At 46.1% G+C, this 42050-nt stretch carries 39 protein-coding genes and 1 tRNA gene; 15 read left to right on the top strand and 25 right to left on the bottom strand.

The window, feature by feature from the left end:
• Positions 1-156 precede the first annotated feature (156 nt).
• From IQ270_RS08965 to IQ270_RS08955, 3 genes are all read left to right on the top strand, one after another.
• A complete protein-coding gene (locus IQ270_RS08965) occupies positions 157-591 on the top strand; it encodes a DUF4363 domain-containing protein (protein ID WP_193972872.1) in 435 nt (144 codons plus the stop codon).
• A 115-nt stretch (positions 592-706) separates the two neighbouring features.
• On the top strand, positions 707-991 hold the full coding sequence (locus IQ270_RS08960; RefSeq protein WP_193972871.1) for a peptidase: 285 nt from the start codon (positions 707-709) through the stop codon (positions 989-991).
• 242 nt (positions 992-1233) lie between these two features.
• Entirely contained in the window at positions 1234-3114 is a 1881-nt protein-coding gene (locus tag IQ270_RS08955; protein WP_193972870.1) for a hypothetical protein, read from the top strand.
• 153 nt (positions 3115-3267) lie between these two features.
• Here IQ270_RS08955 and IQ270_RS30835 read toward each other — a convergent pair whose 3' ends face one another.
• Positions 3268-3459, bottom strand: a complete 192-nt coding sequence (locus IQ270_RS30835) for a hypothetical protein (RefSeq protein WP_228056191.1) — start codon at positions 3457-3459, stop codon at positions 3268-3270.
• 65 nt (positions 3460-3524) lie between these two features.
• Here IQ270_RS30835 and IQ270_RS08950 point away from each other — a divergent pair, with 65 nt between their 5' ends.
• The 3 genes from IQ270_RS08950 to IQ270_RS30830 all read left to right on the top strand — a co-directional run bounded on the left by IQ270_RS08950 (position 3525) and on the right by IQ270_RS30830 (position 5899).
• Complete coding sequence (locus IQ270_RS08950) at positions 3525-5213, top strand: DNA repair helicase XPB (RefSeq protein WP_193972869.1); 1689 nt, start codon at positions 3525-3527, stop codon at positions 5211-5213.
• Between the two features lie 148 nt (positions 5214-5361).
• Complete coding sequence (locus IQ270_RS08945) at positions 5362-5703, top strand: DUF2281 domain-containing protein (protein WP_193972868.1); 342 nt, start codon at positions 5362-5364, stop codon at positions 5701-5703.
• Positions 5693-5899, top strand: coding sequence for a type II toxin-antitoxin system PemK/MazF family toxin (locus IQ270_RS30830; RefSeq protein WP_228056190.1), 207 nt, complete (start codon positions 5693-5695; stop codon positions 5897-5899). Before IQ270_RS08945 ends, IQ270_RS30830 begins: the two co-directional genes overlap by 11 nt.
• A gap of 312 nt (positions 5900-6211) precedes the next feature.
• Here IQ270_RS30830 and IQ270_RS08935 read toward each other — a convergent pair whose 3' ends face one another.
• The 4 genes from IQ270_RS08935 to IQ270_RS08920 form a co-directional block, all read right to left on the bottom strand.
• Positions 6212-6853 (bottom strand): peptidase M15, encoded by a 642-nt coding sequence (locus IQ270_RS08935; protein WP_193972867.1) that lies wholly within the window; start codon positions 6851-6853, stop codon positions 6212-6214.
• 318 nt (positions 6854-7171) lie between these two features.
• A complete protein-coding gene (locus tag IQ270_RS08930) occupies positions 7172-7957 on the bottom strand; it encodes a photosystem II S4 domain protein (RefSeq protein ID WP_193972866.1) in 786 nt (261 codons plus the stop codon).
• A 13-nt stretch (positions 7958-7970) separates the two neighbouring features.
• Positions 7971-8558, bottom strand: coding sequence for a Uma2 family endonuclease (locus IQ270_RS08925; protein WP_193972865.1), 588 nt, complete (start codon positions 8556-8558; stop codon positions 7971-7973).
• Between the two features lie 70 nt (positions 8559-8628).
• Entirely contained in the window at positions 8629-9135 is a 507-nt protein-coding gene (locus IQ270_RS08920; RefSeq protein WP_193972864.1) for a hypothetical protein, read from the bottom strand.
• Positions 9136-9423: 288 nt separating this feature from the next.
• Between IQ270_RS08920 and serA the strand changes: the two genes are divergently transcribed.
• Both serA and prmA read left to right on the top strand, forming a co-directional pair.
• On the top strand, positions 9424-11007 hold the full coding sequence (serA, locus tag IQ270_RS08915) for a phosphoglycerate dehydrogenase (RefSeq protein ID WP_193972863.1): 1584 nt from the start codon (positions 9424-9426) through the stop codon (positions 11005-11007).
• Positions 11008-11269: 262 nt separating this feature from the next.
• The gene (gene prmA / locus IQ270_RS08910; protein ID WP_193972862.1) at positions 11270-12160 is read left to right on the top strand and encodes a 50S ribosomal protein L11 methyltransferase; all 891 of its coding nucleotides are present in this window, start codon (positions 11270-11272) and stop codon (positions 12158-12160) included.
• Between the two features lie 403 nt (positions 12161-12563).
• Here prmA and IQ270_RS08905 read toward each other — a convergent pair whose 3' ends face one another.
• From IQ270_RS08905 to IQ270_RS08895, 3 genes are all read right to left on the bottom strand, one after another.
• Positions 12564-14546 carry a CHAT domain-containing protein gene (locus IQ270_RS08905; RefSeq protein WP_193972861.1) on the bottom strand — a complete coding sequence of 661 codons (1983 nt, stop codon included), beginning with the start codon at positions 14544-14546 and terminating at the stop codon, positions 12564-12566.
• 83 nt (positions 14547-14629) lie between these two features.
• On the bottom strand, positions 14630-15196 hold the full coding sequence (locus IQ270_RS08900; RefSeq protein ID WP_193972860.1) for a hypothetical protein: 567 nt from the start codon (positions 15194-15196) through the stop codon (positions 14630-14632).
• A 167-nt stretch (positions 15197-15363) separates the two neighbouring features.
• Positions 15364-15909 (bottom strand): hypothetical protein, encoded by a 546-nt coding sequence (locus tag IQ270_RS08895; RefSeq protein WP_193972859.1) that lies wholly within the window; start codon positions 15907-15909, stop codon positions 15364-15366.
• 142 nt (positions 15910-16051) lie between these two features.
• Between IQ270_RS08895 and IQ270_RS08890 the strand changes: the two genes are divergently transcribed.
• Positions 16052-16942 carry a hypothetical protein gene (locus IQ270_RS08890; RefSeq protein ID WP_193972858.1) on the top strand — a complete coding sequence of 297 codons (891 nt, stop codon included), beginning with the start codon at positions 16052-16054 and terminating at the stop codon, positions 16940-16942.
• A gap of 261 nt (positions 16943-17203) precedes the next feature.
• Here IQ270_RS08890 and trxA read toward each other — a convergent pair whose 3' ends face one another.
• A complete protein-coding gene (gene trxA, locus IQ270_RS08885) occupies positions 17204-17521 on the bottom strand; it encodes a thioredoxin (protein ID WP_193972857.1) in 318 nt (105 codons plus the stop codon).
• Positions 17522-17594: 73 nt separating this feature from the next.
• Between trxA and fabG the strand changes: the two genes are divergently transcribed.
• Positions 17595-18359, top strand: coding sequence for a 3-oxoacyl-[acyl-carrier-protein] reductase (gene fabG / locus IQ270_RS08880; RefSeq protein WP_193972856.1), 765 nt, complete (start codon positions 17595-17597; stop codon positions 18357-18359).
• Positions 18360-18485: 126 nt separating this feature from the next.
• On the opposite strand, the gene IQ270_RS08875 is transcribed toward fabG, so the two are convergent.
• From IQ270_RS08875 to IQ270_RS08865, 3 genes are all read right to left on the bottom strand, one after another.
• Positions 18486-18854 carry a hypothetical protein gene (locus IQ270_RS08875; RefSeq protein ID WP_193972855.1) on the bottom strand — a complete coding sequence of 123 codons (369 nt, stop codon included), beginning with the start codon at positions 18852-18854 and terminating at the stop codon, positions 18486-18488.
• A 44-nt stretch (positions 18855-18898) separates the two neighbouring features.
• The gene (locus tag IQ270_RS08870; RefSeq protein ID WP_193972854.1) at positions 18899-19279 is read right to left on the bottom strand and encodes a papain fold toxin domain-containing protein; all 381 of its coding nucleotides are present in this window, start codon (positions 19277-19279) and stop codon (positions 18899-18901) included.
• Between the two features lie 102 nt (positions 19280-19381).
• Entirely contained in the window at positions 19382-20419 is a 1038-nt protein-coding gene (locus IQ270_RS08865) for an adenylate/guanylate cyclase domain-containing protein (protein WP_193972853.1), read from the bottom strand.
• A 497-nt stretch (positions 20420-20916) separates the two neighbouring features.
• Here IQ270_RS08865 and IQ270_RS08860 point away from each other — a divergent pair, with 497 nt between their 5' ends.
• A complete protein-coding gene (locus tag IQ270_RS08860) occupies positions 20917-22053 on the top strand; it encodes a cyclopropane-fatty-acyl-phospholipid synthase family protein (RefSeq protein ID WP_193972852.1) in 1137 nt (378 codons plus the stop codon).
• A gap of 493 nt (positions 22054-22546) precedes the next feature.
• On the top strand, positions 22547-24250 hold the full coding sequence (locus IQ270_RS08855) for a lipoxygenase family protein (protein WP_193972851.1): 1704 nt from the start codon (positions 22547-22549) through the stop codon (positions 24248-24250).
• Positions 24251-24450: 200 nt separating this feature from the next.
• Here the strand turns inward: IQ270_RS08855 and IQ270_RS08850 are convergent, their stop codons facing one another.
• From IQ270_RS08850 to IQ270_RS08830, 5 genes are all read right to left on the bottom strand, one after another.
• Complete coding sequence (locus IQ270_RS08850; RefSeq protein ID WP_193972850.1) at positions 24451-25596, bottom strand: fatty acid desaturase; 1146 nt, start codon at positions 25594-25596, stop codon at positions 24451-24453.
• Positions 25597-25880: 284 nt separating this feature from the next.
• Positions 25881-27146, bottom strand: coding sequence for a glutamate-5-semialdehyde dehydrogenase (locus IQ270_RS08845; RefSeq protein WP_193972849.1), 1266 nt, complete (start codon positions 27144-27146; stop codon positions 25881-25883).
• 4 nt (positions 27147-27150) lie between these two features.
• Complete coding sequence (locus IQ270_RS08840) at positions 27151-27555, bottom strand: hypothetical protein (RefSeq protein ID WP_193972874.1); 405 nt, start codon at positions 27553-27555, stop codon at positions 27151-27153.
• A gap of 653 nt (positions 27556-28208) precedes the next feature.
• Positions 28209-28280 (bottom strand) — tRNA-Gly (locus tag IQ270_RS08835).
• 13 nt (positions 28281-28293) lie between these two features.
• Positions 28294-28596 (bottom strand): hypothetical protein, encoded by a 303-nt coding sequence (locus IQ270_RS08830; RefSeq protein ID WP_193972848.1) that lies wholly within the window; start codon positions 28594-28596, stop codon positions 28294-28296.
• A gap of 237 nt (positions 28597-28833) precedes the next feature.
• Between IQ270_RS08830 and IQ270_RS08825 the strand changes: the two genes are divergently transcribed.
• The gene (locus IQ270_RS08825) at positions 28834-29214 is read left to right on the top strand and encodes a hypothetical protein (RefSeq protein WP_193972847.1); all 381 of its coding nucleotides are present in this window, start codon (positions 28834-28836) and stop codon (positions 29212-29214) included.
• 196 nt (positions 29215-29410) lie between these two features.
• Here the strand turns inward: IQ270_RS08825 and IQ270_RS08820 are convergent, their stop codons facing one another.
• The 7 genes from IQ270_RS08820 to IQ270_RS08790 form a co-directional block, all read right to left on the bottom strand.
• The gene (locus IQ270_RS08820; RefSeq protein WP_193972846.1) at positions 29411-30298 is read right to left on the bottom strand and encodes a Mo-dependent nitrogenase C-terminal domain-containing protein; all 888 of its coding nucleotides are present in this window, start codon (positions 30296-30298) and stop codon (positions 29411-29413) included.
• A 663-nt stretch (positions 30299-30961) separates the two neighbouring features.
• Complete coding sequence (locus IQ270_RS08815) at positions 30962-32035, bottom strand: bifunctional 2-polyprenyl-6-hydroxyphenol methylase/3-demethylubiquinol 3-O-methyltransferase UbiG (RefSeq protein ID WP_193972845.1); 1074 nt, start codon at positions 32033-32035, stop codon at positions 30962-30964.
• A 218-nt stretch (positions 32036-32253) separates the two neighbouring features.
• Positions 32254-32415: a hypothetical protein gene (locus IQ270_RS08810; protein WP_193972844.1), complete on the bottom strand. Its 162-nt coding sequence runs from the start codon at positions 32413-32415 to the stop codon at positions 32254-32256.
• 112 nt (positions 32416-32527) lie between these two features.
• Entirely contained in the window at positions 32528-37252 is a 4725-nt protein-coding gene (locus IQ270_RS08805) for a chemotaxis protein CheB (RefSeq protein WP_193972843.1), read from the bottom strand.
• Positions 37253-37403: 151 nt separating this feature from the next.
• The gene (locus IQ270_RS08800) at positions 37404-38384 is read right to left on the bottom strand and encodes a chemotaxis protein CheB (RefSeq protein ID WP_193972842.1); all 981 of its coding nucleotides are present in this window, start codon (positions 38382-38384) and stop codon (positions 37404-37406) included.
• A 394-nt stretch (positions 38385-38778) separates the two neighbouring features.
• Positions 38779-38934, bottom strand: a complete 156-nt coding sequence (locus tag IQ270_RS08795; RefSeq protein WP_193972841.1) for a hypothetical protein — start codon at positions 38932-38934, stop codon at positions 38779-38781.
• A gap of 222 nt (positions 38935-39156) precedes the next feature.
• Positions 39157-39468, bottom strand: coding sequence for a 30S ribosomal protein PSRP-3 (locus IQ270_RS08790; protein WP_193972873.1), 312 nt, complete (start codon positions 39466-39468; stop codon positions 39157-39159).
• Between the two features lie 175 nt (positions 39469-39643).
• Here IQ270_RS08790 and IQ270_RS08785 point away from each other — a divergent pair, with 175 nt between their 5' ends.
• Positions 39644-40432, top strand: a complete 789-nt coding sequence (locus IQ270_RS08785; RefSeq protein ID WP_193972840.1) for a TIGR01548 family HAD-type hydrolase — start codon at positions 39644-39646, stop codon at positions 40430-40432.
• Positions 40433-40831: 399 nt separating this feature from the next.
• Here IQ270_RS08785 and IQ270_RS08780 read toward each other — a convergent pair whose 3' ends face one another.
• Positions 40832-41653 carry a tetratricopeptide repeat protein gene (locus tag IQ270_RS08780; RefSeq protein ID WP_193972839.1) on the bottom strand — a complete coding sequence of 274 codons (822 nt, stop codon included), beginning with the start codon at positions 41651-41653 and terminating at the stop codon, positions 40832-40834.
• Between the two features lie 210 nt (positions 41654-41863).
• Between IQ270_RS08780 and IQ270_RS08775 the strand changes: the two genes are divergently transcribed.
• The coding region (locus IQ270_RS08775) for a precorrin-6A/cobalt-precorrin-6A reductase (protein ID WP_339384402.1) at positions 41864-42050 on the top strand (187 nt) is incomplete at its 3' end.

Raw genomic sequence — 42050 nt, 5'->3', positions numbered from 1 at the left:
CTATAGCCCGTCCAGGACGGGCTATAGAGCCCATCCCACAAGAATAATAAAAATGGTAAGTTATTTAATTCTCATTCCTTAGCAGCACAGTTGAGCGATCGATCTGCTAGTTTTGTGACAAAATAGATTGTAGTATTAATTTTTTTAGGAGTTTGTATGGCTAGTTTCAATCAAATCCTTGTCCTGAGTGCAGTCACCCTTCTAGCTTTGGCTGGTTGCGACAGCGCTAAGGAAGCTTCCACTCCCCAAACTTCACCCACCCCAGTTCCTGCTGCTACTGCTGTTGTAAAAACTGAGAAAGCAGCACCCCAAGGAAACTATGCAGAATTGAGTGCTGTCGTGTCCAGTACCAAAGCAGCGGTTCAAACTGGTGATTTCGTCAAAGCAAAAACCGAATTTGACAAATTTGAGAATGCCTGGAAAAAAGTAGAAGACGGCATCAAAGCCAAAGCTCCTAAAAGCTACGAAGCAGTTGAAGATAGCGCCGAAAAAGTAACAGACGGTCTCAAAAAAGGTCAGTCAAGCAAAGACAAAGTGCTGGCTCAGTTGGACTCGCTAGAAACGACGGTTAATAGCATTCCCAAAATGTAAGATAGATTGCTAAATTGAGTGCTTGTTTCTAATTTTGCGATCGGCGCAATTACTTATAAACAAGCACTCAACAATTTCTTTATATAACCTGAATATTCCAAAATTTTCAACCACTATGAAGAAAGCTTTTCGCAAGTACCACCGCATGATAGGCATTATTGTTGCTTTACCCCTAACCCTAACTGTGTTGACGGGAATGGCTGCAACGATTGGTCGGGAGTGGCCGCTAAATCTGGGAATTTCATCGAGATTTATGTTAAAAGTTCATACTGGTGAAATCTTTCACCTGCAAGCAATTTACCCGATTTTAAACGGCTTGGGAATGCTCGGCTTGCTGGTGACAGGTTTAAGTATGTCGGGTTTGTTCGGCAGAAGAAAGCAGCAAAATTCCAACGATTGAAAGCAAAGATGTCAGAAACTGACGAAGGACTTGATGACGACTATTGAGCCCGGTAATTTTAGGGATGCAAATATGAGCTTAAAAATCAAAATAAATAACCTATGTACGGTTCCGGTTCATCGTACCGTAACTGTTTAACTAGATTTCTGGATTTTGTAATAAAAGTTCAAGTGAGGCATCGCGTAAAGTTGTTATAGTTGGGTTGCTAAAACAATTTTGAAGCGGGCGCATTGCTAAAAATTATGCCGCGTTACCAAACTACTGATAATATCATTACGCTCAAACAGGCACTCGAAGGGATAATTGTTGACAATTTAAAAAAGCTGAATGCACTGTTGCCGGAGACGCGTAAATTAAGCCGCAAAGCTGACTTGGTTGCTGCGATTAAAGAGCAATTGCATGGACAGAAACTCAAGCAAGTTTGGATGCAGTTAGATGACCTCCAAAAAGCGGCGGTAGCTGAAGTTGTACACGGATCGGACGATCACTATTATGCCGAAATATTTAGGGCGAAATACGGACAATATCCCAACTGGGGAACGATCGATCGCTATGGATACAACCGAGAACCATCGCTACTGTGCTTATTTATCTACGGCAGCACGATGCCCTACGACTTGGGGGAAGAATTGCTGAAGTTTGTGCCAAAACCCCAAAAAACCAGCTTGAGTCAGATTGGGGACACGCTACCAAAAACTATTGAACTCCAAGTAGAAAAATACAATTACAGTACAGGTAAAACAGAAATAGAAAAATGGGAACTTCCTGTGACTGCTGCTGAAATGGAAGTGGCAGCGGTAAAGGATTTGGCAGCGGTTTTGCGTCTGATTCAGTCGGGCAAAGTTTCTGTCAGCGATCAAACTGCATTGCCTGCTGCTGCAAGTGTAAAAGCGATCGCCGCTGTGTTGCAAGGCGGTGATTTTTATAACGAGGAACAGCGCCAAGCTACCCTGAGCTTAGGCAGGGAATATGATGATGAAGTATTCTCTGAAGTCGGTAACATTAAGGCTTTTGCTTGGGCACAGATCGCTCAAGCAAGCAAGTTCGCGGAACGATCGGGCAAAAAGCTGGTTTTGACAAAAGCGGGACAGAAAGCCTTGCAAGAACCACCTGCAAAAGCTTTACAAACAGCATGGAAGCGCTGGTTGCAGACAAAGACTTTTGATGAATTTCGCCGCATTGATCCGATCAAAGGACAAACTGGCAGGGGCGCGCGCGGCATGACGGATGTGACGTGGCGGAGAGATGCGATCGCCTGCGTGCTGGCAGAATGTCCTGTGGGTAAGTGGATTCTGTTTAATGAATTCAGCACTTATCTAGTAGCAACTGGTCACCAATTTAACGTGACGGAGGAACCCTACTATCTGTATATTGGTGAATTGGGGTATGGGAGTTTATCAGATTTGACTTCTTACACTTGGCATATTCTGGAAGAACGATATATGCGCTGCGTGTTGTTTGAATATGCTGCTACTTTGGGAATTATTGATGTTGCTTATGTCGAGCCGTCCCTCGTACCGAGCGATTTTGACGATCTTTGGGGAACCGACGATCTGGAATTCCTCAGTCGCTACGATGGTTTAATTTCTTTCCGTCTGACGACTTTGGGGGCTTACTGTTTGGGTTTGACGGATAAGTATACTCCGCCAGCAATTGAGATCCGTCAAACGCTGCGGGTACTGCCGAATCAAGAAATTGTTGTGGCAACAGAAGCCTTCGCCGCATCTGATGCGATCGTCCTCGATCTCTACACTAAAAAAGTCTCGGATCTCGTGTGGCGGCTCGATCGGCTAAAGTTGTTTGTAGCTATTGAAAGCGGATATTCGCTAGCAGAGTTTGCGGAGTTTTTAGAGGCAAGGAGTGTGGAACCGCTACCGCAAACCGTGCAGCAATTTCTGACAGATGTTAGAGAAAGATCGAATAGTTTGCAAGATTTAGGTACTGTAAAATTGATCGAATGTACTAACGCCCATTTAGCGTTGCTGATTGCCAATGATTCTCGTACTAAAAAATTCTGTCAGTTGGCGGGCGATCGCACTTTAGCAGTTCCATTGGGCCAGGAAACGAAATTTCGCACCGCCCTGCGACAAATGGGTTATGTGTTGCCGCAGACTGATAAATAATACGCCTGATAGTATTAGTCTCAACAATGGCGACTTTTGTATCTTTCGTTTATAGCCGAGGCCAGATCCCCCTAAATCCCCCTTAAAAAGGGGGACTTTGAGAAGCATCCTGTCCCCCCCCCCAAATCGTTGCGGGGGCTAGGGGGGAAAACCCTAATCGCCAGTATTTGTAGGGTGCGTCGCTGGCGATAAATCCCTAAAAAAGATATACAATCTCGATCGCGACGCACCTTTGACATAGACTGGAACAAATAAACCAAACATTTCTCTTCCTTCCTTCTTCCTTCTTCCCTCTTGCCTCTTTTTACCCTGAGCGAAGTCGAAGGGCTTTCTATCAACTATCAACTGTCAACTGTCAACTATCAACTGTCAACTGCCAACTGCCAACTGTCAACTGTCAACTGTTAATTATGAGTTATGTTGCTGAAAATGCTTTAATCGTGCAGAGCGATCGCTCAATTTTACTAGAAGTTCATGCCCCGACAGCACAACAAGCACGAGAAGCGATCGCCCCTTTTGCCGAATTAATCAAAAGTCCCGAACACATCCATACCTATCGCATCACGCCTCTGAGCGTATGGAATGCGCGGGCGACGGGAATGTTAGTTGAATACATGATTCAGGCTTTGCGAAAGTATGCCAAGTATCCGATTCCTGAGTCGGTAGCCCAAGAAATTGAACTACTCGGTACGCGCTACGGATTGACGGTAATTGAAAGGATTGATGCGGAAAATCCCGATTTACAACTGCGGATTGTCGATCGCCCGCTGACGGAGTTGCTAGTGCGGGACGATCGCATAAAACCGCTGTTAGGTAAGCGGATCTCGGATCTTTGCTTTCAAGTTGATGCGGGGAATCGCGGTGTACTCAAACAAGCTTTGCTAGTAGTAGGTTATCCGGCGGAAGATTTGGCTGGATATGTCGAAGGTGCCGAGTTAGCAATTGCGTTGCGCGATCGTACTTTAGGAGGCGACTTACCCTTTAATTTGCGCGCCTATCAAAAGGAAGCAGTAGAAGCATTCTATCAAGGAGGAGAGGTTAGAGGCGGTAGTGGGACGATCGTCCTACCCTGCGGCGCTGGTAAGACGATTGTGGGGATGATTGCGATGAGTTTGGTGCAGCAAAAAACATTGATTCTCACCAGCAGTTTGACTTCGGTGCACCAGTGGCGCAGGGAAATATTGGACAAGACGAGTTTAACTGAAGATGCGATCGCCGAGTACAGCAGCAACAGCAAAAAAACGGCTTCTGTAACTCTCTCGACTTACCAAATGCTCAGTTATCGATCGACTAAAGATGATGAATTCCCGCATTTCGAGTTATTTAACGCCCAATCCTGGGGACTGATTATTTATGATGAAGTTCATCTATTACCCGCACCGATATTTCGGATTACGGCCGACTTACAAGCGCGGCGCAGGTTAGGTTTAACTGCGACATTGATTCGCGAAGACGGGAAGGAAGGCGATGTTTTTACGCTAATTGGCCCGAAGCGCTATGACGTACCTTGGCGGGAATTGGAAGGACAAGGATTTATTGCTACTGCTAATTGTACCGAAATCCGCGTCGCCCAAAATGAGGCGGAGAAAATGGAATATGCCCTCGCGCCCCGCCGCAGTCAGTTTCGGATTGCTGCGGAAAATCCGGGTAAGTTGGATGTGGTGCAAAGTTTGTTGCAAAAGGAGGCGGGACACCGTATTTTAATTATTGGTGAGTTTCTGGAACAGTTGGATGCGATCGCCCGAGTTACCGATTTGCCGCTGATTACGGGGAAGACAAAACAGGTTGAGCGCGATCGGCTGTACGAAGCATTCCGTCACAAACAGATTCCCGGATTAATTCTATCTCGCGTAGGCAATTTTGCCGTCGATTTACCCGATGCCGATGTGTTGATTCAAGTATCGGGAAAGTATGGTTCTCGCCAAGAAGAAGCGCAGCGCCTCGGACGAATTCTCCGCCCGAAATCTGATGGACATACTGCGAGTTTTTATACATTAGTTTCGCTACAAACTTGCGAGGAGGATTTTGCGCGACACCGCCAACTGTTTCTGACTGAACAGGGCTACAGTTATACTATTGAGGTTCAAGGTGATGGTTAGTTGGCTTTGCATGATAGACCTTTTGCAAAATCTCAGATCGATCGAAAAGGGCGATCGGCTGCTGACAGTGCAAATTTGATATAATAGAACAGGTAAAGTGTGGAGTACGCACCCTACAAAAACACGCTCGATGTGCAGGTAAAAATCAATGACACAAACACTCGATATCGAAAAAATATTATTAGATAATCTGCGGATGCTTTCGACAGATAAACAGCAGGAAGTGCTCGATTTCGCGCAATTTCTAGTACACAAATTGCACCAGACACAAGATTTATCAAAAGAAAGTGATGAGTACAGCAGTTTGCTAACACAACCGCCACCACTCAAGCTATCTTTCACAGAAATTGCTAAATTGCCGATCGCGGAACGCCATAAAATACTAGCACCATATATGGCTGTCACAGCCCAAGATTTTTTGACCGATCCTGAATTAACTGAATTTTCTGTACTCGACAGCGAAGACTGGGAGACTGAATATGACTGCTAACTCCAAACGAGGAGAGATTTGGCTAGTACAACTAGATCCAACCCGAGGCCAAGAAATTCAAAAAACTCGTCCGGCTGTTATCATAAGTTCTGAAATGTTAAGTTCTATTCCAATGAGGATTATCATTCCTGTGGCAAAATGGCAGCCAAAATTTCAAAATCGACCCTTCATGATTCCCATCCAGCGAACAGAATAAAACGGGTTAGATACAGACTCAGCAGGTAATATTTTGCAAATTAGAAGTGTAGGTAGTGAGCGATTTTTTAAATGTCTCAGCCAAGTGTCGGCAGCAGTTATAGAAGAATTAGTAGCCTGCTTAATTGTTTGCACAAATTGATATATCATGACTAGCTATTTTATCCTACATCTTACTCGATTACGATACTAATTTTATGTTTTTTATGATTTGAATAGCTGTGTTTTTCTAGGATATGGGAAAAGGGCGATCGATGGAGAGATTCGCAGCAGGGTTACAATTAGAGCATTGAGGTTCAAGAATGATGGTTAGTCAGCGATCGATAAACTCTTGGTAAAACTGCTCGTGCGAACCTGAGAAATTATCCATCCCCTCCTTTGTCAGACACCCTCTCTTACCAGTGTGCGGGTTTTCTACGTAGCTATTAATTACTTTTGAAACATTAGGTTTCTCGCTCCACCTAATGTTGAACGCTGCATACTTTGGGTAAAAGGTCATTCCTGCATAAGCATCAATGTGATCATGTATCCACCATGCCAATGCTGTCCAATCTTGAGTGCGTTCATAGTAAGGGATGAATGATGTAACAACAATACATACTGTTGCTCCCATATACCCATCTGAATCCTTTACGTCCCAGATATGTTCTGCATAGTTGGCCTCATTACTGGCACAGTTGTACTGATTTTTATTCTCTGCTCCTTTGGCGTTCACCGCACAAGAACGATAGGCTGAGCGGATACTAATCCGACCAAGCGCATCTTGAATTGGTTCAAGCACCCTCTCACACAAATTCTTTCCTGCTGCGATCGCCAACTCAGTATCGCTAGGAATGTTAGGGATATCTTCAATTTGAGAGATTTCTGAATAAAGAAACTCACGCATGAAAAAACTCTTAGAGAGTTGAACCCGTCCTAGGTCTTCCAAAGCTTTAACAGTTTGTGGCTTTCTCATAGACTGAACTCCAGCAATTAGAGGTGAATAGCTTAATGTTAAACACTGACAGATAATTTAGAAGCATTGTTTCAGCCCAAAGCGAAGCCAGCCAACTTATAATTGTACCACATCTGCGGTACAATACATGATAAATTCTAAAAAAATTGTTCTACTCGTTACCAGGCTCTGCCTGGTAACGCAGATAGGCGAGGCTCTGCCGACCTTTTCGCAGGAGGCTCTTCAAAAGTGACATCGATTCCTAGGCTCTTAGCCTCTTAACCAGTTATTGAAAATGATGCGAGGATTGCTATATTTACCCAATTCCAAATTTCCGAATTACAAATATCGAGTTAACTGCACTCGATAGCGTTCTTTTTTAGTAATCATAACTTCCCCAATTTCCAATCTTCCCTTACCGCTAACGGCGATTAAATCTCCCGACTTGACATTATAACTAGCTTGAGTGATATCTTTCCAATTAACTCGCACGTCGCCTCTGTCAATAAATTCAACCATTTTGCTGCGGGACATGGCAAATCCGGCCGAAGCAACAGCATCCAATCTCATTGATGCTTCAACGGTTGTCATTTCTTTCTTTTTCGGTTCTCTAATTTTGAGTTCGCTCAACTCAATGCGCTGAGTTTTTACTGGAACCGATCGCACTTGCTGCAAACTCATCTCCAAATACTCTACCATTTCAGGCATCACAATCGCCTGGGCCCCGCGTTCTCCCAGCACAATTACGTCGCCTGTTTTTTCGCGGACAATTCCCGTACCTAACATCGCCCCCAAAAAGTCGCGGTGAGAAGCTGTATCGAACAGGAAATTGCCAGCGATTTCTACCGCAGCAATGTTAACCGCTTCAGGGTCGATCGGGATTTCGGAGCGGGCGATCGCAATTCTTTGTCTTTCCGCTTGCGGGTAGCCACCCCAAGCAACTAATTCCACATCAGTTAAGCGCTTAAATACCGTCAGAGTGTCCGCCAACTCCGGCGGCGACAAAAAATCAGTCAGAGTAACTTCCCAAGTTTTAATTGCTTGTTCGGCTTGGTCGAGTGCCCGCGCCACACATTCGCGGTTTTCAATGCCTTTTAACAGTTCTTCTCTTTGTAAATTCGCCATAATTAATATTAACCTACAAAATATCAGTTAAATCCAAAACAAAAGCTGGCAGTACATCTTCACCTGACAGAGTTGTCGGCGAGTCTAAAATTTCCACATCTGAATCTTGACGGGAGATTTCTACTTTTCTATTTTTGCGATCGAGCAAACACCCCAAACTCGCTTTATTTTTCACGTACACTTTCATTTTAGCCCGCAATTTTTCTAGGGAATCGGTGGTCGATCGCCATTCCACCACAAAATCGGGACAAATCGGCGCAAATTTCTCTTTTTGTTCCGCATTTAAAGCATCCCATCTATCGCGCTGCACCCCAGCAGCATCAGGAGAAATATCTCTACCGTCGGGCAGTTTAAATCCAGTTGAAGAGTCAAAAACAACTCCTAAATTGTTGTGACGACTCCAAGCTTTAAGTTGAAAGTTTAGGTCTGAATTCCGTCTACCCGTTTCACTACCCGTAGGTGGCATAATAATTAATTCTCCCGTTGCAGTGCGCTCAAATCTTAAATCCCGGTTGTCAAGACACAACTGAAAAAACTGCTCGTCAGTTAATTCGAGCGTTAATTCTAGGGGAGAATGTAGGGCGATCGTTTGTGATTCCATAACTGCCTCAAAATATTACACGAGTTAACCGTCAACAGTTAACCGTCAACAGTTGACAGTCAACAACTAACTATGTCTCTGTATAACCTTGAATATTTTCTGGTTTAAACTGCTGCAAAATATTCGCAGCTTTCCCGGTTAAATCATCAGTACCCTTGACTGCAATCAAAAATTTGCCCTCATTCAAACGGTTGCGGTAGGGCAAAGCATCGCCGCTACCAAAAGCCATGCCGCCGGCACCGCCGACAAACACGCTGCCCATTGCACCAGCAATCGCACCGAGCACTCCACCGATGAGGTGATCGCCAATTTCGCCCGCCCAGGCAAAAGTTTTCAACTCAGTAATCAAGCTGAAAGTGCAGCCTGCCACAAAGCCAAAGGGTATCAGCCAAATAGCCATGAGTTTAGCTTGTTTCTTCGCTTGCTGGTTGGGGTCGATCAAGCCAAATTCATCCGCAGTTTTGTAGCCGCGGCCCAAAATGCTGACTTGCTTCATGGGCAAGCCTTCTTTTTCGAGGGCGCAGTAGGCAGCTTCGGCTTGCATTCGATCGGGCAGTACGGCGATAAGATAATTCATTGACAACAATTCCTGATAGTTAGGTTCGGATACCCGGAATTTATTATAGCCTGAAAAGACTTGCTAGCTAAGCAATTGGGCGTTTTTCAGAGGCCTGCCGAGTCCCACCGCCCACAAACCTAAAATATTTACCGCAAAAACGACCGACCTTGACCGAATACAGATACAATTCAAACTGCACAAAGGCAAGCTTGAGCTGAGCTGTTAGATACGGCTCTAAGTCATAAGTCTCAACTTTGAGCTCGCCAACGCTCGGCCTATTTTTACTATTGCACTCCACTGCTTGCTATGCCTAAAGTTCTAGTATCCGATCCGATCGACCAAGCCGGAATTGACATCCTCTCCCAAGTCGCGCAAGTTGACGTAAACACAGGACTCTCTGCCGAAGAGCTGGTAAAAATTATTCCAGATTACGACGCTTTAATGATCCGTTCTGGCACCCAAGTTACCAAAGAAATCATTGAAGCGGGCAATCTACTCAAAATTATCGGTAGAGCCGGAGTCGGCGTAGATAATGTGGATGTACCCGCCGCTACCCGCAAAGGAATTGTAGTCGTTAACTCCCCCGAAGGCAACACGATCGCCGCAGCCGAACACGCGATCGCCATGATGCTCTCGATGTCCCGGCACATTCCAGAAGCCAACGCCTCGGTCAAAAGCGGTAAATGGGAACGCAATCGCTTTGTCGGCGTAGAAGTTTACAAAAAAACCCTCGGTATTGTCGGTTTGGGCAAAATCGGCTCCCACCTCGCCGCCGCCGCCAAAGCAATGGGCATGAAACTGCTAGCATACGATCCATTCATCTCCACCGAAAGAGCGGAGCAGTTGGGCTGCCGCTTGGTGGAACTAGATTTGCTGATGCGCGAGTCCGACTACATCACCCTGCACATCCCCAAAACCCCGGAAACCCTGCACTTAATTAACGCTGACGTGCTGTCGAAGATGAAGCCCACGGCCAGGATCATTAATTGCGCCAGAGGTGGCATCATCGACGAAGCAGCCCTAGCAGAAGCGATCGAATCAGGCAAGATTGCGGGTGCAGCTTTGGACGTTTACGAACACGAACCGCTAGAAGCCGATTCGCCTCTGCGGAGTGTGGGCCAAAAAATCGTGCTGACACCTCACTTGGGAGCTTCCACGGCGGAAGCTCAGGTGAATGTGGCGATCGATGTTGCTGAACAAATTCGCGATGTGTTGTTGGGGCTGCCGGCGCGATCGGCTGTTAACATACCGGGAATTTACCCAGATTCGATCGAAAAACTCAAACCGTACCTGCAACTAGCCGAAACCCTAGGCAACCTCGTCAGCCAGCTAGCCGGAGGCCGAGTCGATTACCTCAACGTCCAACTCCAAGGCGAACTCGCCAACAACCAAAGCCAGCCCGTAGTTGTCGCCGCCCTCAAAGGCCTGCTCTCCCAAGCCCTGCGAGAGCGCGTTAACTATGTCAACGCCAGCATAGAAGCCAAAGAACGCGGAATCCGGGTAGTCGAAACCAGAGACGCGTCAATTCGCGACTACACCGGCTCCCTGCACCTGATGGCGAAAGGAACCCTCGGCGAACACACCGTCACAGGTGCAGTGCTCGGCGAAAGCGAAATTCGGATTACCAGCGTTGACGATTTCCCAGTCAACGTTTCCCCGACTCACCATATGCTGTTTACCCTGCACCGCGATATGCCGGGGATTATTGGCAAAATTGGTTCCCAACTGGGCAGTTTTAATGTCAATATTGCCAGTATGCAAGTGGGCCGTAAAATCGTGCGAGGCGATGCGGTGATGGTTTTGAGCCTGGATGACCCTCTACCAGAGGGCATATTGGCCGAGATTCTAAAAGTTCCGGGAATTAGGGATGCTTACACCGTAAATCTTTAAAGGATTAAGGATTAAGGATTTTAGGTTATGCAAATCCTTAATCCTTAATCTAAAATCGTTAGGCGGTAAATATTTAAAGGATTAAGGATTTTAGATTTTGGATACAAGGACTGATAATTGGTAATGGGTAATTAGTCATTGTTAATTGGCCAGAAAGCGGGAATTTTTCTATTACTCAATCCAGATTCTTCACTTTCTAGTTCCCAGTCTCCATTTCCTGACGGGCAAATCTAAAATCCTTAATCTAAAATCTAAAATTGTTATGGCACATAGCTGGTGGGAAATTAGAATTCTTTGCGATCCGGGGCTGGAAGATATCATCTTTTGGCGTCTGGAACAATTTAAATGTCGGGGCTCAGCCACTGAGATCAAAAGCAATTCCTGCCTGATGTCGGCTTATTTGCCCGAAGAACAGGCTCAATTGCTGGACTTGGCCGCTCTGTCTCTGTGGCTACGACAAGATGCTCTGTGTGCAGGTTTGCCCGTACCTGCGATGCAGTGGGATTTGATTGAAGAGGAAGATTGGGGCAGCACTTGGAAGCAGCACTGGCAGCCTCAAGAAGTGGGCGATCGCTTTTTAATTAATCCCGCATGGCTGCCGCCACCGACTGATACCGATCGGGTAATCTTGCGTTTAGATCCCGGTGTGGCCTTCGGTACAGGTGCTCACGCTACGACTCAACTGTGTTTGGAATCTTTGGAAATGCGTCTCGGTTTTGATGACAAAGAGTCTATCATTGCCGATATTGGCTGCGGATCGGGTATTTTGTCGATCGGGGCGGTGTTGTTGGGCGCTACAAAAGTTTATGCTTTGGATACCGATCCTTTGGCGGTGCGATCGACCATTAGCAACCGACAGCTCAACCGCGTTAACCGGCAACAGTTAATCGCAGAACTCGGAACGGTCGATCGGCTCAAAGAAATGATCGACGAGCCGATCGACGGTTTGATGTGCAACATTTTAGCAGAAGTAATCATCGATTTAATCCCGCAGTTCACCGCGATTAGCAAACCCAGTACCTGGGGAGTTCTCAGCGGCATTTTGCTCGACCAAGCTAAGCCAATTGCCGACACTCTCGAACAGCACGGCTGGATTGTGGCTACTCTGTGGAAGCGCCAAGATTGGTGTTGTTTTAACATTCGGCGCAGTTAGTGTTCTGAGATTTTCGATACATATATTAGTAGTAGGGTGCGTCAGATTCGATGATTTTGGATGCGTATCGAATCGCCACCAACTGACGCAGCTTACAAGTTTTAGGACAGCATTCTGTCTGTAGAAGCGCTGCTACTATCAAAGTATAAACAGCCGAGTGAATCATGCCATAACGAACCCGAATTCGGCAAGAATACCAAATCTGGGTTTGGCATCCCTTTACGAATCAGTCGGCGCAGGCCGACATCGTTTGTGTAGACGCGGTTTCAACCGCCGAGTGACTCATATCGTTTCCGGTTGCATCGGAATGATTTAACCTTACTAGAACACAGAGAACACAGAGAGATCAGAGAGAAATGAATACAGGACGATGCTAACGGAATTGATATCATGCGATCACGAACTACCGCGCATCGCCAATTAAAATAAACGGCGACCAATAAAACGGATGGCGACCAATTTGACTCAACTTAGCTTGCCGCAATGCTTCATTTTTACTCATCCCCTTATTGATATTTTGATAAAATTCAACCATCAAATCTTTAGTAGCTGAATCATCAACACTCCACAAACTCGCCATCACAGCTTGTGCGCCCGCCCGCTCAAATACATAGGCAACTCCCGATATTTCTTCACCGTTAGAATTCGCTTGCATAGCAGTTTGACACGCGCTTAAGGTGAGGAGTCTGGTGTTTTGCAATCCTAATAACGCCGCATCGCGAATATTGAATTGGCTGTCAGCAAACAGCAGTGTATTTTCCTCCATGCCCAATTTGGGACAGCCTCCCTGTTGGAAACAGCCGTGAGTTGCTAGGTGCAAAAACGGAAAGCGGGGTGCTTGAGTTTTGAATTGGTCGAGGGTGGCGGCATTGCCGATATAGGCGGAACTTCCGGGGAATAATTGAGCGATATTTCTAACTTCTTCTTCTGTACCAGCTAAATTTTGCGGATCGCGGGGGATGGGATTTCCTAATGCTAAGACACCGCCTTGTAAAGTTGAATTGGGAATTGTCCTTGTGGAAATGCGGGTGAGATAGTTGACGGGATATTTCTGGATCAGGAATTTGCGATTTTTCGTGTCCCAAAGGGTTTCAAAGGGAATGTAACGCAATTTTCCTGTGGCGATGATGCTCAATTGTTTGGGAGATAATGCCTGTATTTGGTCTTCTACCGGGCGAATTAGGATGTCGTATAGTTTGCCGCCCGTTTCTCTGTAATCTGAAGTGAGTTCGCTTGATATTTGTTCGCGGTGTTCGGTGAGGAGTTTGTCGAATTCTGCGGGGTCGATCGCAATTCTTTTAACACTTAAACTGTCTTTTGTCAAGACAAATAGGGCGATCGTATTGGGGACATTTTTGATATGTGTCAGCAAGACAGGTTGAATGACAACGGTATCTGGTGCGATACTTGCTTTCAGTTGGGCGATGTCTTTGGGTGTGGTTTCAAAGAGTTCGGCGACTTCTGGGAATTGGCGGGAGATTTCTTCAGCTTTGCGGTTGACTTCTGTTTCTAATTCCCGCATTTGTCGGGAGAGATTTTCGGAGAATTTGTCTTCGAGTTGGCGGCGGAGGAATTGGAGTTGTTGATTTTTTTGATTCCATTCGTCAATGGCTTTTTGTGCTTGGGGGTTGGCTACCTTGGCGTTAATTAAGCGGGTGTAGTCGGCGAGGTCTGCTGTGGTGGCGATGTTGATCCATTGGAAAGCGCGATCGGGTTGGTTTTGGTCGATAAGTAGGGAGGTAAGGGCGATCGCTGTTGTTTCTTTAGCTTCTAAAAACTTTTGGCGATTTTCTAGCTGTAAACCACTCCGCATTTCTAAGGTAATTTGGACGGATTTCTCCCAATTGTCGATAGCATCAGTGGGTTTATTAGTATCTTGGTAGACAGAACCGATATTACTCAAAGTAGTAGCAACGCTTGCGCGATCGCCCACTTCCCGGCTAATTGGTAAAGCTTGGTTATAGTATTTCAATGCTGATTGCGGTTGGGAGATTTTGTCGTAGACTAAACCAATATTACTCAAAGTAGTAGCTTCTCCAGAGCGATCTTTGATTTGTCTTGCTATCGAAAGAGCCTGATTATAGTAATCCGAAGCTTGCTGAGACTGACCCAGGTCTAGATAACTACTACCCATTCCCAAAAGTATAGTAATTGCATGGGTTCCGTGTCTCAGTTCTTCGGCAATTCCAAAAGCCTGTTGAAATATCTCTATCGCTTGTCGGTGTTGTCCTTGTTGTTGCTGTTGGGTTGCTTGCTCTATAAGTCTCGGTAATTCTTCAACCTGTAAATTTTGGCTTTGCGCCCAACTCGGTTGTACTATCACCGGCACAGTCAGAGGAGTCAGACACACACCCAAAACCAAAACACTGCTAATAAATCGTTTCATCTTTTTTATAATTCACCAAATTCGATTAATAGAATAGACATCAAACTCTGAAAGTACGTTAGTATCTAATAAAAATCGCATACTCACAAAATAACCTCGCGCCCCGGTGATGAATCCCTGAGTCCCTCAAAAACTTCTGCCTCAATTCCTGCTTCTTCTAGATTGTTTTCTTGACGAAACTTTTGGATTGCTTCCCAAAAATTTTGAGGTTGCTCAATCTGGCGTTCTTTCTCAATCTTAGCAATAATTTCAGTTAACTCAGCAGATACTTTAGTCAATTCTTTAGCTTTTTCAAGCAAGCGATCGACTAACGGTGATGGCAATAACTCCAGCGGTTCATCAAAGTCTTCAGAAGTTGTAATTAGTCCTCGATCGCTCCCAAACAGCGGGGAACGGCCCTGTGTTTTATGAGACTGCACTGATAATTGTCTATTAATTGCACGCTCACTTTCTAGGAATTCTCCAATTTTTCGCCATTCCTCTCTGTCTTCATCTGACAAATTTGCCAAAAACTCTTTCATCTTTGCCAGCTTCTCCTCAGAGTTTAGCGAAACTTCCCCGACTTCAAGCAGAACTTCTGAACCGTCAGGAATGTTCGGATTTTCGGAAATTTCGATAATATTACCCCGTTTTATCCCTTTGATTTGCATAATTATATCTCCCTCTTAACGAACTTTTACCTATTGTAGCATTAGGAGCTTCATTGAAATAGACAGGGCTTATGCACTCCGACTAAAGAAACCGGGTTTTTTACCGAATCTGCGCGGTACAACGAAATATTTTCGTAAAAAACCCGGTTTCTGGCCCCGCGACGGACTCAATAGGGAGTCGCTGCAATTGTCATCGTCTTTTTCTGCACGTCAAACTGCATTTCATCGACAACAAATTGCCGTTTATTTTTCCCATCTCCAACCATAACTGACCTGATACTGTCCAACTTGTCAAGAGAAAAAACAGACTCTAGCTTCACATCCGCTTGACCTTTATTCGGGTCTAGCAAGCGAAAAGCGTTTATAGGAATACCGCGCCAAGTCTCTGGACGGCCTTTCGCTGGAGTGCCATCGCCCCGCACCTTTGGCATCCCATTATTCAGATAAACCACCGCACTTTTGGAAAACACTATTTTCTCAATTTGACCCAAAGGAAGCGATACCGGTTTTCCCGATCCTTGTATCAATAATTTTTGCGCTTTCTCGTCAATCTGCACAACTTTACCGTCTCTTTTGTCCCCCCCTTTCATCACAATTTCCGCTTGCGTCGGCAACGCTACGGGTATCGGCTGACTAGCGTTAGCCTGTGCTTGTACCGATGGCAAATTCTGTTTCTGGACTTCCTGACTGGCCGCATTAACTTGTGCAGCCATACCCGCTGTTACTGTAAAAAGTGCTACAACTAGAAAAGAAAGTGTTGTGCGTTTCGTCGTCCCCTAAACCCCCCCTTCAAGGATAAGCGTTACCCCTGCTAATGTCATAAAATTGTACTCCACATCCCTTGAAGGTGATTCCGTGACTGCTTCTGGCCAATCTACTCCCGAATCGAATATTTTAGGCAACTTTGCCAGTGTTGTTGGCTTACTCGGTGCCGCTTTGTTCTTCACCGGCTGGATTTATCGCTGGTCTTATTTTTCCAGCTTTCAGCTAAATGTAATTACCCTCGATTTACCAGTCGAATCGTTTTTCATAGTACCGCTTCAGGTGTTTTTAGGTGATGGCTGGACAATTGTCAAAAGTGCGATCGCCCTTTTGCTGACATCCCTCGCAATTTACCTCACTTTGTGGCTAGTTAACAGTATCAACAAGACAGTTGCTGCTCAAATCAATAGCATAATTACACGGTCGGTTTCCTATCCTTACGGCAGAAGATTCGGGTGGATTTACCGCATCCTGAACTCTTGGCAGCGATTTAATATCAATAGATTTAACTCGCTCAAATTATTGCGATCGCTCGTTGACGAAATTATCATCGTCGGTTGGGTATTGCTAGTTTTATTCTGGTCAGCTTACCACCAAGGTATTGCCGATGCCCGACGCGATGCCGGGGAAAATTCGTCTTTACCCGCCGTTGCCTTAATCGCCAAACAAGACAACATTGCTTTAGGCAGAAAACTCGACGATCCAACACTCCGATTAGCCCCCAAAGGATTTAAGGCGATCGGCGATGTGGGTCTATTTGTAAAGTTGAGCAGCACAGATTATACTGATATCAATAACCCCAAAGAACCTAGAATTTGGCGGTTGCTTTTGGAGAGAGGAAACTGGATTTATCTGTTTCCGGCTTTAACAACAGAACAGCAAACAAACCCTAAAGCTCGCCCGCCAGTGATTGCCATTCAACAAAGTCAATCCGGCGATCAATTGTTAATTATAAGTCCTGAACCTTCTCAACCTCCTAAATAATTCACCAGTGAGAAAAACAGTCCTGGACGCACGAGTAGTCAGAAACCGGGTTTTTTGGCGATAATATTTGGTTGCAACCACCAGATTCGGTAAAAAACCCGGTTTCTTTGGTAGATGCGTCAGTCCTATAAGAACGAACGTATGTGGTCAGGACTTCAGTCCTTCCAAAAGAGGATTAAAGTCCTGAGTGCGAACCTAACTCCCTCGTTTGTAGTCAGGACTTTAGTCCTTTCGGATCGGACTAAAGTCCTCACTACAAAGCTACAAGAAAGGTTGCAGTCGATCGATCAACTGCGCCGCTTGCATCACTCCCTCAATGCGATCGACCTCAGCGCCATTTTTGAACAGCACCAAAGTCGGCAAAGCATAAATGTGATGCTGCGACGCCAACTGTTCGTACTTATCCGTATCGATTTTGACCACCATCAGCTTCTCCTTCGTCTGACCGCTGACTTGCTCCAAAATCGGCACCATCATCTGACAAGGCCCGCACCAAGTAGCGTAAAAATCTACCAACACGGGCAAATCGGAGCCCGATAGTAACTCCTCAAAACTGCTGAACTGTTTTTGAACTGCCATAAGACAAAATAATTTTTTTGGTTCTGGCTCGATTTTAGTGCAAAATTCTCTGGTAGATTGCGAGGATACAATTATGGAATTATTGCCAGAGACATATCAGAGATTGCGGGGTCAAGTTGCACTCGTCACCGGTGCATCGCGGGGAATCGGCCGCGCCGTTGCTTTAGCCCTAGCCGCAGAGGGCGCTAAAGTCGCCGTCAACTATGCCAGTTCCAGCGCTGCTGCTGATGAGGTTGTCGCAGAAATAGACGTTGCTGGCCCAGAAGCTATCGCCCTTGCAGCAGATGTCTCCAAAACTGACCAAGTAGATGCACTCATCAATAATGTCATGGAAAAATGGGGGCGGATTGACATTTTGGTGAACAATGCTGGCATCACCCGCGATACTTTGCTGCTGCGGATGAAGCTGGAAGATTGGCAAGCTGTGATTGATTTGAATTTAACTGGCGTGTTTTTGTGCGCGAAAGCTGCGAGTAAAATCATGCTGAAACAGCGCAGCGGCCGCATTATTAATATTGCTTCGGTGGCCGGACAAATGGGCAATCCCGGACAAGCTAATTACAGTGCGGCGAAGGCTGGGGTAATTGGATTTACTAAAACTGTGGCTAAGGAGTTGGCGAGTCGCGGCATAACTGTGAATGCGGTTGCACCGGGTTTTATCACTACAGATATGACTAAGGATGTCAAGTCTGATGAGATTTTGAAGTACATTCCGCTGGGGAGATACGGGGAAGTTGAGGAAGTTGCGGGCATGGTGAAGTTTTTGGCGGCGGATGCGGCGGCGGCTTATATTACGGGGCAGGTTTTTAATGTGGATGGGGGAATGGTGATGGCTTAGATTTGGGGATCTTTTTTAACCGCAGATATTGCACAGGCTTTCCGGCCTGTGCCACGATGAAAGCGGATATCTGCGGTTGAATTGTGAAGTTAGATTCAGAGTTTCATTTGCAATTGTTTGAGCAGTTTAATTAGCGATATTGATTGCCTGGGAACCAGTTAAAGAGTTAGTTGCAGTTGTAGAGCGTGCATTTTGCACCTTACTTTGACAAAATTCTTCAAATAGCTGAAAAAAAATATCGAGCGCATCTCTCTCATCTTGAGAAAAGAATAGAATTATATTCGCCCATGATTGAGATGAGTCAATATTAAATTTTTTCTGTATCCAATCTTGAAATCCATCTAGAGGATTTTCCTGTTTTAGAGGTACGCCAAGCTGGTACTGTGCCACATTATATCCAGACAAAAAAGCCTGAAGACAACTAATTGACGGTTTGCCCAAATACACTGAAGGTTTATTCTTGATTTTGTTGAGAATATCGGAGAGATTATCCATATAGACTATCCGTTGAATAAATTATCAAAAAATGTCTGTGTCTATTAAAACTCTGTTTGTGTCACTACAAACTCTCCATTAAAATCTTCTACAAGAGGCCCGCCAAAACTCTTGAGCCAATCATCTTTAGGGATTCCATTAGGATATAGGTTATCGAACACTGTTTCAAGTGTTCCTAATTCTGTGGGCATCTCGACAAGCACACCTTGATGAAAACCATTTGTGGAGATTTGGCGATCGCTCCCTACTGGATTGGTAATAATTGAAAATGGCAGCCTGTCGGGGACTGTGCTAATTCTTATTATCTTACCCTTAATTTCCTGTTTAGTCAAGTAACTTTGGATGGCTTGAGAACAGGAAATACATTGAAAGTTTCTATATTTTCTACCAATCTGCTTGAGTTCATCAAGTTGCTCGTTATTCATGATTTTATGACAAGCAGACAGATTGAGTATAACACCTTTCTTTCAGGAGGAAAACCATGACTTGCTTTAGTCCTAATGAGGAGAAAAAGTAGTGCGTGACTTTTAACTCCAAATTTTCCTAATCCAATTGTACACCGCAGCAGACAAAGCCCGTAACTTATTTACAAAATTTTGCCAGATTGAAACTTTTCTTACCTCAGATAAATCTTCTATTTCCACGGGCGGCGGCATTCCGACTACTTCATAAAGCGGATATTCGCCGCTCTTTCCCGGAATTTTAACTGATACGCATTGATTGACGATCGCCAATTCCTTGACTTCCTGATAAGTCTCCTGGGAAATCAACAAACTCGTTCCCACTTGCTTGTTAGCAGCCTCAATCCGGCTGGCCAAATTCACCGCATCTCCGATCGCCGTCACTTTCTGACTGTTCGACGCGCCCAAATTCCCCACAACTGCCAAACCGCAGTGAATCCCAATTCCAATCCGCAATCGGTGACGGTATAAAGTCTCAAAATAGGGATTGAGTTTCTCTAATTCCTCCAGCATCTGGACTCCAGCCCTCACTGCTTGTTCCGCTGCTTTGTCTGAGTTTTCCAACCCAAACAGCGCCATGAAACCGTCTCCCATATAATTATTGATCATCCCTCCGTTGCGGTTGATAACACAACCCATTTTCTGAAAATAGCGGTTCAAAACATAAATTACATCGTAGGGTAGCAGCGATTCTGCAAAAGGTGTAAACCCTCGAATATCGGAAAACAAAATTGCAATTTTCTTCTCTTTGCTGAGAGTATTGATAGCGGAATTTCCCGCCATTTGCTCGTTAAATGTTTCCAAGTCTTCAGAATCGATCGCCAATCTCCGCAAAATCACCTTCCCGCCAGCAATCTGTGTCTGACAAGCCAGCCTAATTTCCGGTTCTAAGCGCAATTTTTTAGCTAATTCCTCTTCTGGCCAGGTGCGGGGAGAGCAAAATTCCAAACCTTCGACAATCAAGACGCGACAAGTCGAACATCGGGCGCTACCGCCACAGATGTGGGTGTGGGGAATGCCGGCACCCAGCGAAGCTTCCAGAATTATATCGTCATCGTCTACCTCGATCGTGCGATCGTCCGGCAGATAGTGAATGTGCGGCATAGGGGGCGCGTCTAGCTAATTAGCGAGAAATCTCGCGGACATCTGTTATTGCAATCAACGAGTGCGATCGTAAACCCGGTTTCTCAAACTCTTTTCTATATACCCTGATTCCCTAACTGTATCAGGATTTTCTCTCGTTTTCCGAGATTAACCACCAAACTGACGATCGAATTGGAAGATAAAATCGATTTTAGATTAAAGAATTCAGTAATTCACCCAATCGCCTTAGAGTCTCGACTTCTTAAAAAAGTCGGGTTTTGGGTGTTCTCTTGTGGAGCGTTACTTTTATTTAAAAAACGACATTATTTTTAATAGTTTCAAAGAAGCTGAAAGCCTCATAAATTCGTTTTCTAATCTGATGATTTAGTTATATATCTTAATGATATGGCAGGCTTGTATGGTGTAAGGCTGACTTAGCAAGAGTTTGGGCTTTTTTGCCGGAAAAAAACTTGATTTTATTGAGATAGAATAGCAGCATCTTTAAAACCAATATAAACATGAGTTCATCAACTGCCCTACAAAACATCGAACATCACATCCCGCTGATCGGAAATATCCATACCAAAAGTCCGATCGCCTACCGAGCAACCCGCCTCGCAGTCAGTACGGTAAACGCCGTACAAATGGCAGTAGCAGAGTCTTACATCAACGGATTAGAAGTACCAGATGCTGTCTTGCGATCGCTTTTTGATACCTGTATGCCTGTCTTTTTTAAGTATTTTCCCTCCCTCCTCGCACCCTACGAATGGGTACTAACAGAAACAGATCGTACCGCTGAAGGGCCGCGCGATTTAATGAAAATTCAGTACGACTTGCCTCAAGCAATGCTGAATCCCATGTTAGGTGACTCGAAACTCATCTATCCCAAATACAGCATGGGACTGTGGGAAAAAGGAGCCACCAACCTCGAACAATCCCAGATGCAAATGATTGATGATGTCATTGAGAAGCTAGACATTCAAGATGGCGACAATATTTTAGACTTTGGCTGCGGTTGGGGCTGCGTTCCAAACTACATTCTTGCCAAATTCCCCAATGTCAAGTTTACCGGAATTAACCTCAGCCACCACCAATGCGAGTATATGCGTCAGAAGATGCAAGACACCGAAAGCTACCTTACTTCCGGTCGATTTACTCTGTTTGAAGGCGATTTGAACGATGCAAAATTCGAGACAAAATTTGATAAGATTTTGTCTATCGGAGTTTTTTGTCATGTCGGTAATTTAACCAAGGCTTTCCAAAAGCTGGCATCTTTTCTCAAGGATAACGGCAAAGTTTTCATTCACATCATCACCGTCCGCACTCCCAACAACATATCCAGCGTTTTCACCCACAAATACATTTTTCCCCACGGTCGTTACTGGAAATACGATGCCGTTCCCAGCTACAACAAAGACCTCAAAACCATTCAAAGATGGTATCTCAACGGATACAATTACTCCACAACCTTTGCTAACTGGCTGAAAAATTTTGACGATTCTCAGGCGACAGTCAAAGATTTAGACTACGGCGACATCGACTATGCTAAATTTCGGCGAATCTGGCGGTTTTATTTGATTTGGTTTGTGGCTAATTTCGCTAGTTGTGACGGCGAATATAACGGCAACGGCCAATATTTAATGGTTCGTTCCTGATCGCTGAGATTAGCTATGTCTGATTCACTCTGTCACTCGCCCCAGTCCGACAGGGACTTAAGTCCCTGTCTCAAAGCTCAAGTCCTCTAAACAGGACTATCAATTACAGGACTTACGCTGCATTCCTTCTATTTTTACACTACCTATAGTGGTAAGGTGCGGAATGCGTCCTGGAGCGATCGAAATACTTTTACTCTTTCAGTCGTCTTGAGACGACTTGTGCTATCAGCCAGGGACTTAAGTCTCTGGCGGGTTTCAGAAGAATGAAATCGCCCTATGTGGACTTAGGGCGATCGAGAACTGTTGCATTTTTTTGAGAAATTTCTCTAAATTTAAAAACGTCCTGAATAGAATTATTGCTCGGCGAATAAGGTTGATATCAAACCTGAACATAGGCGGACAATACTTTTTTAATTCCATCCTTTATTGGTAGTGATTATCTATGATATTTTACTCCCCAAAAAAAGCTGATTTTAGACAGTAGGCAAACAAGATGAAACCTTTCCTTCCTCAAGACGATCCGAACCAAGAAAAGCGCAAAGATTACTTGCATCGCCAGCAAAAAGCTTATCAGTTTGACTATGAGAGTTTATCACCTTTGGCATTATTGAAAAATGTGCCAGCAGTCGAGAACTTTTCGAGCAAGTATATTGGAGAGCGGATATTAGCAACATCGGAACTTCCAGCAAATATGCTGGCAGCCGATTCGAGAACTTTTTTCGATCCTCTCGACGAACTCCAAGACTATGAAGACTTTTTTACTCGGCTGCCGCTACCTGCTGTTGCCAAAATTTACCAAACCGATCGCTCTTTTGCAGAACAGCGCCTGTCTGGAGCAAATCCGATGGTGCTTCGCCTCTTAGATGCGAGCGATCCTCGGACACAAATACTGGCGGATATTTCTAATTTGCACCCGTTATTCGATTTGCGCCGAGAGTTGCAGAAAAACAACATTTACATTGCCGATTACACGGGTACTGACGAACACTATCGCGCGCCTGCTCTCGTGGGAGGTGGAACCTACGAAAAAGGCAGAAAATACTTGCCGAAACCGCTGGCTTTTTTCGCTTGGCGGTGGACGGGAGTCCGCGATCTCGGTGAAATGACACCTATTGCTATCCAACTAGATCCGAACCCTGGCAGCCATGTCTACACTCCATTAGATCCTCCTGTCGATTGGCTGTTTGCGAAACTCTGCGTGCAAGTGGCAGATGCCAATCACCACGAAATGAGCTCGCATTTAGGTCGAACTCATCTGGTTATGGAACCAATTGCGATCGTCACCGCCCGACAGTTAGCTCAAAATCACCCGCTCAGCCTGCTGCTGAAACCGCACTTTCGGTTTATGTTGATCAACAACGAGCTGGCGCGTTCTTCTTTGATCGCTCCCGGCGGGCCCGTCGATGAATTGCTAGGCGGCACCTTGGCGGAGACAATGGAACTGTCTAGAGAGGCGTGCAGTACGTGGAGTCTCGATCGATTTGCCTTGCCCGCCGAACTGAAAAATCGGGGAATGGACGATCCAAATCAACTGCCTCACTATCCTTACCGAGATGATGGGTTGCTGCTTTGGGATGCGATCGAAACCTTTGCATCGGGCTATCTCAAATACTTTTATCCGACGGATGAGGCGATCGTTCAAGATGTGGAACTGCAAACCTGGGCTCAAGAATTAGCCTCTGAGACAGGCGGTAAAGTCAAAGGAATGCCCAGCAAAATTGACACAGTTGAACAATTAATTGCAATTGTCACAACTGTAATTTTTACCTGCGGCCCGCAGCATTCAGCCGTCAATTTTCCCCAGTACGAATACATGGCTTTTGCTGCCAATATGCCCTTGGCTGCCTACCGGGACATTCCCAAAATTACCGCTTCTGGGACTCTCGAAGTGATTACGCCAAAGGACATTTTACGTTTGCTTCCTCCGTACAAGCGAGCGGCTGACCAACTGAAAATTATGTTTATTTTGGCAGCTTATCGATACGATCGTTTGGGTTATTACGATAAATCTTTCCGAGAACTCTACCACATGAGCTTCGACGAAGTTTTTGCGGCAACGCCAATCCAATTTTTAGTGAGACAGTTCCAGCAAAATTTGAATATCGCTGAACAAAAAATTGATGCCAACAATCAAAAACGAGTAATCCCTTACTTTTCTCTCAAGCCTTCTTTGGTGATCAATAGCATTAGCATCTAAGTTCTATTTTTGGGGCGGGCGGGACGCACGCCCCACAATAAATTTTACTCTTTTTGATATCATTTCCGGTTACAGTCCTTATGATGTTGACTGTTGACGGTTGACGGTGAACACTCAACAGTCAACCGTCAACAGTGAACTCGAATTTACTATTCCGATGAAGACAGGATTTGATCTGAAACAGGGCCGAAATCCTGTTTTTAAGATCGGCTTTTGTATGCTTCCACAATCGAGCAATTCACGGCCATTGTTCCAGAGGACTCGGTGAAGGTGACTTCATCTTTGTAATGCCGCGGTGTTTGCATCAGCAATTGCCAAGCTTCACCAGCATCAATTAAATTCATGCGTCCGGGATAGTGAATTTGCAACAACTCTTGCACCATCGGGTAATAGTTTGAGTTGATGCTGGGGAAAATGTGATGTTCTGTGTGGTAAGAAAAATTTAAGTGCAGCAGGTCAAATATTTTAGGAACCCGCAGCGACATACTGTTAATCAGCGGGTCATTAATGGCGGTCATCCGACAGCCCATGTGGTTGGTGAAGATGTAAAACATTGCACCTGCATGACCGATCGCGATCGGCAAAATGTAGGCAAGAGTTACTTTAATCGGGTTAAACTCTAGATAGAACAATATACTCAGGTGAATTCCGACAATTCCCAGACATTCAAAGGCGATCGTTCTTCTATCTTTCTGACTAACTGTAAAGGCAGCCGGTACGTAATCGACAGATTTATCGTTAAAGAACAGTACCGAGGTGAGATTGCGGAAATTGTGTACTAACCAGGAACCGGCCATCCCGACAATTAACCACAGCGGATTGACTTCCACCGACGGTACAAACAGATTTTGAATCCATTTCCCCCAGGTGTCGGGCTGCTGGTACAGGTAATTGCGATCGGGATCTGCGACGGAATTGGTGTTATTGTGGTGTACGAGGTTGTGCAGATTTTTCCACTGAGTAGGCGGCATAAACAGCATACTTAGTCCCAGAAAGGCGATCGGATAAGTCAGGCGAGACTTTTTCTGAACGCTGCCGTGCATGAAGTCGTGGGAGCTAAATAGCAGAACTATGATACTATTGCCCATGATGACGGCTAAAGGTAAATAAAGCCATAAAAAATAGACAGACCAGCGATCTAGATTAGCAGCAATTCCCCATCCTAACAATAAAATCGCGATATTTATCAGAAGTAACCCTAACTTGCTTGAATTCGGTTCAAAGGCATCTGATGGCAGCAGCGGGCGCAATTTTTTAACATATACCGAGTGGTGAATTAGCGTTTCTTCGCTTAAAATCGGTGTTTCAGTCTTGTCTAGAGTATTGAGGTTTTTTGGGGATTTCATGTTTGGGATAAGAGTATTTCGATCTCACTCAATAACTTTCTACAGTTAATTCTATCTGAGATATTACACGATTGTTAGCAACAGGTTTGCCTGTTCTGCAAAAATTTAATGTTTTTGTGAAATCAGCCGGAGATCCCGTTTCCAAACAGCTTATTGAACCAATAACCAATAATATCGTTTCCGGTTGCATCGGAATCATAAAATCGAGTCAACAATCAACAGTCAACAGTCAACGATTCCCCAGGAGTGGAACCGGAATAGATCTAACTCATAACGAACTTACCTTAAAATTGTCCGTTACCTTGAACGATTTCTTTGATTGTCGTCAGCGTATCTAGCCCGATCAATCCCCGGCGATAACCTTTTTGGTTGGACATTCCCAAAAATATTGCATCTCCCCGATTTTGATAGCGCCAAAACCGAGGGGAGGCATTAATAAAAGTTGAGGCGCTGTTGACATCTAGAGCAAATTGGCGGCTTTCTAGGTAAGATTCAGTGGCGATGCAGTCAGCGTGCCCGCTGCTGTAGCGGTTGATCCAGCCGATCGCAATTTCTAAACTATCGACAACTTTAAACGCTATGGTTTTGTTTAAATATGGTTGAGTCCACTCGTAGGGTTCAGCCAGCTTCAATTCTGGGAAATCTGCGACAAGATCCGCGTCTCCGCTAATTTGAAAGCCTTTTTCTTTTAAACTGTTCCATAGCCTGACTAAGGAAGAAGGCTTTTGGTTGCGATCTATCAGCACTTTCTCGATCGCGTTTACCGGATCGGGGACGCTTTGATGGCTGTCCAAAATCATCCACCTTACCATTTCCAAACTACCAGTCGGCGACCAATAAAGATAACAATTGCCCATTGCCGATCGCAACACCGGTGCCGTGCACAGCCTTACCACCTGCTGCACCAAACTCGGCCTGCCGTAGGGAATAATTAAATTGAGATATTGGTCTTGAGTGACCAAATCGCGGATCGAAGCGCCCCGATCCGGCGGCAATATCTGCAAACATCCTGACGGCAAACCGACATCATCGATCGCCGACATCAAAGCCTCTCCAATTACACTATTAGTTTGCCAGCTTTCGCTGCCACCTTTGAGAATCAAACTGTTAGCGCTTTTGAGACACAAACCTGCTGCTATCGCCCCCAACTCAGGAAAAGCCTCGTAAATTAGTGCCAGCGCCCCCAGCGGTAGCGACTGACAATACACCTGACATCGATCGACTTGATATGAAGCATTGATCACTCTGCCGATCGGATCTGGCATTTCCCCCAACCGTTCCAGAATTTGGACTGTGGTCTTGATCCGTTCCGGCGTCAGCTTCAGCCACTCCACAATCAACTCGGGAATCGCCATATCGCGACTCGCTTCTAGATCCAAAGTATTTGCTTCTAAAATGTCATTTTGTCGGCGTTTTAGCGCTACCGCCATCGCCTGCAAACCCGCAGCGCGATCCGTGCTCTTTGTCACCGCCAAATCCAAAGAAGCTTGATAAGCGCGGCGGGCAACTTTTGCCCCATCTGATGAATGGCTAAAGTCTTCTATTATCATCTCACTAACGCCTGTAAGCCAGCCATACCATCAGCGCCGGCAGCATTGCTAGCAGCACGGCGACCATTGCCCACAGAATAACATTCGACCCGGACGAGTGCAGCGCCAGGGGCAACCAAATCACTAGCGGCACCAAAATCATCCCTAGGGCCAGTGGCAAATAGTGGGTTTTCACACCCGGATGTGCTCTGTTCCATTGGTTTCCCGTCCACCGCCAAGCCTGCTTGTAAGGATAGTTTGTTGATAGTTGCTCGATGACGTGTCCGCTTTCGTCCAATACAAATATTTGCTGACAGCGGTTACAGCCAAAGGCTTCTGTCAGCGTTATGGGTACGAGACGACCGCGGCGCCGGCAAGGGCACGGGTACTCATCGTTTAAGTCAATTTTTTGAGCTTTTTGGGATGGCACGAGCGATCGGGTAAAAAAGCGTTTTTGCAAAGATAATTCTTAACATATCTACTTAGTCTAACTTATCAAGCCTGCCCGATCGAGGATTTTAACTGCCTATTTCGAGTTTTGGCTCGATCTGCAATTTTGACTTGCAAGTTCTTGACTATATTTTACCAAACAATTGGGTTTAAAGCCTCGTCCTATTAGAACAGCTTTGATGATACAGTATAACTTGTGGATTGGATAGATGTAAAAATCCGGTCTCTACGCTATTATTTCAAAAAATCTATTTCAAAAAATCTATTTCAAAAAAGCTCAAACAGGTTGGGGCATGAACCTGTGGGCGAGGAGATGTTTTACAGGCTGTGCCTGATTTTTTTTGTTTGAACCCAGAATCCCCCCGCTCGATCGTCTGGAACTATAAGAACACGGCTCTTTCGGATATTTGGGGAAAAATGTATATTTGGCGGCGGGGTAATTGGGAAAAAGGTAATTGGCGATCGATTCGTGACCTATTACCGATTATTTATTGCCAGACAACATAAGATTAACCGATCGCCAAAATTTCAGGAGAGTCGGTATTCTCAACCACGGTTAAAACAAAGGTTAAAACAAAACCGAAAAATTTCTAGCGATACTTTCCGGTTTTGTTTATTTTATTGATTTTTTCAAGCGGGTGACGCGATTCGAACGCGCGACATTCACCTTGGCAAGGTGACGCTCTACCACTGAGCCACACCCGCGTTTCCTGCTATCTTAACTATAATGTCTCACAACTGAGAATTTGTCAAGTCTTTTTTGTAAGTTTTTTTTCAGAAACAGGCTGTGGGCCTGGGGCGTGCCGCAGCCTGTTTCTGAAATTGCAGCAGCCTGATTGTTAAAAAAATCAGTAATTGCAGTGCTTTTGACAGTCATCCGCCACTGAGCAAAGCTAGAATCAAGCTGCAATTGTGGGAGAACACTGCTGATGTCAGACTTAAATCGCGGAATCATGAAGTTCAAAGGAGCTGACAGCCCGATCGCGATCGGGCTGTCAGCGATCATTATTGGTGGGGGCATCGGTTTCCTCATCTGGTGGGCACTGCAATCAGCCTATACCTTCAGCTAACACAGAAGCCCAAAATTTAAAAGCATTGCTCAGAAGACAGAATTCCCCAAAGATTCTGCCTTCTGTATTTTTTTTGTCCTCAGACAGCACTTGCCAAACAGTTTGACGATGTTTATCCTGATTTTGATCAGAGTTTTATTTTTGGTAACTAAGCTAATATGCGATCCCTTGCGTTAACCCTAGCTCTTATGTGTTTAGCTACCCCCGCTGTTGCCGCTAGCTGCGAGGAAAGCTTTCAAAAAAAAGGAGACTTTCTCAATGGTGCTGCCTTTTCGGCGCGCGTTCAGGTTGAAGGATTAACAATAGAAAGAGCATTTTCCCAATTGCGACCCATTTTAGCCCGCGAGGGCATTAAGACTATCAGCAGCGATGCGAACATGGGTGTAATGAAAGCGGAAAATCCTGCAACAGCATTTCAGCGTGCTTTACCTCTCGATGTATTTGCCTCAATGTCAGGCAACCTATTAAATGTCGAAATGATCTTTACCATTCCGAGTGGCGTAGGTGCGAGCCGAGACACCGTGAAAAAATACTTGTGTGGTGCCCTAAATCAATTGTTGCCCAACTAAATAGGGCAAGGAGTCGGATCAGAACTTTGTGCAAATACCGACAGCTCAAGTCAAAATTAGCCACAGACTCAATAATTGAAAGTGTGGGTAGGGGTTGCTGACAAACCCTTTAAAAATTAAACTTTGGGCGGATTTATCCCCCAAAGTTTGTCGTTAATAATCCTCGCGTCTTGAGACTGGGGAGTATCAATTCCTACTAACAATATGAGGATACATCTTCCTTGCAATCATCTGCTAAATAGCAGAGAGCTCGAAAGCGCATCCCCACCAACTGTTCGTACAGCGGGTTAATCTTGCACATCGCCGGAATGTGGACGATTTTGTGTCCGAACAACACGACATCTCGCTCAAAGGGACACTGTGGCGGAATCATTTTGCAGACAAAATGTGCCACTCTGGGATCGTGAACTTCCCAGCCGTCCAGCCAGTCTTTGACGGGTTGCAGGACGTTTTTGTGGTGAGGTTTGCCTAGGGGGGATGAAAGGGGTGTTCCGGCGGGGATGGAGTTTGAATCAAAGGCTATTTGGCTGTTGGGCCCTTGAGCTTCGCATTTGCTGTCTTCGATGGTGTGTCGCAGAGATTCGATCGCCTCGACGTTGTGACCCAATGCTGTGCAAAACTTGTACACTACCTCGTCTTCGGTGAGCGAGTAGGTACCGTCTGCTAAGGCTACCATGACTGCTGTTCTCAAAAAGTTCTCGCCGTTGGCGGTGCCTTTCCCTAGCACAGCAGCTAGTTCTTCTGCGGCAATGGGTTCAAAATCTGTCTCAAAAGATACTGGATGTAATTGATCTTGAGTTAGATTCGCAATCATTTTTTGCTCGTTTTCGTCAAAGTTGCCGTCGGCCCAAGCAATTGTCAACAATCCGCGTAGCCAAGCGGTAATTTCTTCATCGGTACAGGAAGATTTTGCGTTACTCATCAGCATTTCGAGTTGGATCTGCCAGTCAATTTTTTGATTTGGAGCGGGAGAAATATTCCCCTCTAAATAATTTTTACTGGTTTTTTGCTCGATCGATCGAGTTGTTGAAGGTTTGTGCCTGAAGATTGCTCCAAACGCTTGTAGTGGACGTGTTAAAAGCATATTTGTGTCTCAGGAGCTTCGCTGAACAGCGAGCTAATATATTGGTTAATTCTATTCCCCTAAAATGTCATCTATCGAGAGGAATAGGTTTGTCTGATTCATCTTAAGTGTAGTTGCACTGATTCGAGATGGCGATCAAATTTTACGGCGCGATTTGCCCGATCGGTTTAATTTTTGGCAATAAATAACAGGTTTGCCAGCATAGGATCTAATCAAAAACCGGGTTTTTCACGCAGGGGCGATCGAACTTCGTTATGTTTACATTTTAATATATATTTTTGTAAATTTTTGTGTAACGGCTCTGCAACATTTGACAGCGAGCTGGCTCGATGATTTGGGAACAAAAAGATTTGAAGCGACTCCTAGCCTCGGTTGTTAAAGGTTTCGATTGCTGTGTCCGCCTCAAAACGATGGGATTGATTAAAAAAATTCCTCCAAAAGAAGTATAAAATTTGTTTGCCAAACCGTCTTTGTGAGGTGGGGATATGTGAGATTGTGAAATTGGTATTAAGCACCTCCTACAGTCCTCTCTCCTGTAAGTTGCGAGTTCAAAGGAGGCAGAGCCTCGCCTATCTGCATTACCAGGCTCTGCCTGGTAACGAGCAATTCTTGAGGGCGACGCACCCTACAACTAACCAATAACAACCAACCAATAACAACTGACTAATTGCGGCGGCACAAAATCCAGCGCAATTCCATTGGCGGGCGGGCGTTTGCCATCGGGAAGACATCTCTACCTGTTGCCCAACTCGGAAACCAGGGTGTCGGCGGCCAGGCTGTTTGTGGTAGGTGCTGGCGTTCGTACTCCCACACCAATTCGTCGGATATTTGGACTAAGGGCAGCCCTTCCATTGCGGTGGCGAGTTCTTGGGGCGTGAATAAAGTAGACCAGGATAGCTGGGCAACTTGTCGCACGAGGGCGTCGGGCTGGTAGTCGCCGACGGTCAAAAACGTGCTGAACAGCAACAGGCCTCCGGGAGAGAGGGAATCGCACATTTTAGCGAGGAAAAGTCGTACTTGATCGCTGTCTCGAAAATGTGAAATGACTTCGGCGGCAACTGCCAACTGGTAGCGGGCTGGTTTCATCCGCATTAAGGGATCGAGCACGTCGCCTTCAGTTACTGTCACCGGAAGGTTTTCGGCTGTTGCTGCTGCTTTGAGTTGTTCTGCAAAGGCTGGGGTTAGTTCGATCGCATCTACAGAATAGCCCAATCTCGCCAGGGGTAAGGTGTTGCGCCCGGTACCTGCCCCCACATCTAGTATCCGCACTCGATCGGGATTTCCCAATTTAGCAGCAGTTGCCATCAATTTCGCATCTGGATGGGAACCGAACAGCGGAGGTTCTCTGGTGTCTACCCAGCTTTTATACTGTTCTCCAACTGTTGAGGTAGTAACGATCACTTTGCAGGCCAAGCCTGTTTGCGGCGGCTGGACTGATTCGTATTGCAGGATCAGCATCGATGCTGTTGAGTTGCGGTAGCCTTGTTCTAACTTAGTGGTTAAAAGCTTGCTGAGTTCCTCTCTGCGGTCTTCTGGCAAGGGCCTGTCGAGGGTGGTAAATAGCTTTTCGATGGACTTGAGATAGTGGCTTACCATTCCCGGTACGCAGGGGAAAACTAATTCTCCGCGAGCGGTGACGCGAGTGTTAATTTTGTAGAGGATGGCTTGCTGGAGAATGTCGGGATTTACTACCAGCGGTAGCTGTTCGGTTTTGTTGATCGTACTTTCTGCGCCCATAAGTTCCGGGAAGAAGTCATTAATTATTAGTCATCAGTCATTAAGGCTAAGCTGATTTACCTCAAACAGCAAGAAGACTCGCACTGTACCCAGGGATAATGCTTCAGGTACTGCTCAAATATAAAGCTAAGAGATTGGAAAACACCTATCAATAAATAGGTCGTTTATTTGCATTTTCTCAACTTTGTAGCGAGACTGTACTGCGAATCCCAATATTATCAAAAAAAATCTGATTGGGAGTAATGTTTGTAGAGTGTCCTCACTGCCAGAAACAGCACGATCGAGATATAGCGGTTCGATCGCGTGGTGAGGTTTGCCCGATGCCCGATGCTTTTAGGCCCGATGCTTTTAGGCCCGATGCCCCATTCCCCATTCCCCATGTTACTAAGACTCGGCTATATCATATCGTTTTCGGTTGTATCGGTATTGTTCAAACAATCAACAGTTAACAGTAACATCACCTGACGGTGTAACCGGAAATGATCTGAATCCTTATTCTCGATCGCCAAGTTGCGATAATCTACGTGCAATCAAACCTTCAAGTCGAGCGAGGTTAATCGGTTTAGTGAGATGTTCATCAAACCCGGCTGCTTTGGCTTTGGCTTTATCTTCTGGCTGCCCGTAGCCACTCGCTGCAATCAGATAAGTATTGCTCAAACTGGAGTCTTTGCGAATAATCTGAGCAAGAGTATAACCATCCATTGCAGCGGTTAAGCCAATATCGCTAAGAATCAGGTCGGGTTTGAACTGCCGAGCGATCGCCAAACCATTTTCACCGTCGTGGGCGATCGCCACCTGATAGCCTAAATCTTCTAGAAAGAACTGAAGCATCAAAGCTGAATCTTCATCGTCTTCGACGATCAATATCCGACTAAGCTGGAACGAAACATCGCCATGTTCCACAGGTATGGACAACGCAGCATCAATTTCCGAGGTATTGCTCTCTACTTCTTCTAAGCAGCACAGCCGGATTATGACTTCTGTGCCCTGGTTTAACCCAGAACTCTGGGCCCAAACTTCTCCATTATGAAGTTCAATAATGCCTTTTACCAAAGGCAATCCTAGTCCCAATCCACCGCTGCGAGCCAAGCTGCGGTTTTCTTGGCTGAAGGGTGTAAAAATGCGAGAGAGCGCTTCTGTTTCCATACCGATGCCGCTATCTGCGATTTCGATCGTCACTTGTCCGTCTTGCAGAGTCGCCCGAACTTCGATGCGATCGCCTGAGTTGGAGAATTTGATAGCATTTTGCAAAATATTAGAGAAAGCCTGCATCAAGCGAACAGCATCCCCCTGAACCCAGATCGGTTGATTTGGCACGCTGAGGCTGAGGGCAATTTCTTTTTGTGCGGCAGAGGCTTGATAATCCTCGACTAAGCCGTGAAGGATCTGTACTAGATCGGTGGGTTGGCAATTTAGCTGAATCTTGCCGTAGGAAATGCGCGAGACATCCAGCAAATCATCAATCAGATGAGTAAGCTGATCGAGCTGCCGCCGAGCGATCGAGTAAAGTGATGCAGTGCGATCGCTCCCTTCGTCCGATTGCATTAAGGCAAGACTGCCACTGAGCGCATTGAGCGGATTCCGCAGTTCGTGACCCAAAGCAGCCAGAAAATCATCTTTGCGGCGATCGGCAGCTTGCAGCGCTTCTTCGTTCTGCTTGCGATCGGTAATGTCGTAGTTGACCCCAATCACTTTAATAGCATTACCTTCGGTATCTGCGATCACTCTTCCTTGACCCGCCAGCCAGCGCAGTTGACCATCCGCCCGGTTGATGCGAAATTCGCTATTGAAGTCTGTTTTATGAGCGATCGCCTGCATCACCTGCTGCTGTACCCGCCAAACATCTTCTGGATGGACATACTGATAGAACAAATCGACATTAGATAGCTGATTCTCATCAGGGCTTAACCCCAGCATTTCGTATTCAATATGGTTCCAGGTCGTTAGCCCAGTTGCTACATCTAGATCCCATACTCCCATGTTGCCAGCATCTAGCGCCAGATCTAGTCTCTGGCGACTCTTTGCCAAAGCTTGAGTTGTTTTCTCGCGCTCTAAAGCTGCCCCCAGCGCATTGGCAACGGACTGAAGAAGGGAGACATCTTCTTGGGTAAATTGATTTGCTTTCGTAGCATGGCTGGTGAGAACGCCGTAAGCTTCATCTGTGCCATAGACGATCGCGCTAATGCCACTCACCATATTCAAGTTTTGCAGTAGAGCCGACTGCCTGAACCGTGACTCTTGAGCAAAGTTTGCAACCGTCACTGGATGCTGCACTGCCAACGTATAGCCGGGATGAGAATTAGAGATGATGGTGACATTACCCACGCTTTCATCTGGCCAGCCACAGCCACTCTGGAGCAGTAGCGTATCAGATGCACCTCCTTGCACCGCGAAGAAGCTGCAAATATCTGAGTTGAGCGTCTGACAAATAATTTGGGTCGCGCGATCGCAGATAGCAGCAGCATCATTTTCCTGAAGCGCATAAGTGCCTAGCTCGGCGATCGCGCTTTGCCGTTGCGCCCAGCGTTGGGCCCTGTCTCTCGCTTGACGCAGGGTAGTGACATCCACAAAGGTCAGTACCACGCCGTCGATCACATTGTCTAGAGTACGATAGGGCAGAATCCGCAATTTGTAAGCGGTACTTTGCTCAATTGATTGCACCTCGCGCTCGATCGGGATCAGCGTTCGCAAAACCTCTGGCACATCCGCCGCAATACTCACGCCAGCTTCTAGAGACAGCGAGATATCAGTAATTGGTCGTCCAACATCAGTCTCAATCAGGTGAAATAACCGAGTTGCATCAGGCGTAAACCGCTTAATGCGTAAAGTGCTGTCTAGAAAAATCGTCGCGATCTGGGTACTATCAAACAGATTTTGAACATCGCTATTTGCAGCATCTAGTTCTTCTACTTTATTGCGTAGCTCTGCGTTTACTGTTTCTAGCTCTTCGTTGATCGACTGCATTTCTTCTTTAGAAGTCTGTAACTCTTCGTTAGAAGACTGCATCTCTTCGTTCATCGAGAGCAGTTCTTCATTTGCTGACTTCAATTCTTCGTTAGAGGTTTCAATTTCTTCGATCGTCCCTCTCAACTGTTCTTTGGTGACGCGCAGCTCGTCTTCAAGTTGCTCAACAACATTCGTTTCGTCCTGAAGATCCGTTGAATCCCCTCTTGGCTGCTCGAATCTAGCCAATTTGCCAGCATCTTGAAAGATCACCATCAGCAAGCCGCTGCCGCTATCTTGATTTGCATCTTTGACAGGGCGAACAATCAAATCAGTAGTCATCACCTGTCCATCTACGGCAATAGACACTCGCTCTCGAATGGCTATCTTTCGCGAGGCTCTAGCAGCTTGAATTGCGGCTCTTAGATCCAAGCGCAGTCCTAGCTTAACCAAGTCGAACAGGTTGTTGTTGGGTAAGCCTTGCGGCGGCTCAAGATATTTCCCTGTGCGACCAAAGTAATAAATAATTTCGTTCTGCTCGTTCACAATTACGCACGCAGGCGCGTAGTCTTGCAGCAACACCCGCTCGATCGAGCGCGTAATCTGTGACTGTTGACCGACGACAGGCTTGGCATTGGGCTGAGATAACTGACGATATAAACTGCGATCGACCAAGGGAAAATCAACTTGAGGCGCAATCATCGGTTGTTTGCGCTGAAACAGTCGATGCGGCTTGCTGACGTTGCCAAACAGAGCGTCATATTCAAATAGATTTTCCGAACTGCCCAAAAATAGGAATCCATCGGTTCTGAGTGCATAGTGAAACAAGGGAATCAGCCGCTTTTGCAGGTCTGAATCAAAGTAGATCAGCAAATTACGGCAGGAGATTAAATCGAGGCGGGAGAAGGGAGGATCGCTAATTAAGCTTTGCTGGGAGAAGATACACATCTCGCGCAAATGCTTGACCACTTGGTAGATGCCGTTTTGTTTGATAAAGAATCGCTCTAAGCGCTCCGGGGTCATCTGCTCGGCAATACTTTCGGGGTAGCGAGCGTGGCGCGCTCGTTCTAAAGCCTGTTCGTCAATATCTGTGGCAAAAATTTGGACTTGCGATCGCATATTCTGCCGCTCCATTTCTTCAGCTAAGAGCATGGCGATCGAATATGCCTCTTCTCCAGAAGAGCACCCGGCAACCCAGATCCGAATCGACTTTTCAGAATTACTGTTTTCAACCAGTGGAGCGATCACCTTATGCTGCAAGGCATCGAATGATTCCGGATCGCGAAAGAAATGCGTCACCCCAATCAGCAGATCTTTGAAGAGCAAATTCACTTCTTCGGACTCTGCTTTGAGGTATTGAACATAAGCCGCTACTGAGGCGTTTTGAGTGATCTGAATGCGGCGCTGAATGCGACGAACCAGCGTCCCCTGCTTGTAATTACTAAAGTCATGTCCGAGCCGTCGGCGCAGTAGGGAGCAGATTTGGCTAAGGTAGTCCGCTGCTTGCGGCAGCATCCCGTCTTCGCCTAAGTTTGCCTGCAATCCATCTCGATGGCGTGCATACTCAATCAGTTTAGCCGGAATTTCTTCGACAGGCAGCACATAGTCAACTAGCCCTGTCATCACGGCGTTGCGGGGCATACTGTCGTATTTGGCTGTTTCGCTGTCTTGAGCGATCGCTAGCCCATTAAACTCTTTGATCGACTTTAGCCCGATCGTACCATCACTGCCAGTGCCTGAAAGAATCACACAAACCGCGTTTTCTCCCTGATCTTCTGCTAAAGAGCGAAAGAAAATGTTGATGGGAGCGCGGTGTCCCCTCGCCTGAACCGGAGTTGAAAGCCGCAGGATACCGTCTTCAACTGTCAGTGTGGCATTGGGCGGAATCACGTAAACTCGATCGGGCTGTAGCCGCGTTTCTTCCTGCACTTGCAGCACGGGCATCTGCGTTTCTTTTGCTAGCAATTCCGACAGCAAGCTATCGTGATCCGGCGCGAGATGGGAAATCAGCACGAACGCCATACCGCTGTTCTCGTCCATATGCCGAAAGAACGTTTGAAAGGCTTCGAGTCCGCCAGCCGAAGCGCCAATGCCAACCGTGAGAAAAGAACTCGATCTTGCCGAGGGCGCAGCTTCTGCCACAACATCTAATCTCTGTATCGCTTGCGAATCAACAGTTCCCCGCTCCGCTTGCTCAGAGCTACTGAAATTATCCTCACCTTGTGCTTCTAAATCAATCTCTTGAGGATTTGAGTTTTCTGAGCTTGGGTTCATATGCGGCACTCAAACAAATGGCGAGGCTTTTTAGTGAACTAATTTAACACCCAGAACCAATCAATTTAGTCAATTTCAATGCACTAAACAGACTAGCTCCTTGATGATTATATTTGCTGGAATGAAAGCACACATCTTTCTACCGAAAGACTTACACGCCCTCGACCAGCAGCTTGCGAATCACTTGAGCATGGGCTTTTGAGGTTGTGGCTTGCTCCCGATACGCCTGTCCCGATCGGCTGCGACCGCGCGCTTCTTCATCTTTCGCCATCGTTAACGCCATGTTGGCTCGCTCTTCCATTGTTCGCATTGCTGCCCACAGCGCTTGTTCTAGAGCTGCATCCTGATCAGCCAGCAGCGCTTTGGCTGTGAAGCCATGCCCAACATGGCATCGATAGCGTCTCACCCTGTCGGCATCAATTCTCCACAATGGACCACCGCACTCTGGACAGCTTACCGGCACGAGATGACCTATTTTGTTCTCATCTTTGATATTACTCATGGTCTGCTCTGCAATTTCAGCTTCTATCACGATATCTTGTGGAACTTCATCGATCAAGGCGGCGGGCTGCTCTACAATCTGCCGAATCACGCTGCCCATTTTGTGAAGGGGCAATCGGTAATCAACTTCTACTTCGGCGATCGCATTTCTGGGCATATCTGGATAGTCTGCATCTTCTGGGTCTTGCACGACTGCAATGCCGCCACAGCGTTTGATTGCCAGCAGCCCAGAAGTGCCATCATCTAAGTAACCCGTGAGAATCACCCCGACAGTCTGAGCCCGGTAGGCGATCGCGGCAGAGCGAAACAGCGGATCGATCGCTGGGCGATGTCGATTTTCTTTCGGTCCCCGATGCAGCCGTATATATCCAGGCTTCAGCAGCAGATGCATATCGGGCGGAGCGACATAGATGTGTCCTGCTTGAATTCGCTCGCCGTCTTCAGCCCTCTTAGCCGTTAAAGGACTAGCTTTATCAATCATGCTCCCCAAGATACTAGGAGATTCGGGCGAAATGTGAAGCACCACAAAAAATGATGCCTGCAAATCCGCAGGAAATTGCGAAAACAGTCGCTGAAGTGCCTCAACTCCCCCTGCCGAAGCTCCAACAACGACAATATTATGATTTCTCATCGACATATTCCTCTGGATTGCTAAATAATATTAGTCCGGCAGTTTTTTGACAAGAAAGCTACCTATCGCTTAGAGTGCAGATATTTTAAACGCACGAAGGAGATAGCTGTAGAAGTTATTGTACAAAGCCTGCTGCCAGAATTGGGCAATTTCGCAAACCGCAGACAAAATGGTCTTGTCAACTTAACGATACAAGTTCAAAATTAAGCTGTAAATTGCTGAGCAGTCAGGATCGCTCAATTTAGGGATTGCGACACGATACAGATAAAAACTTCCAAGATAGCCATCTCAGCCTCGATCTATCTCGCTTCTATTAATTACCCACTTACAAGATGTTATGCTACTCGGTTGTAGAGGTTCGGCATAACCCCTTTCTTAAAAGAACTGCAAATCTTTAACGATCGCTTGCTGCTGTACTTTGTGAATTCCTGATACTTACGGCAATGCTTAAACCCGCTACTAAAAAAGCGATCGCTCCTAAACTAACCGCCTCGCTCGGTGCCTTCAAACTGGATGGGGGAAATACGATATAGCCGAGTTTCAGTAACATGGCTCATGGGGCGCGGGCCACGAGAGTACCTCATCTTTGTGAGACTCGGCTATATGTGAAAATCGGAGTTAATATCTCGATCGACTGTAGCGCATTTAAATTGTATGTTTTGCGGCGAGGTGGAAAAAGCAAAGAGTCAAATCTTTTGGCCTTCTCCGCCTCTGTGCTTTCCCCCGTCAGCCATCACAGGCAATGTATCTCCGTAGCAACTGAAAGCGGGGCTTAGTTGCTGCCGGTAAAAGTCACTTCCGGAAACTTTGATTGAGCTTCAGTCATCGGGCGCCGTCTGCCTTCTTCTTGCCAGTAGTTGATTACTTCTGTGGCTTGGTTGAGGATTTCGACGCGATCGTTGTCCGCAATCCAGTGTTTGGCTTCGAGTTCGTTTTTGAGGTCTTCCCACGCATCTTTCCGGGGCCAGAAAAAGTATGATGTCAGCGGGCTAGTTCCTTTGCCGACAACTTGGTCTACGGCGAGGGCAACATTCTCTTCTAGCCAGAGAACTTTTAAGATGAACTTGGACAAGTAAACCTCCAGGGTTCGATCGAATTTGTTAAAAATTTCTACAATCGCTAAGCATAACACATTCTGTTCGATAATGAGTCATCGGTGATCAAAAGTTTTGTCGCGCGGCTGGGTTTTGCCCCCACAAGAAGCTCGAAACCGATAAAATTTGTGCAAAAATCGCCCCAGATACCAGGATAATTAAGTTGTGAACAGAGTTATTGTAGTTTTTGATATTGACGGTGTGGTGCGGGATGTGTCCGGTTCCTACAGGCGGGCGATCGCGGATGCGGTGGAACACTTCACGGCTGGTGCTTTTCGCCCAAATTCGATCGATATCGACTCTCTGAAGTCTGAGGGAGTTTGGAATAATGATTGGGAAGCGTCTTTGGAGTTAGTTTGCCGCTATTTTGAAGGGATTGGGCGATCGAGAAATCAACTCGCTTTCAACTATGACGAATTAGTCGCTTTTTTCCAAAGTCGCTATCGCGGAATAGATGAGAAAAATTGGACTGGTTATATTTGTGACGAACCGCTGCTGTTAAGTCCGGCTTACCTAGAAAGTTTAACGGTGGGAGGAATTGTTTGGGGCTTTTTTAGCGGGGCGATGCGGGATGAAGCTGCTTATGTTTTGGCAGGAAAACTGAGTTTAAATTCTCCTGTGTTAGTAGCGATGGAAGATGCACCGGGAAAACCTGATCCGGCTGGACTTTTTGCAGCAATTGAACAGTTGGAAAATTTGCACGGTTTAGCAAAAGATTTGCCGGTGATTTACGCGGGAGATACTGTTGCCGATATTTACACAATTGTGAAAGCGCGGGAAGTGCAACCAAATCGGGTTTGGCTGGGTATGGGAATTTTGCCGCCTCATGTTTTGGATGATTCTGTGCGCTGCGAGGCTTATGCTGCGGCGCTGAAAAATGCAGGTGCTGCGGCGGTTTTCAGGAATGTCGAAGAGTTGACGGCGGCGCGGATTGGAGAATTAGTCAATTGTTAGTTGGTAGGGGCGGTGCCAAGAGTGCCCGCCCTCTTAGTTGGTAGTTGGTAGTTGTTATTGGTTATTGGTTAGTTGGTAGTTGTTATTGGTTATTGGTTAGTTGGTAGTTGTTATTGGTTATTGGTTAGTTGTTAGTTGTTAGGAAAGTAACATACCCCTTGATGATTCGGCGGTTGAAACCGCGTCTACACAAACGATGTCGGCCTGCGCCGACTGTTTCATAAAGGCGATCGCCAACCCGGATTTGGTATGACAACGAATAACTGCCAACTGACAACGAACAACTAATAGGGCGGGCACTCTTGGCACCGCCCCTACCAACCAACCAATAACAAATAACAAATAACCAATAACAACTAACCAATAACAACCAACCAATAACAACTGACAACTTTCCCTTTAAGATTTCAAGTGCAAGAATTTGTCTAAGGCGCTGACTGCAACTGGCGGCCAGCGACGGGTATTGGCAACCCAGTCGAGGTCTTTGTAGCGGGAATCGAGGCCGACTGCGGCTACCCAATTGCTCTCAGCTTCGCCGCGATTTCCAGCTTCCCAAAGACAGGCGGTGAGGGCGGCTCTCATGTCGGCAAATTGCGGGTATCTGCGGACGATGTTTTTCATGTTGCGAATTGCTTCTTTGGTTTGCCCGTTTTGATACAGTGCGAGGGCGTGATTGGCGCGCGCAAAGGCGTATTCGGGGGCTAATTCAAAGGCTTTGCTGTAGTCGGCAATTGCTTGTTCCCATTTTCCTAAACCTGCTTTGGCGTTGCCTCGGTTGTTGTAGGCGGCTGGATCTTTGGGGTCTAATTCTAGCACGCGATTGTAGTCGGCGATCGCTTCTTCCCACCGTCCTAAACCTTCTAGGGCTGTGCCGCGGTTGAGGTAGGGATCGGGGGCTTGGGGAGCTAGTTCGATCGCTCTTTCGTAGTCAGCAATTGCTGGTTTTAGTTTGTTTTGGCTGACTCTAGAATTGCCTCGGTTGCTCCAAGCGGCGGCTTGTGAGGGAAATTTGTCAATGATTTGAGTCCACAAAGTTTCTGCAGCGGGAAATTTGCCTTCGTTTGTGGCTTCAAAAGCTTTTTGAACGAGTTCTCCCAATTCCTGCTGTTGAGCGGCGATATCTGTTGGTTGTACTTGTGCCGCAGCGGGTGCGATGTTTCCCAACCAAACTAACCCGGTTACAATTAATACTGTAAACAATGTGAAAAGTGAGCGAATCATTAATTTTGTTGGCAGTTGAAACTTTACTTAAACATATTATTAACCGAAATTGTCGGCGTTGGTTAGGGGATGTTTGAAAAGTCTCGGCGACTTAAGTCGCAGCTACACAGACAAAACCTGCCTCCGCAGGTTCTGAAACCCTGGATTTTCTTGAGTGGGCGCAGGCGGACTTTGGTTGTGCAGGATCGGTTTTAACCGCCAGTTTGTGTAGTGGCTACTAAGGATAATTTAGTGAAAAAACGATTGCTAATTTTGGGCGGAACGGGGGATGCGGCTAAACTGGCTGTCAGAGCTTCCCAAATCGCCGATGTTGAGGTGGTTTCTTCGCTAGCAGGACGCACTCAGCAGCCTTTTACTCCAAAAACGGGTACGGTGCGAATTGGGGGGTTTGGTGGGG

Source organism: Microcoleus sp. LEGE 07076 (assembly GCF_015207455.1).
GTDB lineage: Bacteria > Cyanobacteriota > Cyanobacteriia > Cyanobacteriales > Microcoleaceae > Microcoleus.
Note: the sequence above shows the minus strand (reverse complement) of the source record. Positions and strands in the feature narration are given on the sequence as shown.

Coding starts and splice junctions, on each gene's coding strand:
- IQ270_RS08965 (WP_193972872.1), top strand. CDS start 157: ATGGCTAGTTTCAATCAAATCCTTGTCCTGAGTGCAGTCACCCTTCTA.
- IQ270_RS08960 (WP_193972871.1), top strand. CDS start 707: ATGAAGAAAGCTTTTCGCAAGTACCACCGCATGATAGGCATTATTGTT.
- IQ270_RS08955 (WP_193972870.1), top strand. CDS start 1,234: ATGCCGCGTTACCAAACTACTGATAATATCATTACGCTCAAACAGGCA.
- IQ270_RS08950 (WP_193972869.1), top strand. CDS start 3,525: ATGAGTTATGTTGCTGAAAATGCTTTAATCGTGCAGAGCGATCGCTCA.
- IQ270_RS08945 (WP_193972868.1), top strand. CDS start 5,362: ATGACACAAACACTCGATATCGAAAAAATATTATTAGATAATCTGCGG.
- IQ270_RS30830 (WP_228056190.1), top strand. CDS start 5,693: ATGACTGCTAACTCCAAACGAGGAGAGATTTGGCTAGTACAACTAGAT.
- IQ270_RS08935 (WP_193972867.1), bottom strand. CDS start 6,853: ATGAGAAAGCCACAAACTGTTAAAGCTTTGGAAGACCTAGGACGGGTT.
- IQ270_RS08930 (WP_193972866.1), bottom strand. CDS start 7,957: ATGGCGAATTTACAAAGAGAAGAACTGTTAAAAGGCATTGAAAACCGC.
- IQ270_RS08925 (WP_193972865.1), bottom strand. CDS start 8,558: ATGGAATCACAAACGATCGCCCTACATTCTCCCCTAGAATTAACGCTC.
- IQ270_RS08920 (WP_193972864.1), bottom strand. CDS start 9,135: ATGAATTATCTTATCGCCGTACTGCCCGATCGAATGCAAGCCGAAGCT.
- serA (WP_193972863.1), top strand. CDS start 9,424: ATGCCTAAAGTTCTAGTATCCGATCCGATCGACCAAGCCGGAATTGAC.
- prmA (WP_193972862.1), top strand. CDS start 11,270: ATGGCACATAGCTGGTGGGAAATTAGAATTCTTTGCGATCCGGGGCTG.
- IQ270_RS08905 (WP_193972861.1), bottom strand. CDS start 14,546: ATGAAACGATTTATTAGCAGTGTTTTGGTTTTGGGTGTGTGTCTGACT.
- IQ270_RS08900 (WP_193972860.1), bottom strand. CDS start 15,196: ATGCAAATCAAAGGGATAAAACGGGGTAATATTATCGAAATTTCCGAA.
- IQ270_RS08895 (WP_193972859.1), bottom strand. CDS start 15,909: ATGGCTGCACAAGTTAATGCGGCCAGTCAGGAAGTCCAGAAACAGAAT.
- trxA (WP_193972857.1), bottom strand. CDS start 17,521: ATGGCAGTTCAAAAACAGTTCAGCAGTTTTGAGGAGTTACTATCGGGC.
- fabG (WP_193972856.1), top strand. CDS start 17,595: ATGGAATTATTGCCAGAGACATATCAGAGATTGCGGGGTCAAGTTGCA.
- IQ270_RS08875 (WP_193972855.1), bottom strand. CDS start 18,854: ATGGATAATCTCTCCGATATTCTCAACAAAATCAAGAATAAACCTTCA.
- IQ270_RS08870 (WP_193972854.1), bottom strand. CDS start 19,279: ATGAATAACGAGCAACTTGATGAACTCAAGCAGATTGGTAGAAAATAT.
- IQ270_RS08865 (WP_193972853.1), bottom strand. CDS start 20,419: ATGCCGCACATTCACTATCTGCCGGACGATCGCACGATCGAGGTAGAC.
- IQ270_RS08860 (WP_193972852.1), top strand. CDS start 20,917: ATGAGTTCATCAACTGCCCTACAAAACATCGAACATCACATCCCGCTG.
- IQ270_RS08855 (WP_193972851.1), top strand. CDS start 22,547: ATGAAACCTTTCCTTCCTCAAGACGATCCGAACCAAGAAAAGCGCAAA.
- IQ270_RS08850 (WP_193972850.1), bottom strand. CDS start 25,596: ATGAAATCCCCAAAAAACCTCAATACTCTAGACAAGACTGAAACACCG.
- IQ270_RS08845 (WP_193972849.1), bottom strand. CDS start 27,146: ATGATAATAGAAGACTTTAGCCATTCATCAGATGGGGCAAAAGTTGCC.
- IQ270_RS08830 (WP_193972848.1), bottom strand. CDS start 28,596: ATGCCCCCACCAATAATGATCGCTGACAGCCCGATCGCGATCGGGCTG.
- IQ270_RS08825 (WP_193972847.1), top strand. CDS start 28,834: ATGTGTTTAGCTACCCCCGCTGTTGCCGCTAGCTGCGAGGAAAGCTTT.
- IQ270_RS08820 (WP_193972846.1), bottom strand. CDS start 30,298: ATGCTTTTAACACGTCCACTACAAGCGTTTGGAGCAATCTTCAGGCAC.
- IQ270_RS08815 (WP_193972845.1), bottom strand. CDS start 32,035: ATGGGCGCAGAAAGTACGATCAACAAAACCGAACAGCTACCGCTGGTA.
- IQ270_RS08810 (WP_193972844.1), bottom strand. CDS start 32,415: ATGGGGAATGGGGAATGGGGCATCGGGCCTAAAAGCATCGGGCCTAAA.
- IQ270_RS08805 (WP_193972843.1), bottom strand. CDS start 37,252: ATGAACCCAAGCTCAGAAAACTCAAATCCTCAAGAGATTGATTTAGAA.
- IQ270_RS08800 (WP_193972842.1), bottom strand. CDS start 38,384: ATGAGAAATCATAATATTGTCGTTGTTGGAGCTTCGGCAGGGGGAGTT.
- IQ270_RS08795 (WP_193972841.1), bottom strand. CDS start 38,934: ATGTTACTGAAACTCGGCTATATCGTATTTCCCCCATCCAGTTTGAAG.
- IQ270_RS08780 (WP_193972839.1), bottom strand. CDS start 41,653: ATGATTCGCTCACTTTTCACATTGTTTACAGTATTAATTGTAACCGGG.